The sequence below is a fragment of the Mesorhizobium sp. B2-3-2 genome (assembly GCF_006442295.1).
Classification (GTDB): Bacteria; Pseudomonadota; Alphaproteobacteria; order Rhizobiales; family Rhizobiaceae; genus Mesorhizobium.
On the sequence record NZ_VFWA01000004.1, the window covers coordinates 166619 to 221748 of the forward strand.

Genomic DNA, 55130 nt, shown 5'->3' on the forward strand with positions numbered 1-55130 from the left:
CCACCATCACCGCGAAACAGCTTTCCGACTGCCTGTTTGCGGGCATGGGCATCACCGGCGAAACCAGCAACTGCGTCGGCGCCCTGCCGCTGGGCATGACCCCTTCCGGCGGCGCGAGAAACCCCTATGAAGCCTATGTGGTTGCGCCGGCGGTGGAAGGGCTGGAGCCCGGTGTCTACCACTACTCGGCTGCCGGACACGACCTTGAAAGGATTTCGGCGAACCACCTGCCGAAGATCTCCGAACTGGTCGGCGGACAGGAATGGGCCGACACCATGCCCTGCCTGGTCCTGCTTTGCGCCAGGCTCGACCGTACCATGTGGAAGTACGAGGACGCCAACGCCTATCGTGTCGTGCTGATCGAAGCCGGCCATATCGGCCAGAACATGATGCTGGCGGCGACCAGGCACGGCCTGTCGGCCTGCCCGACCGCGGCACTCAGCCACTCCGCGATCAAGCGCCTGCTCGGCCTCGACCGCCTCACCGACGCGCCCATCTACGCCTTGACCCTGTCTGTCCCGGAGACCAATCCGCGTCCGGCAGCGCGGTCAATCAATTAGCCGATCGATTATGTTCAGAGTGCCCGGTGAGGGGTCCCCTGAATTCCACCACATAACAGGAGCAGCACGTGGCCAACCAATCCCTACGCCAGTCGGAGATCGATAGTCTCCAATACATCGCGTCGATGGCCAATGAGCTGGTGCAGATGGCCGAAGCAAGCCGTTTCCCCATGATCTCCTATCTGCTGGGCATGGCTTATGCCGAGGCCTTCGACGTCCTTCGCGGCGCCCGGCCGGCCAGGCATCCGCAGCTCAGCGGCAATCCGATGCACCCCAAGGCGCAGGCGAAAGACAATCGCGCCCAGCCGAGGAGGGCATAGCCAGATGAAGCCATCATCTCCATGCGTGACCGCGCGCCCCCGGGACGTGCGCTGCAAGTCCTGCTGCCGTCCTTGAGGAAGGCCGCCGTCGGTTTGACCGTATCGAGATGGCCCATTTGGTTGGAACACGCGGACGCAGAGGCAACATCATCCAAGGCCGGCCGATGCCGCCGCGATCGCTGCAATGATCGCCCGCAGCCCGCCGAACCGGCATTTATGCAACGACGATCTGAGGGGAATCCACAAATGAACATGATCGCACCCATCAAAAGCGCCGACATCGGCGAAAGCGTCTTCAGCCGCCTCCATGCCCTGATCGCCAGCCGACCGGCATCGCCGGATGCGGCGCGCCTTCAAGCCCGCCAACTGGTTTCCACGGCAATCGCCGACACCTGGCAGGCCGACAGTCTCTGGGGCGCGGTGGACGCCTTCCATGCCCATTTCGACTTCATGATGCAGACCATCGAGATCAACGGCGCCGGCGATCCGAACCTCAGGATCCTGCGCACGAGATGCCGCTTCTACCTCGAGCAGGTCGAGGCTCTGTGTCTGTCGATGAGCTATCGGTAGGCCGATCGTTCGACCTTGCTTTGATCCATGTATGTCGTTTCTCCCGAACCGGGTTCAGTTTTGGGCGGCATGCATCAATTCCGAAGGCTGAATACGAACGGCGCCGTGCGGCTGACGCGCGAACCCAGCTCGGGCGGCGGCGCCGGCACGGTGGCGCCCTGCAGCACGGCGAGCGCGGCGCGGTCGAGGTCGGGATCGCCCGAGGAGCGGACGACGCGCGCCGACGTCACCCGGCCTGAGGCGTCCACCGTGAAGGTGACGTTCGCATTGCCTTGCGAGCGTCGCGATTTCGCGGCGCTCGGATAGCGCGTATGCCGCTTGATCCATGACAGCAGCCGCGATTCCCATTTGGCCGGGTTGACGCCGGACGCCCCGGACGCCGATTTCGGCGCGGCTGTCCTGACGGCGGGCTTTGCCTCCGCGCTCGCGGCGGTTACCGTCTTCGGCGGTGCCGTCTTCTCCTTCTTCGGCTTGGGCTTCTCGACGGGCTTTTTCACCTTGGCCTGCACGGGTTTTTTTTCCCTGGGCGTCTCGACCGGTTTCGGCAGCGGCAGCGGCACGGCGACGTCGGGCGCTACCGTCTCGGCGATATCAGGGACGACCTCTTCGAGCGGTGGTTGGTCGACCGGATCAGCCGTCGCCGTCTCAGTCGGCTCGGCCGCATCAGGCGGTGGGGCATCCGTCTCGGCAACGGGCTCCGCTTGCTCGGCCACTTCCTCGGGCTCGGCTTCGGGCGCCTTCTTGGTCTCCTCGACCGGCTCGGCCTGGTCAGGCACAGCGGCGTCCAGCATCGCGGCCAGTTCGGGCACAGCCGGCGTCACCACCATCGGCGCCATCTCGATCGCCATTGCCGGCGGCGGCCCGCCATCCGCCGGGTCGACCGGGCTGAAGCCCTGCACCGCATAGGCGACCGCAACATGCGCGCCAAGCACCAGCGCGGCCGCAACCGCCCACAGGCCGAGGTCGCGCCAGCCGAGGCGTAACAGCTCCACCGTGGGCGAGGCGGCCGCTTGCCCGGTCATGGACCAGCGGCTCCGCCTGGCGCCGCTGCGGGAGCATCGCCGGCGGGCGCAGCCTCCAGGCCGACCAGGGCGATCTTCAGATAGCCGGCGCCGCGCAGCAGGTTCATCGCCTCCATCAGGTCGCCATAGGCAACCGACTTGTCGGCGCGAAGGAAGATGCGCGTCTGCTTGTCGCCTTTGGTCCTGCCGTCCAGCGTGGCGGCGAAAACCTGGCGCGGCACGGTTTCGTTGCCGATCGCCAGCGAGAGATCATCCTTCAATGTCAGGAACAGCGGCGTCTCGGGCCGCGGCGCCGGCGTCGCGGTCGAGCCCGGCAGGTCGACATTGACATCCACTGTCGCCAAGGGCGCCGCGACCATGAAGATGATCAGCAGCACCAGGATGACGTCGATGAAGGGCGTGACATTGATCTCGTGGCTTTCCTCGAGATCGTCGTCCATGGTCTGACGGATGCGGCTGCCCATGGTCTTGCCCCGCTACTGCGCCGCCAGCGCCGTTGCCGGCGCCACCGTGCGGAAATCGAGGTCGCGGCTGACCAGCCGCTCGACGCCAGCCGAGGCGTCGGCGAGGATCTGTCGGTAGCCGGCTATCGAGCGCGCAAAGACGTTATAGATGACGACGGCCGGTATCGCGGCGACGAGCCCCATGGCGGTGGCGAGAAGGGCTTCGGCAATGCCCGGCGCCACCACCGCCAGGTTGGTGGTCTGCGCCTGCGAGATGCCGATGAAGGCGTTCATGATGCCCCACACGGTGCCGAACAGGCCGACGAAAGGCGCTGTCGAGCCGATCGTCGCCAGCAGTCCGGTGCCGCGCGACATGCGTCGCGCCGCCGCCGCCTCGATGCGTGACAGGCGCGAGGCCACCCGTTCCTTCAGCCCGTCGCCGCCGGCATGGTCGAGCGCGCCGGCCGAGAGTGCTGCTTCTTCCTCCGCCGCCCGCACCAGCAGGGCGCCGGTGCCGCCGTTACGGCCGAGCGCATGGCTGGCCTGCTTCAGCGTCGCGGCATTGCCGATGGCGCGCGCGGCGCGACGGGCGCCGAGCTTGCCGGCAAGCACTTCCAGCGATTTGGCCAGCCATATCGTCCAGGTGACGAGCGAGGCGAAGGCCAACCCGATCATCACCGCCTTGACGATGATGTCGGCAGCCATGAACATGCCCCATGGCGACAGATCGTGCGGCAAGGTGAGCGCCGGCGTCGTCGAGGGCTCGGCCGCCGTGCCGGCCTTGGCTTGCGGCTGTGCAGGCGCCGCGGCTCCCACGGGGGCGGCAGGCGCGGCCGGCGCATTGAGGGCAGGCGCCGATGGTGCCGGCGCCGTGGTGGTGGCGGGCACGCCGCTTGCCGGCTGCTCCTGTGCCGAAGCGCTGGCGGCCGTCAGCATGGCGGATGCAAACAGGGCTGCGGCCAAACCGGTTCTCGACATCGTCTTCTTCCTTGTTCTCACAGCCACCAGCCTTTCCTCGCGACAGTCCCGAAGCGTCACTGGACGTAGCCGACGGGCTGGCCGGTAAGGGGGTGCGCGAACACGCCCATCTCGACCCCGAAAATGCCCTTGAGCACATCGCCTTGCATGATTTCGCCGGGCGTGCCGCGCGTCAGCAGCCTGCCGTCCTTCAGGGCAATCAGCTCGTCGCAATAGCGCGCCGCCATGTTGGGATCGTGCAGCACCACGACGACGCAAAGGTTGCGCTTGCGGCTAAGTTCCCTGACCAGCCCAAGCACCTCGACCTGGTGGGCAATGTCGAGCGCCGAGATAGGCTCATCGAGCAGCATGACGCCGGCGTCCTGCGCCACCAGCATGGCGAGCCAGGCGCGCTGGCGCTCGCCGCCCGACAGCTCGTCGACCAGCCGGTCGGCAAAGCCGGCCATGTCGGTCAGATCAAGCGCTTCCTCGACATGCCGTCTGTCGTCCTGGCCGAAGCGGCCGAGCGCGCCATGCCAGGGATAACGTCCGAGCGCTGCCAGCTCGCGCACGGTCAAGCCGGTCGCCGCCGGCGTCGTCTGCGGCAGATAGGCAAGCGCCCGCGCCAGTTCGCGCGCACCCCACTGCGCCAAAGGCCGCCTGGAGAAGGTGATGGCGCCAGAGCTTGCCGGCTGCTGGCGCGCCAAAAGCTTGACCAGCGTCGACTTGCCGGACCCGTTGTGGCCGATCAGCCCGTAGACGCGCGCGCGTTGCAATTCGAGCGAAACCGGACCGAGCAGCGTCCGCTCGCCCACGGCAAAGCGCACCGCGTCGATGTGGAAAGCAGTCTGGCTGTCGGCTCCGGTCAAGGTCCATCTCCAGTATGGCTGCGAGCATCAATCCGATTTTCGGGCAACCGTACCCGGTTGACTATGAAACATGACTTTGCTAGTCAACAATTAAGTCGAGTTTTTGCGTCAACAAAATATCGTGACGCCTGATGCCGCTTTGAATTTCAGGCAACGAAGCGTTTCCGTGAAGCGATGAACCGCTCTAAGGTCTTCGCTGAAACAGGAAACCGCGCATGATCAAGGCGACACCCTTCGATTTCCCCTATGACGGCAGGCTTGTGGCCGAGAACACCGCGCTGGTCGTGATCGACCTGCAGCAGGATTTCCTGTCGACGACGGGTTACTTCGCCAGGAAGGGATATGATCCCTCGCCGTTGAGAGCGATCCTGCCCGCGGTGAGTCGGCTGATCGCCGCTGCCCGCGAGGCGGGCGTCAGCATCGTCCATACAAGGCAGGGCTACCGGGCCGACATGGCCGACATGACACCTTACGAGAAATGGCGCCGCGGGCGGGCCGGCCTCGACGGCACCGAGATCCTGCTTCGTTCGGGTCCGGGTTTTCAGATCGTTCCGGAAATCGACGTCGCGCCGCAGGACATCATCGTCGACAAGACCTGCAACGGCGCCTTCACCTATACGGATTTCGAGCTCGTGCTGCGCGCGCGAGGCATCACGCATCTTCTGTTTTGCGGATGCACGACGGATGTCTGCGTGCACACGACGCTGCGCGAAGCCTGCGATCGCAACTTCCAGTGCCTGACGATCTCCGACGCCTGCGCCAGCGGCGACAGACGGGCGCATGAGGCGGCCCTTCACATGGTGACGGTCGAAGACGGCGTCTTTGGCGCGCTGGCGGATTCAGGTGCGGTCATCGAAGGCCTGTCGCGGCTGGGTGGCGAGGATCGCCAATAAATTCCGTTCAGCCCGTTGCCCGTGTTTCCAGTCCCGTGCGCTGCGCGAAGGCCCCGTGCTGGAATTCGCCGTCCTCGCGCCGCGCCAGCGAATTGCGCAGCAGCGCGATCGTCTCGCGGCCGACTGTCGCGATCTCGCGCGGCGTGTCGACGCCGACGATCATGAATTCATCGATGCCGAGAGCCGCGTAAGCAAGCAGCGACAGGGCGGCCTGGGCCGGCGGACCGGAGACATCGACCGCCTTGTGCCCTGCCGAGGAAACTCCCCGGTGGATGCGGACCGGAAGCGCGAAGCGCAGTCTGGCGGCCCGGCCATGTTCGGCGGCGGCGCCGCGCACCCGCTCCATCAACCGCCTGACATCGTCGATCGAACCGGGCGCCAGTTCGAAGACGTCGGCATGCCGGCCGGCCACTCTCAGCGCCGTGCCGGATTGCCCGCCCATGCGGATGACGAGGTCGGCACCATGTGGCCCCTTGCGCGGAACAAAGCCGCCCTTGATGCTGTAGAACGCGCCTTCATGGTCGAAAGGCCGCTCGTTCGACCATAGCCGCTTCAACAGAACCAGATATTCGTCGATGCGCTGCCAGATGACACCGTGTCCGACCGGACGCGTTTCGGCATCGTCGTCGCTCAACGGCTCGCTGATCATCCTGAGCGCCAGGCGGCCGCCGCTGCGGGCGTCGATCGAGGCAAGCTGCCGCGCCGCCACGGTCGGTTCGACCACGCCGGCCCAATGGGTAAGGACCACTTCCAGCGACGAGCTGCGGTCCAGCACCTGGGCGGCAAGATCCATATTGGTGAGCAGGCCGGCCGGATCGTCGACCACGAGGTTGCGGAAACCGCCATCCTCGATCAGCGCCAGCCTGGTCGCCGTCTCAGCAAAGTCGTAGAAAAAGGAAACTGCGCTATCGGCAGGATGGGTGTTGCCGGGGACATGCGTAAATTCGATCGGCATTGCCATCTCCTCCATCTCTGGAATCACGGATGCGGTCAAATACGAATCAATGGCGCACACGAAAGCGCACCGCGATCCGGTTCATTCAACTCCGATTGCCTGAAGGCGGTGGGTCGTCAGCCTGGCCGGACCACGGCTCAGGGAATGAGGCCCAGAACAACAGCCCCAGTGAACACGAACGCAAGGGCAAAGACGACATAGGCGAAAGCGCCGGCATAGGCCGGGCGAAAGCTCTGGGCATTGGCCAGCCTCTGGCCGCTGCTGCGGGTCTCGGTGTTCTGCATATAGGACATGTCGACCTCCGTCTCGGCGGTTAATCTATAAAAGTTGTAGACTTTGTCGATTGCTATTTTTCGGCCATGCGCAGAATTTTTTTCTAATAGTGCCGTGAAAATTGGCGCTGAGTTGCTGCAGAGCGGCATCGACCTAATCGACGGACATGGCAGTGTCGGTTTCGCTTCCGGCGCTGGACGGCGCCTCACTTGCTGATCCATTCGTGCATTGGCGCGCCCCGCGCGGGCAGGATAGCATCGCGGCAGAGCGACAATGCGAGATCGTCCAAAGGACATTTAGGAGGAGCAGGGAAATGGGAGCAAGACTGGCCGGCAAGGTCGCCATCGTTTCGGGCGGCGCGACGGGAATGGGCGGGGCGGCCTCGGAACTATTCGCGGCGGAAGGCGCAAAGGTGGCGATCATCGACCGCAATGGCGAAGCGGCGGCAGCCACCGCCGCGGCGATCCGGGCGCGCGGCCAAATCGCGGAGCATTTTGTCGCCGACGTTTCCGACGAGGCGCAGGTCGAGGCGGCCGTGAAGGGCGCGGCCGAGAAGTTCGGCGCGGTTACCGTCCTGTTCAATCATGCCGGCACCATCGTGATAAAGCCGTTCCTGGAGACCAGCGTGCAGGAATGGGATTGGCTGCATGCCATCAACGTGCGCTCAATGTTCCTGATGACCCGCGCCGTGCTGCCCGGCATGATCGCGGCCGGCGGCGGCTCGATCGTCTGCACCTCATCGATCTCAGCGGTGGCGGCGACGCCGAACGAAGTGCTCTACGACACCACCAAGGGCGCCTGTCACATGTTCGCGCGCGCCATCGCCGTGGAGTTCCGCGACCGCAACATCCGCTGCAACGCCGTCTGCCCCGGCTTCATCCGCACACCGCATGGCCTGCGCGAGGTCGCCGATCTGGGCAAGCTCGGCGTCGATGTGTCCGACGCGGCGTTGGCTGCACAGCAGGGGCGGATCGGCGAACCGGAAGAGGTGGCAAAGGCGGCGCTGTACCTCGCCAGCGACGAGTCGAGCTTCGTCAACGGGGCCCATCTGTTCGTCGACAATGGTTTTACCGCGATGTGAGGTGTCCCACGGTCCAGGGTCTTCATCCCAACCCCTACTCGTCTATCGTTCTTCCCGTCTAAACGGCTTCAGCAGCGCCGACGGCGCCACCGCATTGCGCGACATCACCGCCATGGCGACGATAGTGAAGATGAAGGGCAGCATCAGGAACGCCTCGTAGGGGATATGCCCGAGACCACTCGCCTGCATGCGCAACTGCAAGGCATCGACAAAGGCGAATAGCAATGCCGCCCCCGCCGAGCGCCACGGATCCCAGCGGCCGAACACGACGAGTGCGATCGCCACCCAGCCGCGCCCGGAGACGACGCCGAAGGTGAAGGCGTTGAACTGCGCCATCGACAGGAAGGCGCCGGCCAGCCCCATCAGCGCGCCACCCAGGATGACCGCCTGGAATCGCGTGGCGATGACGCTGACGCCGGCCGAGTCCGCGGCTCGCGGGTTTTCGCCGACCATGCGCACCGACAGGCCCCATGGCGTGCGATAGAGCACGAAGGCGGCAAGCGGTATGGCCAGGATCGCCATGTAGACCAGTGTGAACTGGTTGAACACCGCCGGGCCAAGCACGGGAATGTCGGAGAGGATCGGGATCGGCAACGGCTGAAAACCCTTGATGCTCGGCGGCACCGATTGCTGGCCGAAGATCAGCCGGTAGAGGAAATAGGCCAGACCCGACGAAAGCAGCGTCACGCCGATGCCGCAGACATGCTGGCTCAAGCCCAGCGCCACCGTGAACAGCGCATGCAGCGCCCCCATCAACATGCCGGTAAGCACCGCCGCCAGGACGCCCAGCCACAGGTTGCCGCTGAGGCTGGTGGCGGTGAAGCCGGTCATGGCCGACAACAGCATGATGCCTTCGATACCGAGATTGAGCACGCCGGCGCGCTCGGAGAACATTTCGCCGAGCGTGGCGAAAGCCAAGGGCGTGGCGATGCGGATGATGGCGGCCAAGAAGCCGACCTGGAAGATCTGTTCGAACACCGCGCTCATTGGGCGGCTCCGACGCGGCGGATGCGATAGGCGGTGAACAGCAGCGCCACCAGCATGGCAAGCAGTGCCGTGCCCTGGATGACATCGCTGAGGAAGGCCGGCACGCCGGTCGCGCGCGACATCGCCTCGGCGCCGGTCATCACGGCAGCCAGGAAGATCGCCGCCGGCACCACGCCGAGCGGGTTGAGCCGCGCCAGCATGGCAACGACGATGCCGGAATAGCCGTAGCCCGGCGAGATGTCGCTCATCACTTGAAAATGCACCCCGCCGACCTCGCCGACGCCGGCGAGCCCGGCTAGCGCGCCGGACAGCAGCGCCGACGAGAGCAGCACCCGGTGGACATTGATGCCGCCATATCTGGCCGCTTCCGGATTCTCGCCGGTGACCCGGATCCGGAAGCCGAGCGTGGTGCGCACGATCAGGAACCAGATCAACGGTGCCGCGATAAGTGCCGCGATGACGCCGAGATGCAGCCGCGTGCCCTCGATCAGCACCGGGAAATTGGCCGAATCCTCAATCGGCGGCGAGATCGGATAGCCGCTGAAACTATCCTTCCACGGCCCTTCGATCAGCGCCATCAGCGCGTAATAGATGACCGAATTGAGCAGCAGCGAACTGACGACGTCGTCGACCTTGAATTTCACCCGCAGTGTTGCCGGCACGAGCGCGACGGCTGCACCGGCCGCAGCGCCTGCCAGCGCCATCAAAAGCATGGCGAGCGGTCCCGGCATCGGGATCGCGCCGACGAAGCAACTCGCCACCGCGCCAGCGAGCAATTGCCCTTCGGCGCCGATGTTCCAGAATTTGGCGCGGAAGGCGACAGCTACCGCCAGCCCGGTGAAGATCATGGGTGCGGCCCGCACCAGCGTTTCGGTGATCGCATAGCTGTCGCCGAGCGACGCCGTGAACATAACGCCGTAGGATTCAAGCACGCCGGCGCCGGCCAGCGCGATCAGGCCGCTGCACAGCACCAGCGCCGCACCGATCGCCAGCAGCGGCAAAGCCAGGTTGAACCAGGCAGGCGTCGAGCTGCGGACTTCGAGGCGGAACATCAGCTATGGCCCTCCGCCCCGGTCATCAGCAGCCCCAGCCGTGCGATCGTCGCATCGGCGCTGGGAAGCGTGCCGGCGATGCGGCCCTCATACATCACCGCGATGCGATCGCACAGCACGAGCAACTCCTCCAGATCCTCGCCGATGACGATGATGCCGCAGCCCTTGGCGCGCATGTCGAGGAATTTTTCGTGGATGAAGCGGGCGGCTCCGATGTCGAGGCCGCGTGTCGGCTGCGAGACGACAAGCACCTTCGGATCGAAGGCGAGTTCGCGCGCCAAAAGCGCTTTCTGCAAATTGCCGCCGGACAGCGCGCCGGCGCGCGTCATCGGTCCGGGGCACCTGATATCATAGGCCTTGATCTGCGCCTCGGCGAAGGCGCGGATCGCATCCGGCTTGAGCAGGCCCTTGCTGCTGAAAGCGGCGGTGCCGATGCGCGGCAGCACCATGGAATCGGCGAGCGGCAAATTGGTGACCAGTCCCGTCGTCATGCGGTCTTCCGGGATGCGGCCAAGGCCCAGCGCCTGCACCTCGCGCGGCGAGAAGCGAGACACTTTCTGTCCCGCAATCGTCATCAGGCCTGCATCGGGGGCTCGCACGCCCGAGATCACCTCCGCCAGTGCCCGCTGGCCATTGCCGGAAACACCGGCAATGCCGAGGATCTCGCCGGCGCGCACGGAAAGCGACACATCGCGCAGCGGCGTGCCCGAATGGCTCGAGGTGGAAATGCCGTCGAGAGTGAGCACCGCTGCCCCCGGCGTCGACGGCCCCTTGGCCGGCGGCACGATCTCGTGGCCGCACATCAGTCGCGCCATTTCCGCTGACGTGGTGTTGGCCGGATCATCGACGCGGCCGGCGACGCGGCCATGCCGCAGCACCGTGCAGCGGTGGGTGAGCGCGCGCACCTCGTTGAGCTTGTGCGAGATGAAGATGATGCCCAGACCCTGCGCCGCCATCGACCGCAAGGCCGAAAACAGCCCGTCGACTTCGCTCGGCGCCAGCACCGCGGTCGGCTCGTCGAGAATCAGCAGTTTTGCGCCACGAAACAGCGCCTTGACGATCTCGAGACGTTGCTGCTCTCCGACAGACAGCGCCGAGACCGGCAGGCTGGGATCGAGTGTCAGCCCGTGCTGGCGGCTGATTTCGGCCAACCGCGCCAGTCCGCCGGACCGGTCGATCCGTCCGGACTTGCCTGGTATGCCGATAAGCAGGTTTTCCAGCACCGTAAGCCGTGGCGCCAGGTGAAAATGCTGGTGCACCATGCCGATACCGGCGGCCAGCGCATCGGCCGAACTGGTGATCCGCACCTTCCGGCCCTGGATGAGGATCTCGCCGGCGTCGGGCGCATAGGCGCCGAACAGCACGTTCATCAGCGTCGTTTTTCCGGCGCCGTTCTCGCCCAGCAGGCCGAGGATCTCGCCGGGCGCCACGCTGAGGTCGACGGCTTCGTTCGCCTTGACGGCGCCGAAACTCTTGGTGATGCCACGCATTTCGATGAGGGGGGCGGGCAAGGGGGAATCCTGGTGAGAATTGGCTTTGCGATTCAGTCCGATAGGGATGCGCTGCACCCCCCTCTGGGTTGCCGGCCATCTCCCTCTCAAGGGGGGAGATCAGATGTCACTTCGGCTTTCGCCAATCTGCACCGTTTGAAGAGACAAGCACCGCCGGCGAAGCTGCCAATCTCCCCTCGAGGGGGAGATGTCCGGCAGGACAGAGGGGGGCGCCACGCGCCAACCCCTCAAATAGCGACACTCAATCCGAGACCGGCGTATTCTCGTCGACATCCACCCGGAAATTGCCTTCGAGAATCTCGGCCTTCTTCTTCTCGACCATGTCCTTGACCTCGGCTGGCAGCGTCTTGTCGAACTTATGGTAAGGCGCGAGGTGAGAACCGCCCTTGGCCATGCGCGAGAAATCGCCATAGTCCTGCGCCGTGAAGACGCCGGCCTTGACCAGCTTGATCGCCTGTTCGACGGTCGGATACATGTCCCAGACCGGGCCGGTGATGACGGTGTCGGGACCAAGGCTCGACTGGTCGGACATGTTCGAGATGGCGTAGATCTTCTTCTCAACCGCCGCTTCGATGACTCCGAAACGCTCGGCATAGATGACGTCGACGCCGGCGTCGATCTGCGCCACCGCCGCTTCCTTGGCCTTGGGCGGGTCAAAGAAGGAACCGATGAAGGCGACCTTCTTCTTGATGTTCGGATTGACCTCCTTGGCGCCGGCAAAGAAGGCGTTGACCAGCCGGTTCACTTCCGGAATGCCCATCGCCGCGACGGCGCCGATCGTGCCCGACTTCGACATCTTGCCGGCGATCATGCCAGAGAGATAGGCGGGCTCGTGGATCCAATTGTCGAAGACGCCGAAATTCGGCTCCGCCGGCCCAGCGCCGGAGCCGAACAGCCAGGCAGTCTTCGGGAACTGCTTGGCCGTGCGGCGCGATTCACGCTCGGCAGCGAAGGCATCGCCCAGCACCAGTTCATAGCCGCCCTGTGCATATTCGCGCATGACGCGGCTGAAGTCGGCGGTCTGTACCTTCTCCGACCATTTATACTCGATGCCGAGTTCCTTCTCGGCCTTCTGCAAAGCGACATGGATCTGGTTGTCCCACGGCTCCTCGATGGGCGTGGCGAAGATCGCCGCAACCTTCAGTTTCTTGTCCTTGGCGAAAGCGGCACCCGGCAGCATCGCCGCAGCCAGGCCAAGCGCGCCCAGTTCCAGCACGTTGCGCCGCGAAAGGCCTTCGCGCGTCGAATGAGATTTGTTCTTCCGGTTTTCCATTGCAGTCCCCTCTGTTCGACAGCCGTGTCGAGCCGGCCGTTCTAAAAATCAGACGGGGAATTATGGAACGGGTCCGGACTTTTGTCCACATGGTCAAATTTGGCAGATCGATCATATCCGCTCTCCTGGACTAGCCGGGAGAGTGATTGTTCAGACCCGTTCGAGCGCGATGGCGATGCCCTGGCCGACGCCGATGCACATCGTCGCCAGCGCGTAACGGCCACCGCGCTCGCGCAGCTCCAGCGCCGCCGTGCCGGAGATGCGCGCGCCCGACATGCCCAAGGGGTGGCCGAGCGCGATGGCGCCGCCATTCGGGTTGACGTGCGGCGCATCCTCCGCGATGCCAAGCTGGCGCAGCACCGCGATGCCCTGCGAGGCGAAAGCTTCGTTGAGCTCGATGACGTCGAGCTGTTTTGGCGTCAGGCCAAGCCGTGTGCACAGTTTTTGTGTTGCCGGCGCCGGGCCGATGCCCATGATGCGCGGCGCCACGCCGGCGGCGGCCCCGCCGAGGATGCGGGCGATCGGCGTCAGGCCGTATTTCCTGGCCGACTCTTCCGAAGCGACGATCAGCGCCGCCGCCCCGTCATTGACGCCCGAGGCGTTGCCGGCGGTCACCGTGCCGCCTTGCCGGAACGGTGTCGGCAATCTGGCCAAAGCCTCGACCGTGGTGCCGGCGCGGGGATGCTCGTCATTCGACACGACGACCGCATCGCCCTTGCGCTGCGGGATCGTAACCGGCGTGATTTCCTTCGCCAGCCGGCCATTGGCCTGCGCGGCGACGGCCTTGTCCTGGCTGCGCACCGCGAAAGCGTCCTGGTCCGCGCGTGAAACCGAAAAATCCTCGGCGACGTTCTCGCCGGTCTCGGGCATGGAATCGACGCCACACTGGTTCTTCATCAGCGGGTTGACGAAGCGCCAGCCGATCGTGGTGTCGTAGATCTCGGCATTGCGTGAAAACGCCGTGTCGGCCTTGGGCATGACGAAGGGCGCCCGGCTCATCGATTCGACGCCGCCGGCGATCATCAATTCGGCCTCGCCAGCCCTGATTGCGCGGGCGGCGATGCTCAGCGCATCCATGCCGGAGCCGCACAGGCGGTTGACGGTCGAGCCCGGGATTTCCTTCGGCAGGCCGGCCAGCAGCAGCGCCATGCGCGCCACGTTTCGGTTGTCCTCGCCGGCCTGGTTGGCGCAGCCATAGACAACGTCGTCGACCGCCTGCCAGTCGACGCCGGCATTGCGCTCGACCAGCGCTTTCAGCGGAATGGCGCCGAGGTCGTCGGTGCGCACCGCGGACAGCGAGCCGCCAAAGCGCCCGATCGGCGTGCGGATATAGTCGCAGATAAAAGCCTCGGCCATGTCAGGCAGCTCTCCCATTTCCCTCATGCGCCGCCTTGGTGCGGGCGTGCGGGTCGCGCAATGTCTTCAGTTCGAGTTCGCCTGGCGCCCGCGTTTCGTCAAGCGCCTGCGCGAACTTAAGCAGCCAGCCACAGCTCGCCTGCGCCTGGCGACAGCCTTGGCCGCGAGCTCAATGCTTGATCCTGTCCCTCATCGCATACCACAGCATTCCCAGCACATAGAGCGGACCGCGCAGCGCCGTGCCTCCGGGGAAGGGCCTCGGGGTCAACGTCGAGAACAGGTCGAGCCGCGAGGCGTCGCCAGTGATGGCCTCGGCGAGCAGCTTGCCAGACAGCGTCGACAGGATGACGCCCTTGCCCGAATAGCCGTGCGCGTAATAGACCTCGCCATAGTGCCCGACATGCGGCAGTCGTGACGTCGTCACCGACACCAGCCCGCCCCATGCGTGATCGATACGACAGCCCGTAAGTTGCGGGAAGGTGCTTTCCATATGCGGCCGCACGAAGCCGGCAATATCGGCCGGCGGCGACGGCGTGTAGCGCTCGCCGCCGCCGAACAGCAGGCGGCCGTCCGCCGACATGCGGTAATAGTTGACGACGAAACGCGTGTCGGACACTGCGACATTGGCCGGGATGACGCTGCGGGAGCCCTCCAGCGGCTCGGTGGCGACGATGTAGTTGCCGACCGGCATTATGCGGCTGTTGACGCGCGGCTCCAGCCCATTGAGCAGCGCATCGCCAGCCAGCACGACATGCTTTGCCCGCACCGATCCCTTTGATGTCGAGACCCGGATCGAAGGCTCGCGCTCAAGCCGCACGGCCACCGAATTCTCGTGGATGACGACGCCGGCCGCGCTTGCAGCGCGGGCAAGCCCGAGCGTGTAATTCAAGGGATGCATGTGGCCGCCGAGCGGCTCGTACATCGCGCCGTGATAGGGCGTGTCGACCTTGGCCCGCGCCTCTCCCGCCGACAGGATCTCGACGTCGCGGAATCGCATCACGCTCTCGAGGCATTTCGCCTCTTCCTCCAGATCCCTGAGATCGGAGCCGTTGACCGCGCCGACCAGATGGCCGGTCAGCCTGAGATCGCAGTCGATTGCATGGCGCTCGATAATGTCGAGCACCAGGCTGCGCGCCTCGAAGGCGAGGTCGAACAGCGCCTTCGCCCGTTCAGGCCCGTAAAGCTTGACCAGGCCCTTGGCGCCCTTGCGCAGGCCGGGGATCATCTGGCCGCCATTGCGGCCCGAAGCGCCCCAGCCGATCTTGCCGCCTTCCAGCAGCACCACCTTCAAGCCGCGTTCGGCGGCGTGAAGAGCGGCCGACAGACCGGTGCAGCCGCCGCCGACGACCACCAGGTCGGCCTCGGCATCGCCGATGAGTGCAGGATGGTTCGGCGCCGGATTGGCGGTGGCGACATAGTAGGACTTGCCGATGTCGAGACCGGAATTGAAACCCGTTGAAGATGCCATGATCACACCTTCAACAGCAGGTGGTCGCGTTCCCAGTTCGTCACCACGCTCTGGAACAGGTCGAGCTCGACGCTTTTCACGCGCAGATAGGTCTGGAAGAAGTCCTCGCCGAGCAGTTTGCGCACCGGTTCACAGGCCTCGAAACGATCCAGCGCCTCCTCCATTGTTTTCGGCAGCGTGCTCTTGATCTTGTACGCATTTCCGGATGCTTCCGCCGAGCGCGCCAGCTTCTGTTCGACGCCCAGATAGCCCGCCAGAAGCGAGCCGGCGATCGCCAGATACGGGTTGCAATCGGCACCCGGCAGCCGGTTCTCCACCCGCCGCGCAGCGCGCCCGCCGGCCGGTACTCGCAGGCCGCAGGAGCGGTTGTCATGTGACCATTCGATGTTGGCCGGCGCACTGTGGTTCGGTCTAACGCGCCGGAACGAGTTCACGTTGGGGGCGAACAGCGGCATGATTTCGGGAATGTATTTTTGCAGGCCGCCGATGAAATGACCGAACATCGCGGTATCGGCATCGTCACTGCCGGCAAACAACGTGTTGCCGGCCTCGTCGATGACGGACATGTGCAGATGCATCGAGCTGCCGGCCTGTGCGGCGATCGGCTTGGCCATGAAGGTCGCATACATGCCGCCTTGCTGGGCGGCCTGGCGCGTCAGCCGTTTGAACAGCAGCACCTTGTCGGCCAGCGGCAGGGCGTCGCCGTGCAGGAAGTTGATCTCCAACTGCCCCGGTCCCGATTCATGGATCAGCGTGTCGAGCGGCAGTCCGGCGGCCGCCGCATAGTCATAGACGCGCCGGACCACCGGTTCGTATTCCTCGAGCGCCGCCATGTCGTAGGGATGCTGCACCGCCTCGGCGCGGCCATTGCCGCCGGTGGGCGCGGTCAGCGGCTTGTCAGGATCGGGATTGGGCGCGGTCAGGTAGAATTCGAGCTCCGGCGCCACTACCGCCCGCCAGCCGCGCTGCCGGTAGAGATCGAGCACGGCGCGCAGGACATGGCGCGGCGAGGCCATCCAGGGCCGGCCGTCCATGTGGAAGGCGTCGGCGAAGACGTAGGCCTTGCCAGCGCCGGCGCCCGGCGCCAGGCAAAGCGTCGAGACATCGGGCACCATGCGCATGTCGGGGTCCGAATACGCGAACCCCTCGTCGATGGAACCGGAATAGCGGCCGTCTATGCTGACCAGGAAGGCGCTGCTCGGCAGATAAAGTGCACGGTCTTCCAGCGCCTTGAGGAATTTTGCCGTCGGCAGCGTCTTGCCGCGCAGCACGCCGTTCATGTCGGGCACAAGGCATTCGACCTCGTTGATGCCGTGCTGCGCCAACCAGGCCTTGGGATCGGTGGAGGGCACGGTATTCGTGTTCTTCTCAAGCATTTCGTTCAAGTCCGTATCAGAGAGAGTATGGCTTGCGCGGCCACGTCCGTTCCGGGGTTCAGCGCCATCTGGGCTGCATTTCCCTTGAGGCGGGCGCGCATGGCGTCGTCGGCCAGCAGGCCGAGAATGGCTCTCTCCAATACTCCTTCGGTCCAGCCGTCACGACCGATATGGTCGCCGGTGCCGGTCTCTTCGGCGCGGCGTGCATTGTCGTGGCCGTCCCGGCAATAGGGCATGATCAGCGACGGCACGTCGAAGCGCAGCGCCTCGCAAAAGCTGTTGTCGCCGCCATGATGGCTGAACAGTTCCGACTTCGCCACCGCCGAGGGCTGCGGGAACCAGGCGTCGAGAGAGACATTGTCCTGCACCGCGCGGTAAGCGTCGGGCAGACCGCCGACATGACGATGAAGCGCGCCGGCAGCTTGTCGGCGAGACGCCGGAAAGGCCGGCATGGCAGATGAAGGCGGGCGCCACGCGCACGCACGGCCTGCGCGATGCCGATGCAATCCAACGCCGCGCCGAAGCTTGCTTCGGGAAACAGCGCGACGTTCGGGCTGGCTTTACGCGTCAATTATTCCTCTTCATTCCGGCTGGCTGACCATGCCGAACGGCGCGGGAGCGCCGCGGCCGCCTGCTTGCGGTCGCAGTTTGCGAGGGCCGCAGATGGACGCGAAGCAGATCAGCAGTCACCTAATACTGCCGGCTTTCGAACTGGTCGAGTATTTTCAGACGTTCGCGCAGCGATTGCCGCAGCCGGAAGAGGTTGGCGGCCGCCGGCATCTATGCCGGCAGCCGCCGCAGCTTGAGGTGATCGGACAAGGCATCCGCCACGAAGCGATTGGCCGCAAACACATGTGAGGCCGGATGCCCCGTCGTCCTTGGCGATGCTACGGCGTCGGTTGCATTGCAGCGGCCGTCTCGTCGATCTTGCCGGCAAGGACACCTTGGGCCCAAGCGGCAACGTCGGCGTCGACGGGCTTGTTGGCCATATCCGTCAACGCCGCGTCGAGTGCGGCCGGGTCGGTGCCGACCGCCGCCGCGTCGACCACTTCCTGCTGGGCGTCGATCTGGTCCTGCAGAGCCGATATCTGTCCAGGCAGGGCCGCCTGCTCCTCGGGCGACATGGCGGCGATCTGGTCCGGCGTCAGCGACGTCAATGTGTCCAGCTGTGAATTCAGAGCGTCCAGCTGGGCTTGTGCGACCTTGGCTTTGGCCGACTGCGTGACGAAGGCCTGAAGCGCAGCGAATTTCTTGCTCTTGGAATTCATATAGGCGTTGACGTTGCGCTGCAGCGAGTTCAGCCGGCCGAGCTTGGCGTGGAGGTTCTTTTCCTTGGGCAGGGACGAGACCTTCGTCTTCGTATCGACCGTGGTCGTTGTGTCCATTGTCGCCTTGGCTACGTGCCCCCGGGCCGACGAGGACTTGCCGTGCGCGGCGCCGCTGCCGCCGTGGGTGCCGCTGTTGCCGTGGGCGCCACCATTGCCATTGCCATTGCCGCCGCTGTGACCACCACCATTGCTATGCCCGTTGCCGCCGGCGACGGCCAGCGCCGGAGACGCCAGAAGCGCCAATGCGGCCAGCGCCGCGAACACAGTTTTCCGGTTTGTCATGATGATCTCCTCGGGATACGCCGCCCTGCGCCCGCTGCTATGGTAAGTTCGTATGAGAAGCCGCTAACTATGCGCAGTAAACTTTAGATAAAGACTGTCTCAATAAGAGAGTAGAGCAACCTGCCGATACCATAACTACCTGATATCGAATAAAAATCTACGTTTTCAAAGGGCTGTGGTACTGAAGTCCCATGCCAGTCGGACGATGGTCCGAACTGCCGGTCAGAGTTGATTTCGGTACTGCCGGCCGGCGACGCGGCTCTGGCCCAGAACGCGCATGCGATGGCGCTTTTCATCAACAGGCTGAAGGCCAAGGCGGCTGGTTCAGCCTATACTTTCGCCACCGTCGATCACCAGCGCCTGGCCGGTCATGAAGGATGATCGATCGGAAACGAGGAACAGGATCGCCTCGGCGATTTCCTCGGCGCTGGCCCAGCGCCCCATCGGGATCTTGGTGCGGACATAGTCTTCGATTGCTTCGCGTCCGCCCATCTGGGCGATGAACGGTCCATTGAACGGCGTGTCGACCCAGCCCGGGCAGAGCGCGTTGACGCGCACATTGTGGCGGGCATAGTCGAGCGACATCTGCCTGGTCATCGCCACCACGGCATGTTTCGACGTCGCATAGGCGATCATCTCGCGGTCGTAGAACACGCCCGAATTCGAAGCCGTATTAAGGATGACGCCGCCGCCCTGCGCGACCATCGATGGCATGACGATCCTCGCCGCCAGGAACTGCGCCCGCACATTGACCCGCCAGGAGGCATCCATGCCGTCGGCCTCGACCTCGGTCAGCGTGCCGCCGACCTGGATGCCGGCGTGATTGTGCAGGATGTCGATGCGCCCATGCCGGTCGATCGTGCCGATAATGAGTTCTTCGACCGCCGAGTCGTCCGAGACGTCGGTGGCTACCGCCTCCGCCCGGCCGCCCGCGGCGCGTATGTCCGAAGCCGTCGCCTCGCCGGCAGCCTGGTCCCTGTCTGCTATGACGACCACCGCGCCTTCCCTGGCCATGATCATGGCGCCGGCGCGCCCGATGCCGGAACCGGCGCCTGTCACCACGGCGATGCGGTCTTCGAGGATCATGATGCGACCTTCAGTTTGACGGCTTGCGCTGGCGCAGCTGCCATTGGGCAAGCACCACGAGCAGGACAGAGGCGACGAGCACGATCGTCGCTATGGCATTGATCTCCGGCGTCACCCCGCGCCGGATCGACGCAAAGACATAGATCGGCAGCGTCGTCTGCGCGCCGGCGACGAAGAAGGCGATGATGAAATCGTCGAAGGAGAAGGTGAAGGCGAGCAGGAAGCCGGCGACCACCGCCGGCATGATCTGCGGCAAGACGATCGAGCGGAACGTCGTCAGCGGCGTGGCGTAGAGATCGCTGGAGGCCTCGACCAGATTGCGGTCGAGGCTTGCGAGGCGCGTGCCGACGATCATCGTCACCAGCGCCATCGAGAACAGGCCGTGCGCGGCGATGATCGAACCATAGCCGAGCGACAGGCGCGGCGGCTGGTCGTCCGGCCAGATCGAGGCGAGGAACGGATTGACGACGGCAAACAGCTGGACGAGCGCGACCAGTGTCGAAATGCCGATGACGACGCCGGGGACGACGATCGCGGCCCCAAGCAAGGCGTCGAAGACAGCGCGGGTCCGCACCCCGACGCGTGCCAGGCCAAGGGCTGCCGCGGTACCGAACACCGCCGCCAGCAAGGCGCTGGTGGTGGCGATGAACAGGCTGTTCTTCAGCGCCTCGACCAGGAACGGGTTCGCCAACGCCTTGCCGTACCATTGCACCGAAAAACCGGTGAATTCGCTGGCGTGGTGACCGGCGTTGAAGGAGAACAGCACGACCAGTGCGATCGGCAGGTAGAGGAAGACGAAGACGGCAATGACGAAGGCGCGCATCAGATCAAATCCACCCGGCGGGCGCCCGAGACGCGGGTCGAGATGCGGTTGGCGGCAATCAGCACCACAACCGAAACCAGCACCAGCGTGATCGCGATGGCCGATCCGAACGGCCAGTTGCGCGATTGCAGGAACAGGTCGACCAGCGCATTGCCGATGAAGAACACCTTGCCGCCGCCGAGCAGCGTCGGAATCAGGTACTCGCCGAGCAGCAGGATCATCACCAGGGAGAAGCCGGTCATCACGCCGGGCAGGGACAGTTTCAGGGTCACGCCTAGAAAAGTGGAGAGCGGCGTCGCGCCGAGATCGGCGGAGGCCTCCAGCAGGCGACGGTCGAGCCGCTCGAGGCTGACATAGATCGGCAGGATCATCAGCGGCAGGTAGCCGTAGACGATGCCGAGCAGGACGGCGCCCGACGTGTTGATGAGCCTGACATCCTCGATGCCGACAAAGGCGAGCAGCGCCGGGATGCCGCGTCCGCCCAGAATGTACATCCAGGCATAGGTCCGCATCAGAAGGCTGGTCCAGAACGGGATGACGACCAGCGCAAGCAGGATCAACCGCCAGCGCTGCGGTGCCCGCAAGGCGAGGTAATAGGCGACGGGATAGGCGACGAGCAGACAGGCGAGCGCGCCCACCGGCGCGAGCACCATCGTGTTCCAGAACGCGGTCGCGCGTGCCGGAAGATTGGCATATTGCGCCAGTGTGAAGGCCGCCTGATAGCCGCCCTCCGGCGCCCGCTCGCCGACGCTGAAGACGGCGATGGCCATGAACGGCAGCACCAGGAACACGACGAGCCAGGCGGCCGCCGGCCCGAGCAGCATGGCCGTCAGCAGATTTTTGCGAATGCCGCGCATCGAAGGATTGCCCCGGTGCCGGCGGGTCGGGGCCCGCCGGTCAAGTTTGTCTCGAATGGGATTTGTTGCCCGCCTGGCTCAAGCAGACTTGAAACGCGCCATCAGCTCGGCGCGGCCCGGATCAGTCAGCGTTGCAGCAGCGCCGAACTCCAGCGGCGTCAACAGGTCGGCCGCCGGATAGAGGATCGGATTGTCCAGCACTTCCTTGGGAAGCAGTTTGTTGACGCGCGCGTCGGTCGAGGGCGCGCCGTTGGCGAGGTGCTCCTTCACCGCGACCTGCGGGTTCATCAGATAGTTAAGCAAGGCATAGCCGGCGGGCTTGTTCGGCGCGTCTTTCGGGATGGCATAGAAGTCGGTCCAGATCTCGCCGCCTTCCTTGCCCAGCACATAGGCGATCTCGGGAATGTCGCGATGGAGCTGCGCGCCGTCATTGGTCCAGCACATCGTCATCCAGGCGTCGCCCGCGCGCATTCCCGGCTGGTAGTCGGACGACACCGCGAACAGATGCGGCTTGACCTTCAGCAGAAGCTCTTCGGCCTTGGCGAGTTCGTCCTGCTTGAGCGAGTTGAAGGAGTAGCCATAATATTTCAGCGCATTGCCGATGGTTGTGAGCTGGTAGTCGTGGACCATGGTGCGGCCGTCGCCTTCCGCCATGGCAGTGTCCCAAAACTCCTTCCAGCTTGTCATCGGCTTGGTCAGCTTCTTGGTGTTGACGGCAAAACCTGTCGTGCCCCAGTTCTTCGGCACCGCGTAGATGGTGCTGTCGATCGTGCCCTCGGAGGTGAAGCGCGGGTCTTCCTGCGTGCCATCGAAATTCGGCAGCTTGGCCATGTCGAGCGGCTCGATTATGCCGAGCTTCTTGTAGGTCGAGATCGTGTAATTGGTCGGCACGAACAGGCTCCAGCCCGAGGCGCCCGCCTGCAATTTGGCCAGCATCTCCTCGTTGGAACCGAACACGTTAACCTCGACGGCGACGCCTGTGTCCTTCTTGAAGTTCTCGAAGGTCTGCGGGTCGTGATAGTTCGGCCAGGTGGCGATCGACATGCGGTCGCCGAGGTCTTCGGCGGCGAAGGCCGGCGTCGGCATGATGCCGATCTCGCGCACCATCACCGCCGTCGCGATGCCGAGGCCGGTGAGGCCGAGGAAGTCGCGGCGGCCGATCGAGCCGCGCTTGAGGCGCATCAGTTGGTCGACGAAATTCTCGGGGCTTATCGGCAGTCCGTCACGATATGATTTCGACATGTTTTTCTACCCTCTGGTTGGTCCCGTTGTTCTTTGGGTCCGCAAACGCCAGCGGCGTTCCGGCGGCAAAGCCGATGGCGACGGGTTCACCCGGCTTGAAGAGATTGCCTTGGCCGACCACATGATCGGTCTTGGCCAGCAGCGTTCCGATACCCTGGACCTCGACCGCGTATTCCGCCGTGGAGCCCAGAAAGATCCGGTTGCGGACGATGCCCCTGAGCGGGCCGCTTGTCGGACCACCGAGGCTGAGCGATTCAGGACGCAGGCTGACCGAAACGGTTTCCCCCCGTCGCAAGGCGGCCCGCTTGCGCGCCGCAATGACCGTGCCGTCCGCCAGTTTCACATCCACCAGGTCGCCTGAATGCCCGGCGACGGCGCCGCTCAACAGATTGGTCTTGCCGACGAAATCGGCGACGAACAGGTCGGCCGGCTCGTCATAGATTTCGCTGGGTTGGCCGAGCTGGACGATGCGGCCGCCATTCATGACGCAGACGAAGTCGCTCATCGACAGCGCTTCCTCCTGGTCGTGGGTGACAAGCACGAAGGTGATGCCGATCTCGCGCTGCAGGTTCTGCAATTCGATCTGCATGTCGGTACGCAGCTTCTTGTCGAGCGCCGCCAGTGGCTCGTCGAGCAGCAGCACCGCCGGCTTGTTGACCAGCGCGCGCGCCAGCGCGACACGCTGCTGCTGGCCGCCGGACAATTCGTGGATCTTGCGCCTGTTATAGCCGGCGAGCCGCACCATTTCGAGCGCCGCGCCGGCGCGCTCGCCGATCTCGCGCGACGCGAGCCGCGGCCGTGCCTGGCGCAGGCCGTAGGCGACATTGTCTTCCACATCCAGATGCGGGAACAGCGCGTATTGCTGGAACACCATGTTGACCGGCCGCCTGTAGGGCGGCGTGCCCGCCATGTCCTGGCCGCGGATGAACACCTTGCCCTCGCTTGGCTGCTCGAAGCCGCCGATCATGCGCAGGCACGTCGTCTTGCCGCAGCCGGATGGTCCGAGCAGAGCGACAAAGGCGGAGGGCGGCACGGCCAGATCGATGCCGGTGACCGCGGTCACCGCGCCATAGCGCTTGGTGACGCCGCGAAACTCGATGTCGGGCACTGCGGTCAAGGCTGCGGGCTCCAGCGACAGGCGATGCGATTTCAGGACGCTACCAGAGCCAATGGCAGCTAGTATATACCTCGCAGGTGGTATATCTCACCTATTTTCTCGTTTAAGGGGGTATTGGATGTCCCGCAGCGACGACTACAGCCAGCTCGCCGCGCTGGTCGCGGCGACGCGGGAGACGAGCGGCGACCTCTTCGGCAAAGCGATGGTCGCGTGGCTGCGGCAGCATGTCGGCTTCGATCATTGCGTGATCTTCGGCTACCGCGGCGCTGCCCGTCCGCCGCTGCTGTTCGAGACCTTCTCTGCGACCGAGAGCCATGTCTTCGTCGCGCTCTACCAGGAAGGACCCTATCTGCTCGACCCGTTCCATCACGCGGCGGTCGAACGCAAGGAAGGGTTCTGGCGCATGCGCGAGCTGGCGCCGGACCGCTTCTACGCCAGCGAATATTTTCGCTCCTACTACAGCCAGACCAGGCTGGCCGAGGAGGTCGGCTTCTTCGTGCCACTGCCGGGCAAGGATGCGCTGGTGCTTTCGCTGATGCGGCTCAGCGCTTCAGGTCCGTTCGGAACCGCCGACGCCAGGCTGCTGCGCGACATGGCGCCGGCGGTGATTGCCTTCGCCAGGCTGCGCTGGCCCGCCCTTCCCGCCGACGAGCCGGCCGAGGCCACACCGGACGAGGCGATCGCTCAGGTCAACGAGTTCGACCGCGCCCATATCTGGAAGAGCTTGTCGCTGACACCGCGCGAAAAGCATGTCGTCGACCTGGTGCTGCAGGGGCATTCCACGGAATCGATCGCCAGGGCCATGCGCATCGTGCCGGGGACGGTGAAGGTCCATCGTCGCAACATCTACCGCAAGCTCAAGATCAAGTCGCAGGCCGGTCTCTTCGCCCGCTTCGTCGAGATCATCGATGCGCGGACAAGATAAATCCACGGCCTTTCGATCAGGTCCTTGCGCCAGCCTCCCAGGAACCGGTCTCGGCCATCTGCTTCAGCCGCGGCGCCGGCTTGAAGACATCCTTGCCCGTCCGCTGATGCCAATATTCGAGCCGCTGGACGATCTTGTCCGCGCCTTCGAGACCGGCCCAGAACATCGGCCCGCCCTTGCCGATGGGAAAGCCGTAGCCGTTGACCCAGACGACATCGATGTCGGAGGCGCGGGCGGCTATCTCTTCTTCGAGGATTTTCGCCCCTTCATTGATCAGTGGGTAATGCGTGCGCTCGATGATTTCTTGCGCGCTGATTTCGCGCGGCGCGATGCCCTTCTTTGCCGCCTCGTCGCGGATTAGCGCCTCGACTTGCGGGTCTGGGACCGGCATACGTGACCCGTTCTCGTAGAGATAAAAACCTCGACCGGTTTTCTGGCCGAAACGCCCCTGTTCGCACAGCGTGTCGGCGATCACTGCCGTCTGGCCGCGGGCCTTGCGGTTGCGCCAGCCAATGTCGAGGCCGGCGAGGTCGCCCATCTGGAACGGCCCCATCGACCAGCCGAAATCGGTGAACGCCTTGTCGATCCGGCTTGGCGTCGCGCCCTCCAGCAGGAGCGCTTCAGATTCGGAGCCGCGCGCGGCCAGCATGCGGTTGCCGACAAAGCCGTGGCAGACGCCGACCACGACGGCGACTTTACCGATGCGGCGCGCCAAATCGACCACCGTCGCGAGCGCATCGGGCGCGGTCTTTTCGGCGCGCACGATTTCCAGCAGCTTCATGACGTTGGCCGGCGAAAAGAAATGCAGGCCCAGCACATCCTGCGGGCGCGAGATCGAGGCGGCGATTTCATCGATGTCGAGATAGGAGGTGTTGGTGGCAAGGATGGCGCCCGGCTTGGCCGCGGCGTCGAGCTTGCCGAACACCTCCTTCTTCACAGCCATGTCCTCGAACACCGCCTCGATGATCAGGTCGCAATCGGCGAGGTCGGCGTAGTCGATCGAGCCGGTGAACTGGGTAAGCCGCTGCCGCTTGGCGTCTTCCGTCAAGGAACCACGCGAGACCGAGACGGCATAGTTCTTGTCGATCATGCCGAGCCCGCGCTGCAAGGCTTCCTCGCTGGTCTCCAACAAGGTGACTGGAAAACCGCCATTGGCGAAGGCCATGGCGATGCCGCCGCCCATCGTGCCGGCGCCGATGACGCCGACGCGGGCGATCCTGCGCTTGACGAGATCCTTGTCAGGAATCCTTGCCGCCTCACGCTCGGCGAAGAACAGATGCCGCTGCGCCCGCGACTGATCACCGGCGACCAGATTCACGAACAGTGCGCGCTCCGACGCCAGCGCCTCGTCGAAGGGCAGCGTGACGGCATTGCGCACCGCCTGCGCACAGGCGATCGGCGCTTCGAGGCCGCGCGCTTTTCGGGTAAGAGCAGCAGCCTCGTCATCGAAGGCCGCCATATCGGTTTTCTTGATCTCGTCATCGCGATCGCGCACCGGCGTGAACGGACCACCCTTGCGGGCGATCTCCCTGGCGAAGTTCACGGCATGGGTGGTCACGTTACTGTCGAAGGCAGCATCGACCAGTCCGGCTCCATGCGCCTCATCAGCACCGATCGGCGCGCCGGAAACGATCATCCTCAGCGCTTTGATCGCGCCGACGAGGCGCGGCAGCCGCACCGTGCCGCCGCCGCCCGGCAGCAGGCCGAGCTTCACCTCGGGCAGGCCGAGCCTGGCGGCGGCATCGGCAACGCGGAAATGGCAGCCGAGCGCCAGCTCCAGCCCGCCGCCGAGCGCGGTGCCGTGGATGGCGGCAACCGTAGGCTTGGCGATCGTTTCCAGCGTCGCCACAATGGCGCGGAGTTCAGGCTGCCGCACCGGCTTGCCGAATTCGGTGATGTCGGCGCCGGCCACGAAAGTCCGGCCCGCGCAGGCGATGACGATGGCCGCGACCGAAGGGTCGTCCCGCAATGCCACCAGCGCCTGCATCAGCGGCTCTCGGACATGGAAGCTCAGCGCGTTGACCGGCGGGTTGTCGATGGTGACGATGGCGACATCGTTGTCCCTGGTGACGCTGACGAAACTGGACAAGCTGAACCTCCCGAGACCTGCTGCGATCGGCAGGGTTTACTAGGCCGCGCCGCGAATGGGAACCGCGTGTCGCACTGGCACAACGCTTGTCAGGACAGGCTGTAGGGCGGCAGCTGGCGAGTTGCGGTTGAAGGAAGGCACGAATATCACCGCACCGCCTTCTCCCCGCCGGCCGCCGTGATCACGCCGACAATGATCAGCCCGGTCAAAAGCAGGCGCACGCCGGCGCTGACGCCGAATGTGTTGAGCATGGTGAGCAGCAGCACCAGGAACAGCGCCGCGCCCCAGACGCCTGGCACGTTGGCCTTGCCCCCGGCCACCGACGTGCCGCCGATGACGACGACGGCTATCGAGGCCAGCAGATACTCGTTGCCGATATCGACATTGGCGCCGCGGAAATAGCCGGCGAGCAGCGCGCCGTCGATGCCGCCGAGCGCCCCCGACAGCGTATAGGTGAGGAAACGGACGCGGCCGACATTGACGCCGGCGAGCCAGGCGGCGCGGATGTTCTGGCCGATCGCCAGTACAGAACGGCCATAGATCATGCGCTGCAAGGCGATGGCCGCGCCGAGGGTGAACAGCACGGTGAGAACCGCCAGCACCGGAATGCCGAGAACCTGCCGGTTGGCGAAATCGGCAAAACCCGGCGGCGGCTTGATCTGCAACCCGCGCCCGTAGCTGATGTCGACCGACTGGATGATGAAGCTCGCGGACAATGTGGCGATGATCGGCGGAATGCGCAGCGCCCAGATCAGCAGATAGTTGGCGACGCCGATGGCGGCACCACAGGCAAGCGCGGCCAGCAGGCCGGCCACGATCATGGCATCGCTGCCACCCATCACCTTCATGGCCACCGCGCTGGCTAGGCCGATATTGGCCGGCAGCGACAGGTCGACGTTGCCGGGCCCAAGTGTGATGACGAACATCTGGCCGACGCCGACGATGACGGTGAACACGGCCAGCGACAGCGCGGCGGTGACCATGCCGCCGGCGCCATAGCCGCCGGTGAAGGCTATCGTCGCCAGCCACACGACAAGCGCGCCGATGAACGACCAGATCCAGGGTTTGGCGGTCAGCGATCTCAGCAATGTCATCGCTTACCTCTCCCTTCGGCTGATCAGCACCCGCGCCGCCAGCACGATGATCAGGATGGCGCCGTTGGCCGCCACCTGCCAGTCGGGCGGGATGTGCATGAAGGTGAGCAGCGGCGATGCCGCCAGCGCCAAGGTCAGCGCGCCGATCACCGCGCCGATCGGCGACACCCGGCCGCCGACGAATTCGCCGCCGCCCAGGATGACGCCGGCGATCGAAAGCAGCGTGTAGCCATTGCCGATATTGGCATCGGCCGAGGTGGTGATGCCGATCAGCGCCATGCCGGACAGCACGCCGAACAGACCCGTCAGCGCGAACAACACGACCTTGGTCTTGAGCAGCGACCAGCCGGCGCGTTTGAGCGCGGCCGGGTTGCCGCCCGAGCCGCGCAGAATCACGCCATAGGAGGTGCGCATCAGCCCGAAATGGACGATCAGTCCGATCACCAGCGCCGCGATGATGGGGAAGGGCACGAAGGGCGGCTTGAACGCCATGATCGCCAGCAGCCAGTCCGGCGCCTTGCCGCCCGGTTTGGGCAGGATGAGAATGGCCAGCCCCTGCCAGACGAAACTCATGCCCAGTGTCACCACGATCGACGGCAAATTGCGCAGGTGGATCAGCGCGCCGAGCAATGCATAGACGCCGATCGATGCGAGCAGGACGGCCACACCGATGAGAGGCGCGTCCTTCAGCCAGGTCGCGGTGACGCAGCCGACGAAACCGACAAAGGTGCCGATCGACAGGTCGAGCTCGTTGCCCGATATGACGAACATCTGCGCGATCGTCGCCAGCGCGATCGGGATCGCCAGGTTCAGCATCAGGCCGAAGCCGAAATAGCTGATGGCGCGCGGATTGAGCCAGGCGATGGCGAGCAGCACCAGCGCCATTGACAGCGCCGGCAGCAGCCCGCGTAGCAGGCGGGCGCGCGCCGCTCCGCTCCCGAAAGTCTTTGAACCGTTTTGAACCGACACGGCCGTCATCTCAGGCCGCGTCGCCGAAGGAGGACTGGATGATCTTTTCTTCCGTCAGCTCGTCGCGCGTCAGATTGGCGACGATACGGCCGTTCTTGAAAACATAGACGTGGTCGCAATTGTCGAGTTCTTCCGTTTCCGTGGTGTACCAGAGGAAGGTGCGGCCTTTGCCGGCCTCCTCGCGCACGAGATCGTAAACCTCGAGCTTGGTGCCGATGTCTACGCCGCGCATCGGGTCGTCCATCAGCACGATGCCGGCATCGGAGCCGAGAGCCCGGGCGAACAAGGCCTTCTGCTGGTTGCCGCCCGACAGCGAAAAGATGTTGTTGTTCATATCAGGCGTGCGGATGCCGATCTTCTTTTGCCAGAACCCGGCCAGTTCGGCCTCGCGCCGCGGCGAGATCAACAGCCCGTTGCGCAGCCGTGCCAGCGAGCGGATGCCGATATTTTCAGCGATCGACCACTGCGGAAAGATGCCGTCCGACTGGCGGTCGCCGGCCACTAGCGCCACCGGTGCGGTGACGTCGATGCCGGCCTTGGCGCGGGACGCGGCGGCGAAAATCGCGAGCAGCAGGTCGGTCTGGCCATGCCCGGCCAGGCCGGCAAGTCCGATGATCTCGCCGGCGCGGGCCACCAGCTCCTTGCCGTCCTGCTGCCGCACCGGCCGGGCACGCACGCGCAACGGGCCGGCCTCGGCTTTCCGGGTTTCGGTGGGCGCCCTGTGATGTGCTTCGGCACCGCCCATAGTGGCGACCAGCCTATCGCGGTCGAAGGCGTTCGCCGCGTCGGCGGCGACAACCTTGCCGTCGCGCATCACGACGATGCGATCGGCGTTCTGCAGCACTTCGCCCAGCACGTGAGAGATCAGGATGCAGCTGCCGCCCGACGCGACGAAGCGGCGCACGAAGGCAAGCAACTGGCCCGCCGTGTGCGCGTCGAGCGAGGAAGTCGGCTCGTCCAGGATGACCAGGTGCAACGGCTCGCGGGTCAGCGTGAACGCGCGCGCCACCTCCACCATCTGTCGCCGTCCGATGGAAAGGTCGCCGGCGATGTCGGCCGCCGAGATGCCATGGTCCGGAAAGATTTCGTCCAGCTTGGCCGCGATCAGCGCGGCCGCCTTGCGCCGCCAGCCGAAGCCGGTGAGCGAGGCGTGGTTGATGCGCGTGTTCTCGGCGACGCTGAGATTGGGACACAGCGACAGTTCCTGGAAGACGCAGCGTATGCCGAGCTGCTGCGCCCGCGACACCGAGTAATTCCCCTCGGAGCCGCCATGCACGCCGATCGTGCCGCTGTCGGGCGCCAGCGTGCCCGCCACCATATGCATGAGCGTCGATTTGCCGGCGCCGTTGTGGCCGACGAGGCCGACGCACTCGCCGGGCCTGACATGGAAATCCACCCCACCCAGCGCGCGAACGGCGCCGAAGTGTTTTTCGGCGCCGCTCAGTCTGATGATGTCCGCGTTCCCTTCAGGCATGCTCAACGATATCCGGTCGGCGATGTGCACGGCAACGCGTGTGCGACATTCACTTGATATTGGCTTTGATGGCCGCGATGGCATCTTCCTGCGTGTATTCGTGGGTGGCGACACCGCCCTCCTTGATTTTCGGCAACGCGGCTTCGAAATCGTCCTGGGTGAAGGCGAGATACGGCACCAGCAGGTCGTGCGGAATGTCCTTGCGGCCATCGAGCACCTGCTGCGCCACCCAGAAGGCGAGCGTCGAGACACCGGGCGCAATCGAGGCCGACCAGGTCTGGTAGCCGTCCTTTTCCTTCTGTTCTTTCCACCATTTCAGCTCGTCCTGCCGATTGCCCATGATGATGGTCGGGCGAGGCTTACCGGCTGCGGCGAAGGCTTGCGCCGCGCCATAACCGTCGCCGCCCTGGTCGACGATGCCGACGATGTCGGGCAGCGAGGGCAGGATGGTCGCCACCGCTTTCTGCGCCGTCGTCTGGTCCCAGTCGCCGGTCACCGAGCCGACGATCTTGAACTCGGGATGGGCGGCGACCCCTTCGAGGATGCCGGCATGGATGGCGTCATCGATCGAGGTGCCGGCGAGGCCACGGATCTCGAGCAGGTTGCCGCCCTTGGGCTGGAACTTGGCCATATGCTCGACTTCCTGCTTGCCCATGTCCTTATAGTCGACGACGACGCGGTAGGCGCAGGGTTCGGTGACGATGCCGTCGAAGGAGACCACCACGATGCCGGCGTCGCAGGCCTGCTTGATGGCGCCGTTCAGCGCGTCGGGCGAGGCGGCGTTGATGACGATGGCGTCATAGCCCTGCAGAATCAGGTTCTGCACCTGGGCTGCCTGTGTCGGCACTTCCTTGTCGGCCGTCGTGAAGACATCGGCGGCCCCGACCACCTTGTCGGCCACCGCCTTCTTGGTGACGGCGTCATAGCTGTCGAGCATCGCCTGCCGCCACGAATTGCCGGCGTAATTGTTCGAGAAAGCAATCTTCTTGCCGCTGGTGTCGGCAAAAGCCGTACCAGCGGCGAGCACCATTGCAAGGGTGCCCAGAACGAACAGTTTCTTCATGTCATACTCCTCCCAAAGGTTGCTGGTCTTGACGGCTGATGATGAGTTTCGGGCTCGCGTTCCTGTTTTTTATCTATTGTCAGACAAAAGTGCAGAAGGGCGGCAAGCTGTCAACTGCAATCCGCGGCGGGCTGGCGATCAACTTCAAGTGCGTCGATTGAAATGGCTTCGACAGATAGGCTAGGCATGCGGGCAGGAGGCCGCAGACGCATGGCAGTGACGCCGATCGTTCCCGCAGGCGCCCCGGGGATTCCGGCGCGCTGGACGTCGAGCGCCAAGAGCGGCGTCGGCGCGGCGCTTTCGCCGTCGAGCCGCGTCTGGTTCACGCTCAGCCATGGCATCCTGAACGAAATCTATTATCCCCGTGTCGACAGTGCCTGCACGCGCGACCTCGGCCTGATCGTGACCGGCCCGAACGGATATTTCTCGGAAGAAAAACGCGATGCCGCGCATGGCATCGAACCGTTCGAAGAGGGCGTGCCCGCCTACAGGTTGATCAACACCGCCGATGACGGCGCCTACCGGATCGAAAAGCGCATCCTGGCCGACCCGGCGCGACCAACCTTGCTGCAGGAGATCGCCTTCACTCCGCTCAAGGGCGCGCCGGGCGACTACCGCGTCCACGCCTTGCTGGCGCCGCATCTGGTCAATGCAGGCATGGGCAACACCGCCTGGGTCGGCGACCATGGGGGAGAGCCTGTGTTGTTTGCTTCGGGCCGCGGCACCTGCCTGGCGCTGGCCTCATCGCTGCCCTGGCGGAACTGCTCGGCCGGATATGTCGGCGTCTCCGACGGCTGGCAGCAACTCAAGCACACCGGCCAACTCGATCCAGCCTTTCAGCGAGCCGAGGACGGCAATGTCGCACTGACCGGCGAAATCGGGTTTTCCGCCAACAGCTCCAAAGCCCTGCTGGCGCTGGGCTTCGGGGCGACGCCCGAAGACGCTGCTCGGAACGCCTTCGCCAGTCTCGGGCAGGGTTTCTCGGCGGCGGCAACGTCCTACGTCGAAGAATGGCGCGAATGGCAGGCGGGTCTGCTGCGACTGGATCGCCATGGCGCGTCCGGAGTGAACAGCTACAGGATCTCCACCGCCGTCCTGGCGGCGCACCGGTCATCGCTCATGCCGGGCGCGGCGGTCGCCAGCCTGTCTATCCCATGGGGCTTCGACAAGGGCGACGACGATCTCGGCGGCTACCATCTGGTCTGGCCGCGCGATCTGGTCGAAACGGCGGGCGGCTTTCTCGCCGCCGGCGATGCCGCTTCGGCCCTGCAAACCCTCCACTATCTCCGCTCCATCCAGCAGCCGGACGGCCACTGGCCGCAGAACGCCTGGCTCGACGGATCGGCCTATTGGCCGGGCATCCAGATGGACGAATGCGCCTTTCCGCTGCTGCTGGCCGATGCGCTGCGGCGCCAGGGCCATTTGCCGCGCGCCAGACTCTCTTCCTTCCTGCCGATGATCGAGCGCGCCGCAGCCTATGTCGTGCGCAATGGACCCGTCACCGGCGAGGACCGCTGGGAGGAAGACGCCGGTTACAGCCCGTTCACGCTCGCCGTCGAGATCGCGGCGCTGCTTGCCGCCGCGGATATGCTGGAGGCCTGCGGCAAGCGGGATGCGGCAAGCTATCTGCGCGAAACCGCCGACGGCTGGAACGACCAGGTCGAGCGCTGGACCTATGTCACCGGCACGGCAAGCTGCGAGGCGGTTGGCGTCACCGGCTACTATGTCCGCATCGCACCGCCCGACAGCGCCGAGGCCGGTTCGCCGAAGGACGGCTATGTGCCGATCAAGAACCGCCCGCCCGGCGATGCCGCCCGGCCGGCCCAGGAAATCGTCAGCCCGGACGCCTTGGCGCTGGTGCGCTTTGGCCTCAGGGCAGCCGACGATCCACGCATCATCGACACGGTCAAGGTCATCGACGCGCAGCTGCGCCGGCAACTGCCGCAGGGGTCGCTCTGGTATCGTTACACCGGCGACGGCTATGGCGAGCACGAGGACGGCGCGCCATTCGACGGTACCGGCCGGGGCCGCCCCTGGCCGTTGCTCGCCGGCGAACGGGCCCACTACGAGCTGGCGGCCGGACGCAAGGACAAGGTGACCTCGCTGCTCGCGGCAATGGAGGGCTCGGCCGGACCGGGCGGCCTGTTGCCGGAGCAGGTCTGGGACGGTGCCGACCTGCCCGGCCGCGAACTGCTGCATGGCAAGCCCTCGGGCAGCGCCATGCCGCTGGTCTGGGCGCATTCCGAACACATCAAGCTGTTGCGCTCGCTGCGTGACGGCGCGGTGTTCGACATGCCACCGCGAGGCGTCGAACGCTATATCGACAAAAAGACCGTCTCGCCGTTCCGGACATGGCGCTTCAACAACAAGATCCGTTCCATGCCGGCCGGCAAGACAATGCGCCTCGAGCTTTTGGCGAAGGCGACCGTTCATTGGAGCGTCGACAATTGGACGACCGTGCATGACAGCGCGACCAGCGAGAATGCTCTCGGCATCCACCTCGCTGACCTGCCGGTCGCCAGCCTGCCCGAGGGGAGCACGCTGATCTTCACTTTTTTCTGGCCCGGCAGCGGCGATTGGGAGAATGTCGACTTCTCCGTCATCATTGGTGAACAGGACAGAGTGTAGATCCTTCCCACCAGATCCTCTTCAAGACACAAGGACGAGACCATGCAGATCGGAATGATGGGACTGGGCCGGATGGGCGCCAACATGGTCCGGCGCCTGATGCGCGACGGCCACCAATGCGTCGTCTACGACATCAACCCGGCAAGCGTCGCCGCCTTGGTCAAGGACGGCGCGATCGGCGCAGCCTCGATGGAGGAGTTCGTCGGCAAGCTCGCCAAGCCGCGCAGCGCATGGCTGATGCTGCCGGCGGCGATTACCGGCAAGATCGCCGACCAGGTGGCGGCGCTGATGGAACCCGGCGACATCATCATCGATGGCGGCAATTCCTACTATCACGACGCCGTCGACCAGGCGGCTGAACTCGCGGCCAAGGGCCTCAGCTATGTCGATGTCGGCACCAGCGGTGGCGTCTGGGGGCTGGAGCGCGGCTACTGCCTGATGATCGGCGGCCCGGACGAGGCAGTGCGGCATCTCGATCCGATCTTCGCCACGCTGGCGCCGGGCGCCGACGCCGGCGCCAATCCGGCCAAGGACGCCGGAACCGCGCCCTTCGGCTATCTCCACTGCGGGCCTAGCGGAGCCGGACATTTCGTCAAGATGGTCCATAACGGCATCGAATACGGCGTCATGGCGGCCTATGCGGAGGGCATGAACATCCTGAAGTCGGCCAATGCCGGCAAACGGCAACGTTCGGCCGACGCCGAGACCAGCCCGCTGGAAAACCCGCAATATTACCAGTTCGACATCGACCTCCCCCAGGTCGCCGAAGTCTGGCGGCACGGCAGCGTCATCGGCTCCTGGCTGCTCGACCTCACGGCCGGCGCGCTGAAAGCCGATTCGGCGCTGACCCAGTTCGGCGGCAGGGTCTCGGATTCGGGTGAGGGACGCTGGACGCTGAAGGCAGCCATCGACACCGGCGTTCCGGCTCCGGTGCTGTCCTCGGCCCTGTTCGACCGCTTCTCCTCGCAAGGCGAATCCGAATTCGCCGACAAGCTCCTGTCGGCCATGCGCTATGCCTTCGGCGGCCATGTCGAAAAACCGAAGGCCGGCTCGTGACGGCGACAGGAGAGACACACTCATGAGCCAGGAACGGTCCGACACGCTGGTGCTCTTCGGGGCGACCGGCGACCTCGCCCACAAGAAGATATTTCCGTCCCTCTACGCCATGGTCGCCAAGGGGACGCTCAGCGAGCCGGTAATCGGCGTCGCCTTCGACGCCTGGGATTTGAAGAAATTGCAGGATCGCGCGCGTGACGGCATCGTCAATGCGCTCGGCAAGATCGACGAGAAAGTGTTCGCCAAGCTCGCTTCGCTGCTGCGCTATGTCAGCGGCGACTATCGCGATCCGGCGACGTTCGAGAAACTGAAGAGCGCGCTGGGCACCGCCCAGCGGCCGCTGCACTATATGGCGGTGCCGCCGACCATGTTCGAGACGGTGGTGCAGGGCCTGGAGCAATCGGGCACGGCGCGCGGCGCGCGGCTGATGGTGGAAAAGCCCTTCGGCCATGACCTGCAATCGGCACGCTGGCTGAACCGGGTGCTGCATCTGGTGTTCGACGAACAGTCGATCTTTCGCATCGACCACTATCTCGGCAAGGAAGCGATCCAGAACCTGCTCTATTTCCGCTTTGCCAATTCCTTCCTGGAACCGATCTGGAACCGCAATTTCGTGGAGAGCGTGCAGATCACCATGGCCGAGGATTTCGGCATCGACGGGCGCGGCCGCTTCTATGACGAGGTCGGCTGCGTCAGGGACGTGATCGAGAACCATCTGCTAAACATCCTCCTGCTGCTGGCGATGGAACCGCCTGTCGGCCGTTCCGCCGACGACCTGATCGATGAGAAGGTGCAGGTGCTGCGCGCGATCCGCACCTTGACCAAGGACGATATCGTGCGCGGCCAGTTCGACGGCTATCTCGCCGAGCCCGGCGTGGCGCCCAACTCGCCGGTCGAAACCTTCGCCGCGGTGCGCTTCCTCGTCGACACCTGGCGCTGGCGGGACGTGCCGTTCTTCATCCGCGCCGGCAAGAACATGCCGGTGCATGCCACGGAGGTGATCGTGCGGCTGAAGCGGCCGCCGCTCGATGTCTTCGACCCGATCAAGCCGAACGACGCCAATTATGTGCGCTTCCGCATCGACCCGCAGGTGGCGATCTCGATCGGCGCGCAGCGCAAGGCAGCGGGCGACGACATGATCGGCGAGCAGGTCGAACTGACGGCGCTCGATGACAGCAAGGGCGACATGCCGCCCTATGAACGGCTGATCGGCGATGCCATGAACGGCAATGGCCAGCTTTTCACCCGTCAGGACGCCAGCGAGCTCGCCTGGCGGATCGTCGGGCCGGTGCTCGGCGACACCACGCCGCCGCATCTCTATGAACCGAAGACCTGGGGGCCGGCCGAGGCGATGAACGGCTTCGGGCCGCCGAACGGCTGGATCAATCCATCGAAATAGGCTGGGAGACGGCAGCATGGCCAGGACGGCAAGGCCGAAAACGGCGAGCAGCGACCCGACCGTGCTGTCGATCGACATCGGCGGCTCGCACATCAAGATCCTTACCAGCGCAAGCGGCACTGAGCACCGCGCCGATTCCGGGCCGGATCTCACACCGCAGCAGATGATCGATGCGGTGAAGGTGCTGGCCGACGGGCTCTCCTACGACGTCGTCTCGATGGGCTATCCCGGCCCGGTGCATCACAACAGGCCGTTGCTCGATCCCGCCAATCTCGGCAAGGGCTGGGCCGGCTTCGACTTCGCCGCGCAGTTCGGCAAACCGGTGAAGGTGGTCAACGACGCGCTGATGCAGGCCATCGGCAGCTATGAGGGCGGTCGCATGCTGTTCCTGGGGCTGGGAACCGGCCTGGGTGCGGCGATGATCGTCGACAATGTCGCCCAACCGATGGAACTCGCCCATCTCCCCTACAAGAAGGGCAAGAGCTTCGAGGACTATGTCGGTGAACGCGGCCTGGTGAAACGCGGCAAGAAGAAGTGGCGCAAATCCGTTTTCGACGTCGTCGAGAGGCTGCGCGCCGCCATGCAGCCCGATTATGTCGTCATCGGCGGCGGCAATGTCGACAAGCTTGACGATTTGCCCGCCGACAGCAGGCGCGGCGACAACACACGCGCCTTCGAAGGCGGATTTCGTCTGTGGCGAGACAAGGCCCTGATCGTCTGATAGTATTACAGTTCAGTATAGTTATTCAAAATAATGTGCGACGCCGTGCCAAGTCGTTGCATTGCGCAGATTTGCCGACTAGGAATTCCGGCGCACTACATCGCGACGCACCGCGCGGGACGCGCAAAGACGCCGCCGCACTTTGACTTTGCGCATCATCCCATCCGAAACCGTGCCGATTTCGGGCCCCATACGCCATAGACGGAGGAAAATAGATTGACCGACGACAGCAACGACGCTCGCAAGGATATCGACCTTCTCGAGCTGACCGCCCATATCGTGTCGGCTTACGTCGAGAAGAACCGCCTGCCCGCCTCCGGCCTGGCGGACCTCATCGCCAGCGTCAGCGCGTCGATCAGCGGGCTCGGCCAGCCGGCCGCTCCCGTGGCGGCGCCGCTCGTGCCGGCGGTCAACCCCAAGAAGTCGGTGACGCCGGATTTCATCATCTGCCTGGAGGACGGCAAGAAGTTCAAATCGCTGAAGCGTCATCTGGGCGTGCATTTCGGCCTGACGCCGGACGCCTACCGCGCCAAATGGGGCTTGCCGTCGGACTATCCGATGGTCGCTCCCAATTACGCGGCCTCGCGTTCGGAACTGGCGAAGTCGATCGGTCTCGGCCGCAAGGCCGCCGCCCCGAAAGCGCCTGCCAGGGGCAGGAAGGCCAAGGTCTCGGCCTGAGCGCGCATTCCCGCGCTGAGCCAATTGGTTGATTGAGGCCTGCCGGCGTTCCGTCTTGGCAGCTTCATGCTTTTGTGGCTTGGATGAGCCAGACAGGCCTCGGGGGAAGCCATGAACTATACCAGGATGGTGATCGAGAAAGAGGCGCCGGAGGAATACGGCTACGACCGCATCCGCTACAATCTCTCCGAAAGTTCGATCGCCGACCAGAAGCTCTCCGACCTCGGCCTGTCGCTGCCCGATCTTACGCTCTTCTATGGCGAGCATCGCGGGGACAGGGGATTGCGCGCGCTGATCGCGGCGCAGGACGCCGGCGTTTCGCCAGATGATGTGCTGATCACCGCGGGTGCGGCCGGCGCGCTGTTCATCGTCGCCACGTCGCTTCTGTCGGCAAGCGACCATCTCGTCGTCGTCCGCCCCAACTACGCCACCAACATCGAAACCCCGAGGGCGATCGGCTGTGCCATCAGCTTTGTCGACCTCGCCTTCGAGGACGGCTTCGCCATCGACGTCGAGCGCCTCAAGGCGGCGATCCAGCCCAACACCCGCCTGATCAGCGTCACCTGTCCGCACAATCCGACCGGAACCATGTTGTCTCGTGCCGATCTCGACACGTTGATAGCGCTCGCCGAAAGCCGCCGTTGCCATCTGCTGGTCGACGAGACCTACCGCGACCTCTCCTATGGGAGACGTCTGCCCCCGGCAGCTTCGCTGAGCCAGCGGGCGATCAGCGTCTCGTCGCTGTCGAAAGCCTTCGGCATTCCCGGCATCCGCATCGGCTGGCTGGTGACCAGGGATGCGGGCCTCCAGGAGAAATTCCTGGCCGCCAAGGAGCAGATAGGCATCTGCGGCAGCGTCATCGACGAGGGCATTGCGCGCGGCATGCTCGAACGTCGCGACGCCTTCCTCGCCAGGCTGTTGCCTGAGATGGCCAGGCGCCGCGACATCGTCCAGGCGTGGGTCGACGGTGAGCCGCTGGTCAGCTGGGTGCGGCCCGAGGGCGGTGTCGTCGGCTTCCCGCGTCTGAACGTCGAGCCCGGCTTCGACCTCGACCGGTTTTATGGCACCCTGCTGGAGAGCCATGGCACCTATGTCGGGCCCGGCCACTGGTTCGAAATGCCGAAGCGCTTCTTCCGCATCGGTTTTGGCTGGCCGACGGAGGCGCAATTGCAGGGCGGGCTCGACGCCATCTCCGCCGCGCTGAGGGCATGATTTTCCACCCGCCTTGGAGGCATGCCGAAAACCTCAGTTCGCTGCCGGAACGGAACAGCTCAGATCGCCTTCCTTGCAGTTCAGGTAACCCTCGAAATCCTTGACCCGGGATTGCGTCAGGCCATCCATGCACATCGAGAGGAGCATGGGGACCATGCTGCCTCCGGCCGCTCCCGCGGTCTGGAAATTGCACTCGGCGTCGCTGAACTTGATCCAATCCTGCTGCGCTTGGACAAGAAGCTTCTTGGTATCCGCGTCGTCCTTCAGGCGGGTTTCGATCTGCTTGTAAAGTTCGTTGAGCTTCTTGTCGGATTTCCTGAACGAAGCACCGGCGCACTGGTTCATGGTGGCCTGATCCTTGGCGTCGGCGCACTTGTCCTTTGCAAAAGCGAAAGCCGGCATGGCCAGAACCACGGCGGTGGTCAGAATTGCGGTTTTCATCGGTTCTCGTCCTCTTTGCAGGTGAGCGGCATCGTCATTCCGTAACGGTTTCGGCGAAGCACCTGGCCAGCTTTTCCGGTGCTCCAAGCTTCTTCGCCCAGGATACCAGTTCAGGCTTTTCCGATGGATCGGCATAGCCGCCCCATACGTCACGAAACTGCTTCCTTCCGTCGACTGTCTGGAAGAACATCACGCCGTCATCACTCACAGGCGTGGAGACATACGCGGCGCTCCAGTTGCCGCTTTCCAAGATGGTGATGAACTTGGCGCGGGCGGGCTTGAACTTATTGTCCATCGCCGAAGCGACGAGCGGTGCATATTCCTGTTTGCGCGCCTTCGTCACCTCGACCTTGACGCCGTCGCAGGCATCGTTCGCGAAAGCAGATGCCGGTATCAACCCCGCCAGCCCGATCATGAGGATTTTGGCGTGCCGTCGAACCAAGTCGCCGAGTTCAGACATAGGTGATTTCCTCTTCCTTCACGGAGTGTGGCTGTCAGTCGGAATCGCCGTCATCCGATGAATCGTCATCGTCAGGCGCATCGACCTGGCAGCCAATGCCATTGCACCCCTGATAGTTGCCCTGCGTATCGAAGTTTGGATTGCCTTGCCTGTCGTATTGCGGCCTGTCATCGATGCTTTGATCCCCATCATCAGGGTCATCGACTTTGCATCCGATCCGATGGCAGCCAATGTATCTGCCTCGCGTATCGAAATTGGGATTACCTTGCTTGTCGTATTGCGGCCTGGTGTCGATGGTCTGATCGTCGGTGGTGCAGCCGGCGACCGCCAGTAAAACACTGGCGATAACCGAATAAACTATACGTTTCATGATTTATTCTCCTCGCTCCCCGCCGGCAGAGGTTCATCCGTCGGTCGGAGGACGATCCGAAGAGGACAAAAGCTTCGCGGACCACGAAACGCCCGAACTGTGGCCCATGCATTCGACGACTTTGCGGCCGGCTGTCGCAATTCCTCAAGTCGAGGGGAACGCTCCCAGCGGGAGCCGCCTTGGCGAATGTCCATTTCCCTCTCCATGCCTAGCGCCCGCCCGCCCAAGCATGCCAACGATCCGCCGGCGCGGTTGATGTATCCATAGGTTGTAACCGATATCGCCGGCTAGCAAGGGAAAATTGCCAGATCTTGAGTTCTGTTTTGAAAATGCTTAATAATCCAGTAAGCACCCTGCCTGATTTAGCAAGTACTTAAATGCAATTGACAGAAAGGAGCCAGCAAAAAGATTGCTGCTTACGCCTACGCTTTTCGCACTATTCCAAAATAAAATGGTCTATTTATTCCAATTCACAGGGGCGACGATATAAAAGGGGTAAAATGACGCTCGGCATTATCGCCAGAACCCCAATGTATTGGTAGGTTTCGGCCAGGCCAGTGGGCAGGCCGAAAGAATGCTGCTCACTGATCGACTTTCAAGGCTATCGCGTGAACGACGGGGGAGGACTTCGAGACCCCGATAGGTTTTCCTGTCCCGCTGGGTCTTGTGGGTGAGTTTCGTGTGCGTTCGATGGAACACATCAGAAAATCCTTGATCCAGAACCTGTTTTTTGCGCGCGTCATACGTCGAACTGGGCTAAAGGGTTCCCCGGCCGGACCAGCGTCCATCGTGGAAGTGCCCCGCCGGCCTCCATCCTTCTAACGGGGCCTCGTTCCATGACCTCCGAACAGATATCACCGGACCAGCGCTATGCCGCGTTCCGCCATCGCTCCTTCCTGAGCTATTGGACGGCGCGCTTCCTCACCACATTCGCCACCATGATCGTGTCCGTCGCGGTCGGCTGGCAGATGTACGACCTGACCCGCGACCCGCTCGATCTCGGCCTTGTCGGCATCGTCCAGTTCCTGCCTTCGCTGCTCCTGGTGCTGGTCACCGGGGTCGTTGCCGATCGCTTCGGCCGCCGGCTGATCATGGCGCTGGCGGTGCTACTCGAGGCGATCTGTGCGCTCGCGCTGCTCATCCTGACCCTGCGCGGCATCAGCGGTCCGCTGCCAATCTTCATCGTGCTCGCCATGTTCGGCATCGCCCGCGCCTTCTTCGGACCGGCCTCGTCGTCGCTGTTCGCCAATCTGGTGCCGCCCCGGGATTTCGCCAACGCCATTGCCTGGAACTCGTCGGCCTGGCAGACGGCGACCATCGTCGGGCCGGTCGCCGGCGGCCTGCTCTACGGCGTATCGGCCGAGGTGGCCTATGGCACGGCCACGGCGCTGATGCTCGTCGCCGGGCTGCTGATCTTCACCATACCGAGGCCGGCCCAGCGCAGCGAGACCGACAAGCCGACCATGCAGACCCTGTTCGCCGGCTTCGGTTACATCTGGGGCGAGAAGATCGTGCTTGGCGCCATCTCGCTCGATCTCTTCGCCGTGCTCCTGTCCGGCGCCTCGGCGCTGCTGCCGATCTATGCCCGCGACATATTGCAACTCGGCCCCTGGGGGCTTGGTTTGCTGCGCTCGGCGCCAGGGGTGGGTGCCATCTGTGTCGCCATCTGGCTCGCTGGTCATCCTATCCGAAACCACGCGGGCCTGATCATGCTCGGCTTCGTGGCCGCGTTCGGCGCCTTTACGGTGCTGTTCGGCCTGTCGACCATCGCCTGGCTGTCGATCCTGGCATTGGCCTTCCTCGGCGCCACCGACATGTTCAGCGTCTACATCAGGGAAACTTTGATCCAGCTCTGGACCCCCGATCATGTCCGCGGCCGTGTCAACGCCGTCAATCAGGTCTTCGTCGGCGCCTCCAACGAGCTCGGCGAATTCCGCGCCGGCACCATGGCGGCGCTGATCGGCACGGTGCCGGCCGTCGTCATCGGCGGCGTCGGGGCCATCGCCGTTGCCGGCCTGTGGGCCTACCTGTTCCCGGCGCTCCGAAGGGTGCGGCACCTCAATGGACGAAACTGACGGGGCATCGAATTCAGGTCCACCGGTATCGGCGGGCTGCGAATCTGTGCTAAGCCGCCGCCCGACCAACCAAAGGACGATACCTGTGAGCGAACCGACCGTGGCCGAGGCAACCGAGAGTATCTATGTGTCGCTGCGAGCGGACAATGCCGATCTCGACGCCCATATCGCGACGCTTAAGGCAGCGCTGGCACGAGAGGGGATGAAGCAGGCGGTGTTCGATCCCACCAAACTGGCGCAGAACAACCGCTCGGGCCGCAAATTGATGCAGGCTTATTTTCGCCAGCGCGGCGTGAGCGTGACGTTTTCGAACTAGCAGGCGTTAAACGACCCGCCATCAGGGGATGGTTGTGCCGCCACCGCGCCGTCGGCCGCCGAAAATCAGCACCAGGAACTCGTCCAGCCAGCGCTTGAGGTGGATGTCCCAGATGAGCCGGCCGCCGAGATGGTCGCGGCCGGGCTGGGCGCCCGGCAGTTCGAAGCGGTGCGCGCCGCGCACCACCCAGCGCTGCATCATCAGCCTGGTCAATTCGCCATGGAACTGGATGCCCCAGGCATTGTCGCGATAGCGGAAGGCCTGGTTGGGATAGGTCTCGGCGGTCGCCAGCAAGGTCGCGTCGCTCGGCAGCGAAAAACCTTCGCGGTGGAACTGATAGACCATTTCAGGCCAGCGCATCAGTTTCTGGCCTGCTTCCGTCGCCTTCAACGGATACCAGCCGATCTCGACCAGCCCTTCGCCATGCCCCTCGACCCTGCCGCCCAAATGGTTGACCAGCATCTGCGCACCAAGGCAGATGCCCAGCAGCGGCCGATTCTCCCGCAGCGGAACCTCAAGCCAGTCGGTCTCGCGGCGGACGAACTCGTCCTCGTCATTGGCGCTCATGGGGCCGCCGAACACCACGGCCCCGGCATGGCCGTCGAGCGTCTCTGGCAAGGCATCGCCAAGCGGCGGACGGCGGATGTCGAGATCGAAACCCTCTTCGAGAAGCATGTGGCCGACGCGCCCGGGGCTCGAATTCTCCTGATGCAGCACGATCAGGATTCTTGGCTTCGAAGGCGGCGGCTTCGGCGGCATCGGCGAATGGACCCTATTCGTCGCTCGACGTTCCACGGGCGCCCGGCGCCTCGGCCGCCGCCTTGCGGCGCGCCTCGATGCGGTCCTGGCGTTCGACGCCGATCAGCTCGGCAACGCGCCAGACCGTGTTGTCTTCCAACTCGTGCAGCTCGCCATCGGCATAGACGATCTCCCACATCAGGCCGATGAAAGCCTTGCGGCCTTCGGCATCGAGGTGGCGCTTCAGCACGCTGGTGAAGGCATAGAGGTCGATCGCCTCGTTGTCGGCGCGCTCGCCGGCGGCGGCCAGCGCGTCGAGCTCGTTGCCGCTGACCGAATAGGCCTGCGCCAGCACTGCCTTGAACCGCTCCCACTCGACGTCCTGGCGCACGCCGTCGGCGCTCATCACGTGGTAGAGCAGCGCCGAAGCCGCTACGCGCGGGTCATCGGCGCTGGCGCGGGCGCCGGCGCCGGTCGGCAAATCCCTCAGAAACGACAGGACGCGTTCGAACATCGATCCATTCCCAAACGGCCGGACCATCCGGCCAACTCAAAACAACCGGAACCGGCGCGGCGACTTTTCCGCCGCATCGTCCGGGTCGACGCCGGGATCGTCCGGCAGGCGTGCCAGTTCCTGCGCCGGCTCGACGGCCTCGGCATCGGCGGGCACCGCGGCGAAAGCCTGCGCCGTCACCGGCCTGACGTGGTCCTGGTCGTTCTCGGCCTGCCTGCCCGCCGTCTCGCCGCCTGGGCCAGCATGATCGATCACCTCGACCGGTTCTTCCTGCGCCGACCTGCCCGGCGCCTCGATAGCCACCGCCGGGGCGCCCGGCGCATCGTCACGGCTGTCGATCAGCTGGCCGAGACGCTCCATCGGGGCGCGCCACTCGAAGGCGTCGAGCCGGCCGGTGACCGGCGATACCGGCGCCCAGCGCTCCGAGACGACGCCGTCGGCGACCCAGGCCGGATCGCGCGGCGCCCGCACCGCCTTGGACAGGAGCTGCCGCACCTTGCCCTGGTCGCCGGTCTCGGCTTCTTCGATGTCGGCCAGAAGCAGATAGGCGCCCTCGCGGCGGTCCATCCGGATCGCCGCCTCGGCCTCGCGGCGGGCGGTCGCAAAATCCTGTGCATCGAGCGCGGCGCGCGCCACCGTCATCGAGGATTCGGCGTGGTTCTTCCTCATCTCCTGCAATTTCTTCGCCCGGTTGAGGCGATCGAGCACGGCGTCACCTGGCCTTGCATGGGTATAGAGCTCCGCTATCTCCGGATGCGGTTCGGCCCTCCAGGCCGTCTCGAGTATCTTCGAGCCCTTGCGCACGTCGTTCTGGCGAAACAGCAGCGTCGCAGCCGCGACCGCGGCCGGCGCGAACTCCGGCTGCAGCCGATTGGCCTCTATCGCCGCCGTTCGGGCGGCCGCGGGATCGCTGTCGGCGAGTGACTGCGCCTTGGCGGTCAACAGCACGGCGCGTCGGCGGTTGGCGGCGTCGCGTTCGATCTGGCGGGTCGCCTTCTGCGCCTCGACCAACTTCAGCGCGCCGTCCCAGTCGCCGCGCCCGGTCAGCTCTTCAAGCGTCGATTCGGCCGCCCAGGCCAGTTGCGGCGCCATGCCGGCGGCGCGCCCGGCATAGTGCCTGGCGGCATTGCGGTCCCCCAGGCGCTCGGCTTCGAGATAAAGTCCGCGCAGACCGAGCAGCCGCATCTCGGGATCGTCGAGCATACTCTCGAATTTCTGGCGCGCGCCTTCGTGGTCGCCTTCGAGGAGCGAAGCCTGGGCCTCGAGCAGATGGATCAATGGCTCCTGGTCGGAGCGGATCAGCTTGGCCGCTTCCTTGGTCTTCTTGCGGGCCAGCGCGCCGTCGCCGGCGCCGGCGGCGATCATGCCGGTCGACAGCGCCTGATAGCCGCGGTCGCGGCGCCGCACCCGGAAATAGCGCGAAATGGTGTAGGGGCTGTTCCAGACCGACTTGATCAGCCACCACAGGATCATCACCGCCGCGACGACAGCGACCACCGCCACCGCCGCCACCATCAGGCTGACCTGATACTGGTAGCCGTTGAAGGTTATGACCATGTCGCCCGGCCGGTCCGCCAGCCAGGCAAAGCCCAGGCCCAGCGCGAAGACGACGGCGAGGAAGAGCAGGATTCGGATCATCGCTGGTTCCTCACGCCTTCATCGCGCCTGATATGAGCGCATCGATCAGCGTTTCGACCTCGATGCGTGCCTTCAGCTTGCCGGCAAAATCGGCGCCGGCCGCCTTTGCAGGCGCGGGCAGCGTCTCATATTCGGTGAGCGCCTTGGCATAGTCGCCCTGATTGACCGCCACCTCCATGCGCGCAATGGTTTCCGGTGCGCCGGCGCCCTGGACAGCGCCGATCGGCCGGACCTTGACCAGCGCTTCGGCGCTCGACAGAAGGTTCTGCAGCAGCCCGGCATTCTCGTCGACCGGCGTGGCCGCCGCGACCATGGCGTTGGCTGCGGCATCCATTTGCGATGCGATCTCGGTGCGGGTCTGGACGCCCTTTTTCGCGTAGGCACGCAGGGCCGCAAGCTGCGGCGCGTCCGGCGCGATCGCGGCGAAGGTCTCAAGCTCGGCACCGAACGGCGCGCCACGGTCGAGCGCCGCCTTCAATGCCGAAGCGGCGATGGCGAGCGCGACCTTCGGCTGTCCGGCCTGCGCCTCGACCTTGCCGGAAAGCTGCGCCACCGACTGCTCCAGCGCGGTGAGCCGGCCGTCCTGCTTCGCCGCCGCCTCGCCGGCCGATTTCACCAGCGCATCGAGGCCGGCCAGCCTTTCATTGACCGGACCGAGATCGACTGGGGCCGCGTTGCCGGCCTTGCCGAGCGCCGCGACCGCCGTCTCGATCTGCCTGACCTTGTCACCAAGCGCGGCCAGCCCGGCATTGTCGCCCGCTCCGCCTTGCTCGACCGCCGATTTGAGCGCCGCGACATCCGTCCTGACCTGATCCAATGCCGCGGACAACCCGTCGACCTTGGCCGACGCACCGCCGTCGCCGCCAGCCTGCCTCAGATCCGCGATCTCGGTTCTGAGCGCGGCGATCTCGCCGTTGACGCCTTCGAGCGAGACGCTGGCACCGGAGCCCGGCGCGCCGAGCAGGCCGGCGAACTGCAATCCGCCGGCGCCGACCAGCGCGATGACCCCGCCGATGATGCCGGCCGCGATGCCGTTGACCCGCTTCGGCGGTGGCGGTGCGGATACGGTTTTCCCGTTCCCTGCCGAGGCGCCGGTCGCCGGCCCGGCCGGATCAGGTTCGGCGCGCTTTGCCGATGCATCCTCGAAACTGTAGTCGAAGGCGCCGGCCTTGCCAGCGGCGTCGTCCGGGGAACCGGGGTAGGCCGCCGTCGGTTCGTCCGCCTTGGCGGCGCTTTCCGCGGATCGTTCCGATCGGGGCGCTGTCGCCTCGGCGTGCTCCCAGGGTTCGAGATCGGTCTGGTCGGCGTGCACAGGTTCTTCGGGCGCCTCCGGCTGCGAGGCGTTCGCGGCCTCCTCCGCCTTGGCCTCGTCGGTTTGCGCCCCGGCCTTGGCGGCATTCTCGTCGGCGATGCGGGAAACGGCGCCGGGTTCGAGTTCGATGGTCACCGGCTCGCGGCGGCTTTTCGAATGTCGCATCTTCGGCGTCTTGACCATGCTTGGGCTCCGCGAATTCGCTTAGGGATGGTTCAAAGAGGGTCTAGCACATCACCAAGCGGTGAAAAGGGGCGGTGTGATGACGCGGCTCAGCGCCCGGGCCGCAAAAGCGAAAGCAGCGCATCCTCGTCGGGCCGTGCAGCTATGCGGATACGGTCGCCAGCGACGTCGCCAAGGACGGCGGCGATGCGATGTGACAGGGCAAAAACCCGCGTCTTGCCAAAAATTTCGTGCAGCGCAGGCCGCCTGACCAGGACCCGCAGCGCGTCAGCCGCCCTGGCGGAATAAAGCAGCACCGCATCCGCGGTTTGCCCCGACAGACGGGCAAGCACGGCCTCGTCCGAATAGGTCACGGCGAGCGTGTCGTATGTCTCGACGGGGCGGACCCCGACATCGGCAGCTTGCAGCCGCTGCTCGAATGCCGGGAAGCGCACACGTCCGCAGAGATAGACAATGGTCTTGCCCTGGAATTCGCCGGCAAGACTGCCGGCAAGACCCTCGGCATTGCCGGGACCTTCGCTGACGGACAAAAACCCTGCTTCACGCGCGGCTTGCGCGGTCCTCTTGCCGACGGCATGGCAAGGCAAGTCCGAAAGCCGGGCGACAACCTCCTTCGGCGCAAAGCGCACGGCATTGGCGCTGGTCACCGCAACGGCCACGGCATCATCGATGACGAGGTCGGCATCGACCGGCAACGCCACCGTCTCGGTCAGTGGCAAAAGCACCGGTAGAAACCCCATGTCCTGCAGCAGTCGCGCGGTGCGGGAGGCGCCCGGTTCCGGCCGCGTCACCAGAACGCGCTGCACCGTCAGGCCCAGCCGTCGAAGAATGTCTCGCCGGCCTTGGCCCGCACCGTCCTTGCCGCCTCTTCGCCGATAAGGGCGGCATCCAGCGCCGGGCCTTTCATCTCGACCATGTGCGACTGCGTACCATCAGGCGAGATGATCAATCCCGCGAAAGAAAGGTCCGCGCCGTCTATCACGGCATGACCGGCAATCGGTGTGCGGCAGGAGCCGTCGAGGGCCGCCAGGAAAGCACGCTCGCAAGCCAGCGCCTGTCCGGTCGGCAGGTCATGGATGGCCGCCAGCATCTGTTCGACGTCGCCATCGCCGATGCGGGTTTCGATGCCGATCGCGCCTTGGCCCGGCGCCGGCGGAAAGATGTCGAGCGGGATCAGATCGGTGACCACATGGCCGAGCCCGAGCCGCTTCAGCCCGGCATGGGCGAGGATGGTGCCGGCGGCCACGCCTTCATCGAGCTTGCGCAGCCGCGTCTGCACATTGCCACGGAACATCACTACGTCGAGATCCGGCCGCATGCGGCGGATCAGCGCCTGCCGCCTGAGCGACGAGGAGCCGACTTTCGCCCCTTTGGGCAGGTCGGCGATTGTCTTCGCCGCCTTGCCGACAAAGGCGTCGCGTGCATCCTCACGCGGCAAAAAGGCGGAGATCTCCAGGCCGTCGGGCAATTGCGTCGGCATGTCCTTCGAGGAATGCACGGCAATGTCGATCGTGCGGGCGAGCAGCGCCTCCTCGATCTCCTTGGTGAACAGGCCCTTGCCGCCAGCTTCCGACAGCGGCCGGTCCTGGATGCGGTCGCCGCTGGTCGAGATGACGACGATTTCGAACGCGTCTTGCGGCAAACCATGCGCCGCCATAAGCCGCGCCTGGGTTTCCTGGGCCTGCGCCAGTGCCAGCGGGCTGCCGCGTGTTCCGATCTTCAAGATTGTTTGCATGGCGCGCGGTCCGTGATAACTGCCGGCAGGCGAAGTCGCCTTTTCCGGGCGTCTCCTACCGGGGAAAGCCTCGATATACAATCTCCAGGGGATAGCGACCAATTGATCCGCGTTCTGGGCATCGAGACGAGTTGTGACGAGACCGCCGCCAGCGTCGTGGCGCTGGAGGGCGATGCCGCGCCCAAAATCCTGTCCAATATCGTGCTGTCGCAGATCGAGGAGCATGCCGCCTTCGGCGGCGTGGTGCCGGAGATCGCCGCGCGCGCCCATGTCGAGGCACTGGACGGCATCGTCGAGGCGGCACTTGCCGATTCGGGCGTGGCGCTGGCCGACATCGACGCCATCGCCGCGACCGCAGGTCCGGGCCTCGTCGGCGGCCTCATCGTCGGGCTGATGACGGCCAAGGCGATCGCAGCCGCGGCCGGCAAGCCGCTGATCGCCGTCAACCATCTCGAAGGCCATGCCTTGACGGCACGGCTGACCGATGGGCTCGACTTTCCCTATCTGCTGCTGCTGGTTTCCGGCGGCCACACACAGATCCTGGCCGTGCGCGGCGTCGGCGACTACCAGCGCTGGGCGACGACCATCGACGATGCGCTCGGCGAAGCCTTCGACAAGACAGCCAAGATGCTTGGCCTGCCCTATCCCGGCGGCCCCAATGTCGAGAAGGCGGCGGCATCGGGCGATGCCGTTCGTTTTGCCTTCCCGCGTCCGATGAAGGGATCGGCGCAGCCCGATTTTTCGTTCTCCGGCCTGAAGACCGCCGTGCGCCAGGCGGCAAGCGCGATCGAGCCCTTGAGCGACCGGGATGTCGCCGACATCTGCGCCTCGTTCCAGGCGGCGGTGGCCGACGCGCTGGGCGACCGTGTCGCGCGCGCGCTCGCCCGGTTCCGCCGGGAATTCCCCGGTACCGCAGCGCCGGCGCTGGTCGTCGCCGGTGGCGTCGCCGCCAACCACACGATCAAGGCGACGCTGGAACGGCTGTGCGCCGAGGCGGGCTTCGCCTTTGTCGCGCCACCGCTGAAACTTTGCACCGACAATGCGGCAATGATCGCCTGGGCCGGCATCGAGCGGATGCGCGAAGGCCTGGCGCAAGAAAACGGCTTCGATTTCGTGCCGCGCTCGCGCTGGCCGCTGGACAGCATCTCCGCGCCGATGATCGGTTCGGGCCGGCGCGGGGCCAAAGCATGAGCAAGGAGGGCATGAGCGAAGAAGGCACGAGCGGCATCGAGACCGCGCCAACCGGCTGGCGCGTTGCAGTGCTCGGTGGCGGGGCCTGGGGTACCGCTTTGGCGCTGGCCATGCTGCGCGCCGGCCATTTCGTCCGCCTTTATGCGCGCGACCCGGAGACCGTCGCCGCAATCGACCACGGCGAAAATCGACGCTATCTGCCTGGCATCGCGCTCCAGGCCGGCATCGTGGCGACGAGCAACATCCAAGCCGCGCTCGACGGCGCCGATTGCGTGCTGGCAGTGGCGCCTGCGCAATCGCTGCGCACCATGCTGACAGCCACCAAGCCGCATATGCCTTCCGGCATTCCGCTTGTCCTTTGCGCCAAGGGCATCGAACGCGACACCGGCGACTTGCTGTCGGCGATCGTCGGAGAAATCCTGCCTGGAAATCCGGTCGCCGCTCTGTCCGGCCCGAGCTTCGCCACCGACGTCGCCCGCGGCTTGCCGACGGCGGTGGTGGTTGCCGCCCGCGACGAGGCGCTGGCGGCCAAGCTTGCCGCGCGCTTCTCGGCAGAAAATCTGCGCTGCTATTCGAATGATGATTTGATCGGCGTCGAGATCGGCGGCGCCTTGAAGAACGTCTTCGCCATCGCCGCCGGTGCCGTCACCGGCGCCGGGCTTGGCGCCAGTGCCCAGGCCGCCATGGTGACGCGCGGCTTCGTCGAACTGCGCCGCATCGGTGCCGCCTTCGGCGCCAGGCCCGAGACGTTGATGGGGCTTTCCGGCCTTGGCGACCTGCTGCTCACCTGCTCGTCCACGCAATCGCGCAACTTCGCCTACGGACTGGCGCTCGGCCAGGGCAAGCCGCTTGGCGGGCTGCCGCTGGCGGAAGGCGTGCCGACGGCGGCGATCGCCGCCCGCATCGCCACCGAGCGCGGCATCGACGCGCCGATCATTGCCGCTGTCGCCGCCATACTGGACGGCACCATCACCATCCGGCAGGCTGTGGCGGCGTTGATGACCCGGCCGCTGAAGACCGAAACCGACGATTAAATCCCCATGACTTTGATTCACCGACCAGGAGAAGACCATGCTGTTTGCTTTGATCTGCAAGGATAAACCGGGAAGCCTGCAGGTGCGCCTCGACACACGGCCCGAGCATGTCGTCTTTCTTGAAGGCCTTGTTGGCGAAAAGAGACTTGCGTTCGCCGGCCCGTTCCTCGACGCCGACGGCAAGCCGAATGGCACCTTGGCGGTGATCGAGGCACCCGACATGGCTGCTGCACAAGCTTTGTCGGCGGCCGATCCCTACGCCAAGGCCGGCTTGTTCGAAAGCGTCGAAATCCGCCAGTGGAACTGGACGATCAACAAGCCGGCGGCTAGTTAATCCCGGTCGCCCGCAAATGGGCCGCAAGGAGGAGAAAAAATGAACTACTGGCTGTTTAAATCCGAACCCTCGGTTTTCTCCTTCGAGGCGTTGAAAGCCAAAGGCAAGGCCGGCACGCAATGGGACGGCGTGCGCAATTACGCGGCGCGCAACAACATGAAGGCCATGCAGATCGGCGATCTCGGCTTCTTCTATCATTCCAACGAGGGGCTGAACGTGGTCGGCATCGCCGAGGTCTGCGCGCTGGCTCATCCCGACACCACATCGGACGATCCGCGTTGGGAATGCGTCGACATCCGCGCCTTCAAGGATGTGCCGAACCCGCCGACGCTGGAGCAGGTCAAGGCCAATCCCAAGCTCGCCGACATGGCGCTGGTGCGGCTCGGCCGGCTTTCCGTGCAGCCGGTCACGCCGGCCGAATGGAAGGAAGTCTGCCGCATGGGTGGCCTGACACCGGCTCCGTGACGGTTCTCACGAGCCATAGCGCGGAACGCTTCATCCTCGACAATACGGCGCTGATGGCGCCGCCGCACGTGCCGGAGATTGCGCTGTATCTTGCCGACGAGGCGCATGATCTGTGGCAGCGGACCGAGGACGAACTGGTCGAGATCGGGCTGCCGCCGCCTTTCTGGGCCTTTGCCTGGGCCGGCGGCCAGGGGCTTGCCCGTCATATCATCGACAATCCGGCCATGGTGCGGGGCAAGCGGGTGCTCGACTTCGCCTCCGGCTCCGGTCTCGTCGCTATCGCCGCGGCTAAAGCCGGCGCGGCAGGGGTGACCGCCGCCGACATCGACCCGTTCTGCGCCACGGCGGTTCGCCTCAATGCGCAAGCCAATGGCGTCGCGGTCGAATTCGTCCAGAATGACTGCGTCGGAACGGATGCGGACTGGGACGTGGTTCTTGCCGGCGATGTCTTCTACGACAAGCCGTTCGCAGACCGGCTGACGCCTTGGTTCGCGGCTCTGAAGCGGCGCGGCGCCGATATCCTGATCGGCGATCCCGGCCGCTCCTATCTGCCGCGGTCGGGGTTGGAACCGCTTGGCGTCTACCAGGTGCCGGTGACGCGGGCGCTCGAGGATGCCGAAATAAAACGCACCACTGTCTGGCGGTGGAGCACCGCGCGCCCGGCTTGACGCCGCCACTGAACAGGCGTTTCCATGAGCTCCGTATCAGTGGGGGATATCATGGATTTTTCAGCGGTTAACTGGCTGGCGGTGATCGTCGCCGCAATCCTGGCGTGGTTGTTCGGCGCCGGCTGGTACACCGGGTTGAGCAAGCCATGGCTGAAGGCTGCAAAACTCGATCCGGCGACCATGAAGAAATCGTTGCTGCCATTCCTCATCTCTTTCATCGCCGAGTTGGTCATGGCGCTTGTGATGGCCCTGGTCGTCGGCGCGGTGACGGGCGGCGAGCCGACATTGCTGGCGGGACTGGTCTTCGGTTTCGTGCTTTGGCTCGGTTTCGTCGCAACCACGCTGTCGGTCAATCATCGCTACGAGAATTTCGGCTGGGACCTGACCGTCATTGACGGCGGCCACTGGCTTGGCGTGCTGCTGATCATCGGCGCCGTGGTCGGCTGGTTCGGCGCCGCGGCGAGCTGAAGGCCTCCGCTACACCCGGTCCGCGGTTTGGGATTTTGCCATTTCCTCCAGAATCCACGTGCGAAAGGCAACGATGCGTGGATCGTTCACCAGTTCCTTGGGATAGACCAGGAAATAGGCGAATTCCGGCGCGACCTTGATGCCGAGTTCGAACGGCCGCACCAACCTGCCCTCGGAAAGGTCGTTGGCCACCATGGCGAAATCGGCGAGCGCCACGGCGCTGCCTTCCATCGCCGCCTGGACCGCGTCGGCCGAGGTGCCGAAGACGATGGTGCGGCTGTCGTCGAAATCGTCGACGCCGGCTGCGGCCATCCACATGCGCCAGTTCGGCCAGGTCACGCCCTGCCGCGCCCATTCGATATGGGCAAGCGTGTGATGGAAGAGATCGCGCGGTTCGCGCAGCGGCGGACCTGATGCGAGCAGGCTCGGGCTGCACACCGGAATGATGACGTTGTCGAACAGCCGGTGCGCGCAAAGTCCCGGATATCTGCCGGCGCCAAAGCGGATGCCGACATCGACATCGTCGAGGTCGAAGTCCCGCAACCCGTAGGCGATGTCGAACCTGAGTTCGATGCCTTCATGTTTTTTGCGGAAATCCTCCACCCGCCGCATCAGCCATTTCGTCGCGAATTGGGCGTCGAGCGTCACTTTCAGCAGCGTCGTGCCGCGCGTCATCTTCTGCGCCCGCGAGACGGCCTTGCCAAGCAGGTCGAGCGCATCGGCAGAGGCCTCGAACAGCACCGTTCCGGCCTCCGTCAGCCTGATGCTGCGGCTGGAGCGCGTGAACAGGACGATACCGAGCTGGTCCTCGATCTCCTTGATCTGGTGGCTGACGGCGGCTGGCGTCAGGCCGAGTTCGTCGGCGGCCCGGGTGAAATTGAGATGCCGGGCCGCTGCCTCCAGCGTCCTCAGCGCCCGGGTTCCCGGCACCAGGCGGGCCATCAGCGTGGCCCCAGAACAGACGCGGTCATGGCGCCCTGATCCTCAAAGAAAACTTGATAATCCGGAAAGAACTACTCGTTTCTCTCCAATCTTTCAATCAGGCATGATGCGACCATCGAACCAGTATCAAACCGGATTTTATGTCCGGATGGAAGGATTGCACCATGTCTCACATAGCTTTGAGAGCTCCCGCGAGCCGGCTGAACTGGCTGACCGCCGCGTTCGACTGGATCCGCCAGGCCAAGGTCGCGGCCAGCCTGCCGCGGGACGATATCGAGGACCTGTCGGACCGCCAGTTGCGCGATGTCGGCGCCACGCGCAAAGACGTCTCCCGCGCCATGGACCGCGAGCTCGGCCGGCTGGGCCTGCTCGACATCGGCTGGCAGCAGCCACGGAGTAAGGGAGCAGGCAGTAGGGAGTAGGCATTAGAAGGAGCCCTACTGCTATTGCCTACTGCCTAATCCCCAATCCCAATCCCTACCTTACCACCCTCACCACCGTCCGGTCCGACAGCAGCGGCAAGAGCCGCGCCATCGTGCGTGCCGTCACCGCGACGCAGCCTTGCGTGGGCGTGAAGCCCGGGCGCGCCAGGTGGAAGAAGATGGCGCTGCCGCGCCCGCGGCGGCGCGGCGTTATATTCCAGTCGAGCACCAGGCAGGCATCATAGAGCCTGTCGTCGCGCCGCATGCGTTCATGGCTGGCGCCGTAGGGGATCTTGACCGGCCTGTTATAGTTGCGGTCGTCGGGCACTTCGCACCAGCCGAGATCAGGCCCGATCGGTGTCATCGCCAGCCGGGTGATGCGGCCGCTGGAGAAGTGGTCTCCCCGGAAATAGCCCGACAGGATTCGCATTTGGCCAAGCGGCGTGGCGCCGTCGCCTTCGCGCTTGCCGGCCGAGATACCGCCACGTCCCAGCGCGCAGGCAAACACCGTTCTGCCCGCCTGCAGCAGGCCCTGGCTGGGACGGCCGGGCCTTGCCCGCACGGTCAGCACCCGCAGTCCTTTTCGCAAAATTGCGCCGGCTGCATTGCGATCGTGTTTTTTCTTGTATGATCGTGCCACGGAACAAATCACTGTGATCGGCTGTTGTGCCGGTCAGCTTCCGCATAAACAGGCAGCGGTCAACTGAATTTTCTTTTCAAAACAACGGATTGATCCATGACTTCACGAACCATCCTGATCGTCGACGACGATGACGACCTGCGCGGCACGCTGGTCGAGCAATTGTCCCTTTATG

59 protein-coding genes and 1 pseudogene (2 of these 60 running past the window's edge) are annotated in these 55130 nt (G+C 64.9%); 23 read left to right on the forward strand and 37 right to left on the reverse strand.

Going from position 1 to position 55130, the window contains the following annotated elements; all coding sequences use genetic code 11:
* The 3 genes from FJ964_RS12330 to FJ964_RS12340 form a co-directional block, all read left to right on the forward strand.
* Window positions 1–560, forward strand: the 3' portion of a protein-coding gene (locus tag FJ964_RS12330; protein WP_224713198.1) for a SagB/ThcOx family dehydrogenase. 499 nt of this gene lie to the left of the window's left edge; only the last 560 of its 1059 coding nucleotides appear in the window; the start codon falls outside the window, past its left edge; the stop codon is at window positions 558–560.
* 68 nt (window positions 561–628) lie between these two features.
* Entirely contained in the window at window positions 629–880 is a 252-nt protein-coding gene (locus FJ964_RS12335; RefSeq protein WP_140550645.1) for a hypothetical protein, read from the forward strand.
* Window positions 881–1126: 246 nt separating this feature from the next.
* A complete protein-coding gene (locus tag FJ964_RS12340) occupies window positions 1127–1450 on the forward strand; it encodes a hypothetical protein (protein WP_140550646.1) in 324 nt (107 codons plus the stop codon).
* A 74-nt stretch (window positions 1451–1524) separates the two neighbouring features.
* Here FJ964_RS12340 and FJ964_RS12345 read toward each other — a convergent pair whose 3' ends face one another.
* The 4 genes from FJ964_RS12345 to FJ964_RS12360 are packed head-to-tail and all read right to left on the reverse strand — an operon-like array spanning window position 1525 to window position 4741.
* Window positions 1525–2472: an energy transducer TonB gene (locus FJ964_RS12345; protein ID WP_140550647.1), complete on the reverse strand. Its 948-nt coding sequence runs from the start codon at window positions 2470–2472 to the stop codon at window positions 1525–1527.
* On the reverse strand, window positions 2469–2936 hold the full coding sequence (gene exbD / locus FJ964_RS12350) for a TonB system transport protein ExbD (protein WP_140550648.1): 468 nt from the start codon (window positions 2934–2936) through the stop codon (window positions 2469–2471). The genes FJ964_RS12345 and exbD overlap by 4 nt, the downstream gene beginning before the upstream one ends.
* A 12-nt stretch (window positions 2937–2948) precedes the next feature.
* The gene (gene exbB / locus FJ964_RS12355) at window positions 2949–3893 is read right to left on the reverse strand and encodes a tonB-system energizer ExbB (protein WP_140550943.1); all 945 of its coding nucleotides are present in this window, start codon (window positions 3891–3893) and stop codon (window positions 2949–2951) included.
* A 56-nt stretch (window positions 3894–3949) separates the two neighbouring features.
* A complete protein-coding gene (locus FJ964_RS12360) occupies window positions 3950–4741 on the reverse strand; it encodes an ATP-binding cassette domain-containing protein (RefSeq protein WP_140550649.1) in 792 nt (263 codons plus the stop codon).
* Between the two features lie 215 nt (window positions 4742–4956).
* Between FJ964_RS12360 and FJ964_RS12365 the strand changes: the two genes are divergently transcribed.
* A complete protein-coding gene (locus FJ964_RS12365; protein WP_140550650.1) occupies window positions 4957–5634 on the forward strand; it encodes an isochorismatase family cysteine hydrolase in 678 nt (225 codons plus the stop codon).
* 7 nt (window positions 5635–5641) lie between these two features.
* Here the strand turns inward: FJ964_RS12365 and FJ964_RS12370 are convergent, their stop codons facing one another.
* Entirely contained in the window at window positions 5642–6589 is a 948-nt protein-coding gene (locus FJ964_RS12370; RefSeq protein ID WP_140550651.1) for an LLM class flavin-dependent oxidoreductase, read from the reverse strand.
* Window positions 6590–6726: 137 nt separating this feature from the next.
* The gene (locus FJ964_RS12375; protein ID WP_140492547.1) at window positions 6727–6882 is read right to left on the reverse strand and encodes a hypothetical protein; all 156 of its coding nucleotides are present in this window, start codon (window positions 6880–6882) and stop codon (window positions 6727–6729) included.
* A 293-nt stretch (window positions 6883–7175) separates the two neighbouring features.
* On the opposite strand from FJ964_RS12375, the gene FJ964_RS12380 reads away from it, so the two are divergent.
* Window positions 7176–7943 carry an SDR family oxidoreductase gene (locus FJ964_RS12380; protein ID WP_140550652.1) on the forward strand — a complete coding sequence of 256 codons (768 nt, stop codon included), beginning with the start codon at window positions 7176–7178 and terminating at the stop codon, window positions 7941–7943.
* A 42-nt stretch (window positions 7944–7985) separates the two neighbouring features.
* On the opposite strand, the gene FJ964_RS12385 is transcribed toward FJ964_RS12380, so the two are convergent.
* The 9 genes and pseudogenes from FJ964_RS12385 to FJ964_RS12430 all read right to left on the reverse strand — a co-directional run bounded on the left by FJ964_RS12385 (window position 7986) and on the right by FJ964_RS12430 (window position 17418).
* On the reverse strand, window positions 7986–8930 hold the full coding sequence (locus FJ964_RS12385; RefSeq protein WP_140550653.1) for an ABC transporter permease: 945 nt from the start codon (window positions 8928–8930) through the stop codon (window positions 7986–7988).
* On the reverse strand, window positions 8927–9982 hold the full coding sequence (locus tag FJ964_RS12390; RefSeq protein ID WP_140550654.1) for an ABC transporter permease: 1056 nt from the start codon (window positions 9980–9982) through the stop codon (window positions 8927–8929). Before FJ964_RS12390 ends, FJ964_RS12385 begins: the two co-directional genes overlap by 4 nt.
* The gene (locus tag FJ964_RS12395; RefSeq protein WP_140550655.1) at window positions 9982–11493 is read right to left on the reverse strand and encodes an ABC transporter ATP-binding protein; all 1512 of its coding nucleotides are present in this window, start codon (window positions 11491–11493) and stop codon (window positions 9982–9984) included. The genes FJ964_RS12390 and FJ964_RS12395 overlap by 1 nt, the downstream gene beginning before the upstream one ends.
* A gap of 241 nt (window positions 11494–11734) precedes the next feature.
* Window positions 11735–12766, reverse strand: coding sequence for a BMP family protein (locus FJ964_RS12405; RefSeq protein ID WP_140550656.1), 1032 nt, complete (start codon window positions 12764–12766; stop codon window positions 11735–11737).
* A 150-nt stretch (window positions 12767–12916) separates the two neighbouring features.
* Entirely contained in the window at window positions 12917–14122 is a 1206-nt protein-coding gene (gene pcaF / locus FJ964_RS12410) for a 3-oxoadipyl-CoA thiolase (protein ID WP_140550657.1), read from the reverse strand.
* A gap of 1 nt (window position 14123) precedes the next feature.
* Window positions 14124–14273 (reverse strand): annotated as a pseudogene (locus FJ964_RS31335) (CoA-transferase subunit beta); the annotation flags it as partial.
* Window positions 14274–14291: 18 nt separating this feature from the next.
* Window positions 14292–15590, reverse strand: a complete 1299-nt coding sequence (locus FJ964_RS12420; protein WP_181172447.1) for an FAD-binding oxidoreductase — start codon at window positions 15588–15590, stop codon at window positions 14292–14294.
* 2 nt (window positions 15591–15592) lie between these two features.
* The gene (locus FJ964_RS12425; RefSeq protein WP_140550945.1) at window positions 15593–16966 is read right to left on the reverse strand and encodes a glutamine synthetase family protein; all 1374 of its coding nucleotides are present in this window, start codon (window positions 16964–16966) and stop codon (window positions 15593–15595) included.
* Between the two features lie 5 nt (window positions 16967–16971).
* Window positions 16972–17418: a nucleotide disphospho-sugar-binding domain-containing protein gene (locus FJ964_RS12430; RefSeq protein WP_224658666.1), complete on the reverse strand. Its 447-nt coding sequence runs from the start codon at window positions 17416–17418 to the stop codon at window positions 16972–16974.
* A gap of 211 nt (window positions 17419–17629) precedes the next feature.
* Here FJ964_RS12430 and FJ964_RS12435 point away from each other — a divergent pair, with 211 nt between their 5' ends.
* Window positions 17630–17824 (forward strand): hypothetical protein, encoded by a 195-nt coding sequence (locus tag FJ964_RS12435; RefSeq protein WP_140550658.1) that lies wholly within the window; start codon window positions 17630–17632, stop codon window positions 17822–17824.
* A 29-nt stretch (window positions 17825–17853) separates the two neighbouring features.
* On the opposite strand, the gene FJ964_RS12440 is transcribed toward FJ964_RS12435, so the two are convergent.
* The 6 genes from FJ964_RS12440 to FJ964_RS12465 all read right to left on the reverse strand — a co-directional run bounded on the left by FJ964_RS12440 (window position 17854) and on the right by FJ964_RS12465 (window position 23701).
* Window positions 17854–18576: a hypothetical protein gene (locus tag FJ964_RS12440; protein ID WP_140550659.1), complete on the reverse strand. Its 723-nt coding sequence runs from the start codon at window positions 18574–18576 to the stop codon at window positions 17854–17856.
* A gap of 324 nt (window positions 18577–18900) precedes the next feature.
* Window positions 18901–19662 carry a glucose 1-dehydrogenase gene (locus tag FJ964_RS12445; protein ID WP_140550660.1) on the reverse strand — a complete coding sequence of 254 codons (762 nt, stop codon included), beginning with the start codon at window positions 19660–19662 and terminating at the stop codon, window positions 18901–18903.
* A 10-nt stretch (window positions 19663–19672) separates the two neighbouring features.
* Window positions 19673–20485, reverse strand: coding sequence for an ABC transporter permease (locus FJ964_RS12450; protein WP_140550661.1), 813 nt, complete (start codon window positions 20483–20485; stop codon window positions 19673–19675).
* On the reverse strand, window positions 20485–21342 hold the full coding sequence (locus FJ964_RS12455; protein ID WP_140550662.1) for an ABC transporter permease: 858 nt from the start codon (window positions 21340–21342) through the stop codon (window positions 20485–20487). Before FJ964_RS12455 ends, FJ964_RS12450 begins: the two co-directional genes overlap by 1 nt.
* A 78-nt stretch (window positions 21343–21420) precedes the next feature.
* Window positions 21421–22584: a spermidine/putrescine ABC transporter substrate-binding protein gene (locus tag FJ964_RS12460; RefSeq protein ID WP_140550663.1), complete on the reverse strand. Its 1164-nt coding sequence runs from the start codon at window positions 22582–22584 to the stop codon at window positions 21421–21423.
* Window positions 22565–23701 (reverse strand): ABC transporter ATP-binding protein, encoded by a 1137-nt coding sequence (locus FJ964_RS12465; RefSeq protein WP_140550664.1) that lies wholly within the window; start codon window positions 23699–23701, stop codon window positions 22565–22567. Before FJ964_RS12465 ends, FJ964_RS12460 begins: the two co-directional genes overlap by 20 nt.
* A 118-nt stretch (window positions 23702–23819) precedes the next feature.
* Here FJ964_RS12465 and FJ964_RS12470 point away from each other — a divergent pair, with 118 nt between their 5' ends.
* Window positions 23820–24626, forward strand: coding sequence for a LuxR C-terminal-related transcriptional regulator (locus FJ964_RS12470; RefSeq protein WP_140550665.1), 807 nt, complete (start codon window positions 23820–23822; stop codon window positions 24624–24626).
* A gap of 16 nt (window positions 24627–24642) precedes the next feature.
* Here the strand turns inward: FJ964_RS12470 and FJ964_RS12475 are convergent, their stop codons facing one another.
* The 5 genes from FJ964_RS12475 to FJ964_RS12495 form a co-directional block, all read right to left on the reverse strand.
* A complete protein-coding gene (locus FJ964_RS12475) occupies window positions 24643–26715 on the reverse strand; it encodes a 3-hydroxyacyl-CoA dehydrogenase NAD-binding domain-containing protein (protein ID WP_140550666.1) in 2073 nt (690 codons plus the stop codon).
* A gap of 146 nt (window positions 26716–26861) precedes the next feature.
* A complete protein-coding gene (locus FJ964_RS12480; protein WP_140550667.1) occupies window positions 26862–27809 on the reverse strand; it encodes an ABC transporter permease in 948 nt (315 codons plus the stop codon).
* Window positions 27810–27812: 3 nt separating this feature from the next.
* Window positions 27813–28787, reverse strand: coding sequence for an ABC transporter permease (locus FJ964_RS12485; RefSeq protein ID WP_140550668.1), 975 nt, complete (start codon window positions 28785–28787; stop codon window positions 27813–27815).
* 1 nt (window position 28788) lies between these two features.
* Window positions 28789–30252 carry a sugar ABC transporter ATP-binding protein gene (locus FJ964_RS12490; protein WP_140550669.1) on the reverse strand — a complete coding sequence of 488 codons (1464 nt, stop codon included), beginning with the start codon at window positions 30250–30252 and terminating at the stop codon, window positions 28789–28791.
* A gap of 49 nt (window positions 30253–30301) precedes the next feature.
* Window positions 30302–31315 (reverse strand): ABC transporter substrate-binding protein, encoded by a 1014-nt coding sequence (locus FJ964_RS12495; RefSeq protein ID WP_140550670.1) that lies wholly within the window; start codon window positions 31313–31315, stop codon window positions 30302–30304.
* A 210-nt stretch (window positions 31316–31525) separates the two neighbouring features.
* Here FJ964_RS12495 and FJ964_RS12500 point away from each other — a divergent pair, with 210 nt between their 5' ends.
* The 6 genes from FJ964_RS12500 (at window position 31526) to FJ964_RS12525 (ending at window position 39009) form a co-directional block, all read left to right on the forward strand.
* A complete protein-coding gene (locus FJ964_RS12500; protein WP_140550671.1) occupies window positions 31526–33943 on the forward strand; it encodes a glucan 1,4-alpha-glucosidase in 2418 nt (805 codons plus the stop codon).
* Window positions 33944–33985: 42 nt separating this feature from the next.
* Entirely contained in the window at window positions 33986–34999 is a 1014-nt protein-coding gene (gene gnd / locus FJ964_RS12505; RefSeq protein WP_140550672.1) for a phosphogluconate dehydrogenase (NAD(+)-dependent, decarboxylating), read from the forward strand.
* A gap of 22 nt (window positions 35000–35021) precedes the next feature.
* Window positions 35022–36398 (forward strand): glucose-6-phosphate dehydrogenase, encoded by a 1377-nt coding sequence (gene zwf, locus FJ964_RS12510; protein WP_140550673.1) that lies wholly within the window; start codon window positions 35022–35024, stop codon window positions 36396–36398.
* A gap of 16 nt (window positions 36399–36414) precedes the next feature.
* Window positions 36415–37119 carry an ROK family protein gene (locus FJ964_RS12515; RefSeq protein WP_140550674.1) on the forward strand — a complete coding sequence of 235 codons (705 nt, stop codon included), beginning with the start codon at window positions 36415–36417 and terminating at the stop codon, window positions 37117–37119.
* 216 nt (window positions 37120–37335) lie between these two features.
* Entirely contained in the window at window positions 37336–37797 is a 462-nt protein-coding gene (locus FJ964_RS12520; RefSeq protein ID WP_140550675.1) for a MucR family transcriptional regulator, read from the forward strand.
* A gap of 111 nt (window positions 37798–37908) precedes the next feature.
* Window positions 37909–39009 (forward strand): aminotransferase class I/II-fold pyridoxal phosphate-dependent enzyme, encoded by a 1101-nt coding sequence (locus tag FJ964_RS12525; RefSeq protein WP_140550676.1) that lies wholly within the window; start codon window positions 37909–37911, stop codon window positions 39007–39009.
* Window positions 39010–39042: 33 nt separating this feature from the next.
* Here the strand turns inward: FJ964_RS12525 and FJ964_RS12530 are convergent, their stop codons facing one another.
* The 3 genes from FJ964_RS12530 to FJ964_RS12540 are packed head-to-tail and all read right to left on the reverse strand — an operon-like array spanning window position 39043 to window position 40280.
* Window positions 39043–39450, reverse strand: a complete 408-nt coding sequence (locus tag FJ964_RS12530; protein WP_140550677.1) for a lysozyme inhibitor LprI family protein — start codon at window positions 39448–39450, stop codon at window positions 39043–39045.
* A gap of 34 nt (window positions 39451–39484) precedes the next feature.
* Window positions 39485–39910 carry a hypothetical protein gene (locus FJ964_RS12535; protein ID WP_140550678.1) on the reverse strand — a complete coding sequence of 142 codons (426 nt, stop codon included), beginning with the start codon at window positions 39908–39910 and terminating at the stop codon, window positions 39485–39487.
* Window positions 39911–39944: 34 nt separating this feature from the next.
* Window positions 39945–40280 carry a hypothetical protein gene (locus tag FJ964_RS12540; RefSeq protein ID WP_140550679.1) on the reverse strand — a complete coding sequence of 112 codons (336 nt, stop codon included), beginning with the start codon at window positions 40278–40280 and terminating at the stop codon, window positions 39945–39947.
* 836 nt (window positions 40281–41116) lie between these two features.
* On the opposite strand from FJ964_RS12540, the gene FJ964_RS12545 reads away from it, so the two are divergent.
* Both FJ964_RS12545 and FJ964_RS12550 read left to right on the forward strand, forming a co-directional pair.
* A complete protein-coding gene (locus FJ964_RS12545) occupies window positions 41117–42355 on the forward strand; it encodes an MFS transporter (RefSeq protein ID WP_140550680.1) in 1239 nt (412 codons plus the stop codon).
* A gap of 85 nt (window positions 42356–42440) precedes the next feature.
* A complete protein-coding gene (locus FJ964_RS12550) occupies window positions 42441–42671 on the forward strand; it encodes a hypothetical protein (RefSeq protein WP_140492627.1) in 231 nt (76 codons plus the stop codon).
* A gap of 21 nt (window positions 42672–42692) precedes the next feature.
* Here the strand turns inward: FJ964_RS12550 and FJ964_RS12555 are convergent, their stop codons facing one another.
* The 6 genes from FJ964_RS12555 to hemC form a co-directional block, all read right to left on the reverse strand.
* The gene (locus FJ964_RS12555) at window positions 42693–43430 is read right to left on the reverse strand and encodes a glutamine amidotransferase (RefSeq protein WP_140550681.1); all 738 of its coding nucleotides are present in this window, start codon (window positions 43428–43430) and stop codon (window positions 42693–42695) included.
* Window positions 43431–43443: 13 nt separating this feature from the next.
* A complete protein-coding gene (locus FJ964_RS12560; protein ID WP_140550682.1) occupies window positions 43444–43923 on the reverse strand; it encodes a TerB family tellurite resistance protein in 480 nt (159 codons plus the stop codon).
* Between the two features lie 36 nt (window positions 43924–43959).
* A complete protein-coding gene (locus tag FJ964_RS12565; protein WP_140550683.1) occupies window positions 43960–45561 on the reverse strand; it encodes a heme biosynthesis protein HemY in 1602 nt (533 codons plus the stop codon).
* Between the two features lie 10 nt (window positions 45562–45571).
* Window positions 45572–47056 carry a COG4223 family protein gene (locus FJ964_RS12570; RefSeq protein ID WP_140550684.1) on the reverse strand — a complete coding sequence of 495 codons (1485 nt, stop codon included), beginning with the start codon at window positions 47054–47056 and terminating at the stop codon, window positions 45572–45574.
* Window positions 47057–47145: 89 nt separating this feature from the next.
* Window positions 47146–47862: a uroporphyrinogen-III synthase gene (locus FJ964_RS12575; RefSeq protein WP_140550685.1), complete on the reverse strand. Its 717-nt coding sequence runs from the start codon at window positions 47860–47862 to the stop codon at window positions 47146–47148.
* Between the two features lie 2 nt (window positions 47863–47864).
* A complete protein-coding gene (gene hemC, locus FJ964_RS12580; protein WP_140550686.1) occupies window positions 47865–48791 on the reverse strand; it encodes a hydroxymethylbilane synthase in 927 nt (308 codons plus the stop codon).
* Between the two features lie 105 nt (window positions 48792–48896).
* Between hemC and tsaD the strand changes: the two genes are divergently transcribed.
* The 6 genes from tsaD to FJ964_RS12610 are packed head-to-tail and all read left to right on the forward strand — an operon-like array spanning window position 48897 to window position 52951.
* A complete protein-coding gene (gene tsaD, locus FJ964_RS12585; protein ID WP_181172460.1) occupies window positions 48897–49982 on the forward strand; it encodes a tRNA (adenosine(37)-N6)-threonylcarbamoyltransferase complex transferase subunit TsaD in 1086 nt (361 codons plus the stop codon).
* Window positions 49979–51016 (forward strand): NAD(P)H-dependent glycerol-3-phosphate dehydrogenase, encoded by a 1038-nt coding sequence (locus FJ964_RS12590; RefSeq protein ID WP_181172448.1) that lies wholly within the window; start codon window positions 49979–49981, stop codon window positions 51014–51016. Before tsaD ends, FJ964_RS12590 begins: the two co-directional genes overlap by 4 nt.
* A 37-nt stretch (window positions 51017–51053) precedes the next feature.
* On the forward strand, window positions 51054–51350 hold the full coding sequence (locus tag FJ964_RS12595) for a YciI-like protein (protein WP_140550688.1): 297 nt from the start codon (window positions 51054–51056) through the stop codon (window positions 51348–51350).
* Between the two features lie 39 nt (window positions 51351–51389).
* A complete protein-coding gene (locus tag FJ964_RS12600; protein WP_140492656.1) occupies window positions 51390–51815 on the forward strand; it encodes an EVE domain-containing protein in 426 nt (141 codons plus the stop codon).
* Complete coding sequence (locus tag FJ964_RS12605) at window positions 51812–52483, forward strand: methyltransferase (RefSeq protein ID WP_140513954.1); 672 nt, start codon at window positions 51812–51814, stop codon at window positions 52481–52483. The genes FJ964_RS12600 and FJ964_RS12605 overlap by 4 nt, the downstream gene beginning before the upstream one ends.
* A gap of 51 nt (window positions 52484–52534) precedes the next feature.
* Window positions 52535–52951 (forward strand): DUF1761 domain-containing protein, encoded by a 417-nt coding sequence (locus FJ964_RS12610; protein ID WP_140550689.1) that lies wholly within the window; start codon window positions 52535–52537, stop codon window positions 52949–52951.
* A 9-nt stretch (window positions 52952–52960) separates the two neighbouring features.
* Here FJ964_RS12610 and gcvA read toward each other — a convergent pair whose 3' ends face one another.
* A complete protein-coding gene (gene gcvA, locus FJ964_RS12615; RefSeq protein WP_140492662.1) occupies window positions 52961–53893 on the reverse strand; it encodes a transcriptional regulator GcvA in 933 nt (310 codons plus the stop codon).
* Between the two features lie 164 nt (window positions 53894–54057).
* On the opposite strand from gcvA, the gene FJ964_RS12620 reads away from it, so the two are divergent.
* Entirely contained in the window at window positions 54058–54315 is a 258-nt protein-coding gene (locus FJ964_RS12620) for a hypothetical protein (RefSeq protein ID WP_140550690.1), read from the forward strand.
* Window positions 54316–54370: 55 nt separating this feature from the next.
* Here the strand turns inward: FJ964_RS12620 and FJ964_RS12625 are convergent, their stop codons facing one another.
* Window positions 54371–54886 carry a L,D-transpeptidase gene (locus FJ964_RS12625; RefSeq protein WP_224656206.1) on the reverse strand — a complete coding sequence of 172 codons (516 nt, stop codon included), beginning with the start codon at window positions 54884–54886 and terminating at the stop codon, window positions 54371–54373.
* 165 nt (window positions 54887–55051) lie between these two features.
* Here FJ964_RS12625 and FJ964_RS12630 point away from each other — a divergent pair, with 165 nt between their 5' ends.
* On the forward strand, window positions 55052–55130 hold the start of the coding sequence (locus FJ964_RS12630) for a response regulator transcription factor (protein WP_091576052.1). Its footprint extends 605 nt past the window's final position; only the first 79 of its 684 coding nucleotides appear in the window; its start codon is at window positions 55052–55054; its stop codon lies beyond the right edge, outside the window.

Bases quoted from the DNA above. Each gene is read 5' to 3' on its own strand.
- FJ964_RS12420 (WP_181172447.1), bottom strand. From the start codon at position 15,590: ATGGCATCTTCAACGGGTTTCAATTCCGGTCTCGACATCGGCAAGTCC.
- FJ964_RS12590 (WP_181172448.1), top strand. From the start codon at position 49,979: ATGAGCAAGGAGGGCATGAGCGAAGAAGGCACGAGCGGCATCGAGACC.
- FJ964_RS12435 (WP_140550658.1), top strand. From the start codon at position 17,630: ATGGACGCGAAGCAGATCAGCAGTCACCTAATACTGCCGGCTTTCGAA.
- FJ964_RS12365 (WP_140550650.1), top strand. From the start codon at position 4,957: ATGATCAAGGCGACACCCTTCGATTTCCCCTATGACGGCAGGCTTGTG.
- FJ964_RS12610 (WP_140550689.1), top strand. From the start codon at position 52,535: ATGGATTTTTCAGCGGTTAACTGGCTGGCGGTGATCGTCGCCGCAATC.
- FJ964_RS12440 (WP_140550659.1), bottom strand. From the start codon at position 18,576: ATGACAAACCGGAAAACTGTGTTCGCGGCGCTGGCCGCATTGGCGCTT.
- FJ964_RS12485 (WP_140550668.1), bottom strand. From the start codon at position 28,787: ATGACGGCCGTGTCGGTTCAAAACGGTTCAAAGACTTTCGGGAGCGGA.
- FJ964_RS12455 (WP_140550662.1), bottom strand. From the start codon at position 21,342: ATGCGCGGCATTCGCAAAAATCTGCTGACGGCCATGCTGCTCGGGCCG.
- FJ964_RS12375 (WP_140492547.1), bottom strand. From the start codon at position 6,882: ATGTCCTATATGCAGAACACCGAGACCCGCAGCAGCGGCCAGAGGCTG.
- gnd (WP_140550672.1), top strand. From the start codon at position 33,986: ATGCAGATCGGAATGATGGGACTGGGCCGGATGGGCGCCAACATGGTC.
- exbB (WP_140550943.1), bottom strand. From the start codon at position 3,893: ATGTCGAGAACCGGTTTGGCCGCAGCCCTGTTTGCATCCGCCATGCTG.
- FJ964_RS12430 (WP_224658666.1), bottom strand. From the start codon at position 17,418: ATGCCGGCCTTTCCGGCGTCTCGCCGACAAGCTGCCGGCGCGCTTCAT.
- FJ964_RS12380 (WP_140550652.1), top strand. From the start codon at position 7,176: ATGGGAGCAAGACTGGCCGGCAAGGTCGCCATCGTTTCGGGCGGCGCG.
- exbD (WP_140550648.1), bottom strand. From the start codon at position 2,936: ATGGGCAGCCGCATCCGTCAGACCATGGACGACGATCTCGAGGAAAGC.
- FJ964_RS12525 (WP_140550676.1), top strand. From the start codon at position 37,909: ATGAACTATACCAGGATGGTGATCGAGAAAGAGGCGCCGGAGGAATAC.
- FJ964_RS12345 (WP_140550647.1), bottom strand. From the start codon at position 2,472: ATGACCGGGCAAGCGGCCGCCTCGCCCACGGTGGAGCTGTTACGCCTC.
- FJ964_RS12495 (WP_140550670.1), bottom strand. From the start codon at position 31,315: ATGAAGAAACTGTTCGTTCTGGGCACCCTTGCAATGGTGCTCGCCGCT.
- FJ964_RS12555 (WP_140550681.1), bottom strand. From the start codon at position 43,430: ATGCCGCCGAAGCCGCCGCCTTCGAAGCCAAGAATCCTGATCGTGCTG.
- FJ964_RS12595 (WP_140550688.1), top strand. From the start codon at position 51,054: ATGCTGTTTGCTTTGATCTGCAAGGATAAACCGGGAAGCCTGCAGGTG.
- FJ964_RS12460 (WP_140550663.1), bottom strand. From the start codon at position 22,584: ATGTCGAAATCATATCGTGACGGACTGCCGATAAGCCCCGAGAATTTC.
- FJ964_RS12405 (WP_140550656.1), bottom strand. From the start codon at position 12,766: ATGGAAAACCGGAAGAACAAATCTCATTCGACGCGCGAAGGCCTTTCG.
- FJ964_RS12470 (WP_140550665.1), top strand. From the start codon at position 23,820: ATGTCCCGCAGCGACGACTACAGCCAGCTCGCCGCGCTGGTCGCGGCG.
- FJ964_RS12620 (WP_140550690.1), top strand. From the start codon at position 54,058: ATGTCTCACATAGCTTTGAGAGCTCCCGCGAGCCGGCTGAACTGGCTG.
- hemC (WP_140550686.1), bottom strand. From the start codon at position 48,791: ATGCAAACAATCTTGAAGATCGGAACACGCGGCAGCCCGCTGGCACTG.
- FJ964_RS12515 (WP_140550674.1), top strand. From the start codon at position 36,415: ATGGCCAGGACGGCAAGGCCGAAAACGGCGAGCAGCGACCCGACCGTG.
- FJ964_RS12425 (WP_140550945.1), bottom strand. From the start codon at position 16,966: ATGCTTGAGAAGAACACGAATACCGTGCCCTCCACCGATCCCAAGGCC.
- FJ964_RS12500 (WP_140550671.1), top strand. From the start codon at position 31,526: ATGGCAGTGACGCCGATCGTTCCCGCAGGCGCCCCGGGGATTCCGGCG.
- FJ964_RS12450 (WP_140550661.1), bottom strand. From the start codon at position 20,485: ATGCGCGCCTTCGTCATTGCCGTCTTCGTCTTCCTCTACCTGCCGATC.
- FJ964_RS12480 (WP_140550667.1), bottom strand. From the start codon at position 27,809: ATGACATTGCTGAGATCGCTGACCGCCAAACCCTGGATCTGGTCGTTC.
- FJ964_RS12490 (WP_140550669.1), bottom strand. From the start codon at position 30,252: ATGCCTGAAGGGAACGCGGACATCATCAGACTGAGCGGCGCCGAAAAA.
- pcaF (WP_140550657.1), bottom strand. From the start codon at position 14,122: ATGGCCGAGGCTTTTATCTGCGACTATATCCGCACGCCGATCGGGCGC.
- FJ964_RS12540 (WP_140550679.1), bottom strand. From the start codon at position 40,280: ATGAAACGTATAGTTTATTCGGTTATCGCCAGTGTTTTACTGGCGGTC.
- FJ964_RS12390 (WP_140550654.1), bottom strand. From the start codon at position 9,982: ATGTTCCGCCTCGAAGTCCGCAGCTCGACGCCTGCCTGGTTCAACCTG.
- FJ964_RS12385 (WP_140550653.1), bottom strand. From the start codon at position 8,930: ATGAGCGCGGTGTTCGAACAGATCTTCCAGGTCGGCTTCTTGGCCGCC.
- FJ964_RS12340 (WP_140550646.1), top strand. From the start codon at position 1,127: ATGAACATGATCGCACCCATCAAAAGCGCCGACATCGGCGAAAGCGTC.
- FJ964_RS12445 (WP_140550660.1), bottom strand. From the start codon at position 19,662: ATGATCCTCGAAGACCGCATCGCCGTGGTGACAGGCGCCGGTTCCGGC.
- FJ964_RS12370 (WP_140550651.1), bottom strand. From the start codon at position 6,589: ATGCCGATCGAATTTACGCATGTCCCCGGCAACACCCATCCTGCCGAT.
- FJ964_RS12535 (WP_140550678.1), bottom strand. From the start codon at position 39,910: ATGTCTGAACTCGGCGACTTGGTTCGACGGCACGCCAAAATCCTCATG.
- FJ964_RS12545 (WP_140550680.1), top strand. From the start codon at position 41,117: ATGACCTCCGAACAGATATCACCGGACCAGCGCTATGCCGCGTTCCGC.
- zwf (WP_140550673.1), top strand. From the start codon at position 35,022: ATGAGCCAGGAACGGTCCGACACGCTGGTGCTCTTCGGGGCGACCGGC.
- FJ964_RS12560 (WP_140550682.1), bottom strand. From the start codon at position 43,923: ATGTTCGAACGCGTCCTGTCGTTTCTGAGGGATTTGCCGACCGGCGCC.
- FJ964_RS12530 (WP_140550677.1), bottom strand. From the start codon at position 39,450: ATGAAAACCGCAATTCTGACCACCGCCGTGGTTCTGGCCATGCCGGCT.
- FJ964_RS12600 (WP_140492656.1), top strand. From the start codon at position 51,390: ATGAACTACTGGCTGTTTAAATCCGAACCCTCGGTTTTCTCCTTCGAG.
- gcvA (WP_140492662.1), bottom strand. From the start codon at position 53,893: ATGGCCCGCCTGGTGCCGGGAACCCGGGCGCTGAGGACGCTGGAGGCA.
- FJ964_RS12565 (WP_140550683.1), bottom strand. From the start codon at position 45,561: ATGATCCGAATCCTGCTCTTCCTCGCCGTCGTCTTCGCGCTGGGCCTG.
- FJ964_RS12570 (WP_140550684.1), bottom strand. From the start codon at position 47,056: ATGGTCAAGACGCCGAAGATGCGACATTCGAAAAGCCGCCGCGAGCCG.